This window comes from Flavobacterium algoriphilum (assembly GCF_048158655.1).
GTDB lineage: Bacteria > Bacteroidota > Bacteroidia > Flavobacteriales > Flavobacteriaceae > Flavobacterium > Flavobacterium algoriphilum.
This window is the reverse complement of the sequence record NZ_JBLNKY010000009.1, coordinates 1-57,671: the sequence shown is the minus strand read 5'-3', so window position 1 is coordinate 57,671 and position 57,671 is coordinate 1. Positions and strand designations below refer to the sequence as shown.

Annotated in this window: 42 protein-coding genes and 1 other RNA gene (1 of these 43 running past the window's edge); 26 read left to right on the top strand and 17 right to left on the bottom strand. The window is 32.7% G+C overall.

Translation table 11 applies throughout. The annotated features are described in order from the left end of the window. The 9 genes from ACM55G_RS14220 to ACM55G_RS14180 form a co-directional block, all read left to right on the top strand. Positions 1–234 carry the end of an ABC transporter ATPase gene (locus ACM55G_RS14220; RefSeq protein ID WP_416844604.1) on the top strand. It extends 249 nt beyond the left edge of the window, so 234 of the gene's 483 nt are visible here — the last part of the coding sequence; its start codon lies off the left edge, out of view; it ends in the stop codon at positions 232–234. 11 nt (positions 235–245) lie between these two features. Beyond that, on the top strand, positions 246–3,242 hold the full coding sequence (locus ACM55G_RS14215) for a glycoside hydrolase family 3 N-terminal domain-containing protein (protein WP_416844603.1): 2,997 nt from the start codon (positions 246–248) through the stop codon (positions 3,240–3,242). A gap of 25 nt (positions 3,243–3,267) precedes the next feature. Then, positions 3,268–3,597, top strand: a complete 330-nt coding sequence (locus ACM55G_RS14210; protein WP_416844602.1) for a DUF6660 family protein — start codon at positions 3,268–3,270, stop codon at positions 3,595–3,597. Positions 3,598–3,671: 74 nt separating this feature from the next. After that, the gene (locus ACM55G_RS14205; protein WP_416844601.1) at positions 3,672–5,639 is read left to right on the top strand and encodes a TonB-dependent receptor plug domain-containing protein; all 1,968 of its coding nucleotides are present in this window, start codon (positions 3,672–3,674) and stop codon (positions 5,637–5,639) included. 22 nt (positions 5,640–5,661) lie between these two features. Then, positions 5,662–6,264 (top strand): phosphatase PAP2 family protein, encoded by a 603-nt coding sequence (locus tag ACM55G_RS14200; RefSeq protein ID WP_416844600.1) that lies wholly within the window; start codon positions 5,662–5,664, stop codon positions 6,262–6,264. Positions 6,265–6,305: 41 nt separating this feature from the next. Beyond that, entirely contained in the window at positions 6,306–7,505 is a 1,200-nt protein-coding gene (locus ACM55G_RS14195; protein ID WP_416844599.1) for an MFS transporter, read from the top strand. Further along, positions 7,489–9,519, top strand: coding sequence for a heavy metal translocating P-type ATPase (locus ACM55G_RS14190; protein ID WP_416844598.1), 2,031 nt, complete (start codon positions 7,489–7,491; stop codon positions 9,517–9,519). Before ACM55G_RS14195 ends, ACM55G_RS14190 begins: the two co-directional genes overlap by 17 nt. A 76-nt stretch (positions 9,520–9,595) precedes the next feature. Next, positions 9,596–10,729 (top strand): N-acetyl-alpha-D-glucosaminyl L-malate synthase BshA, encoded by a 1,134-nt coding sequence (gene bshA, locus ACM55G_RS14185; RefSeq protein WP_416844597.1) that lies wholly within the window; start codon positions 9,596–9,598, stop codon positions 10,727–10,729. 46 nt (positions 10,730–10,775) lie between these two features. After that, the gene (locus ACM55G_RS14180; RefSeq protein WP_416844596.1) at positions 10,776–11,204 is read left to right on the top strand and encodes a protease complex subunit PrcB family protein; all 429 of its coding nucleotides are present in this window, start codon (positions 10,776–10,778) and stop codon (positions 11,202–11,204) included. Between the two features lie 51 nt (positions 11,205–11,255). On the opposite strand, the gene ACM55G_RS14175 is transcribed toward ACM55G_RS14180, so the two are convergent. Beyond that, entirely contained in the window at positions 11,256–11,759 is a 504-nt protein-coding gene (locus tag ACM55G_RS14175) for a hypothetical protein (protein WP_416844595.1), read from the bottom strand. Between the two features lie 327 nt (positions 11,760–12,086). Here ACM55G_RS14175 and aroC point away from each other — a divergent pair, with 327 nt between their 5' ends. From aroC to ACM55G_RS14160, 3 genes are all read left to right on the top strand, one after another. Then, complete coding sequence (aroC, locus tag ACM55G_RS14170) at positions 12,087–13,151, top strand: chorismate synthase (RefSeq protein WP_416844594.1); 1,065 nt, start codon at positions 12,087–12,089, stop codon at positions 13,149–13,151. A gap of 68 nt (positions 13,152–13,219) precedes the next feature. Beyond that, a complete protein-coding gene (locus tag ACM55G_RS14165; protein WP_416844593.1) occupies positions 13,220–14,500 on the top strand; it encodes a dicarboxylate/amino acid:cation symporter in 1,281 nt (426 codons plus the stop codon). Positions 14,501–14,726: 226 nt separating this feature from the next. Further along, complete coding sequence (locus ACM55G_RS14160) at positions 14,727–16,946, top strand: response regulator (protein WP_416844592.1); 2,220 nt, start codon at positions 14,727–14,729, stop codon at positions 16,944–16,946. Positions 16,947–17,050: 104 nt separating this feature from the next. On the opposite strand, the gene ACM55G_RS14155 is transcribed toward ACM55G_RS14160, so the two are convergent. From ACM55G_RS14155 to ACM55G_RS14140, 4 genes are all read right to left on the bottom strand, one after another. Further along, a complete protein-coding gene (locus ACM55G_RS14155) occupies positions 17,051–17,245 on the bottom strand; it encodes a hypothetical protein (protein ID WP_416844591.1) in 195 nt (64 codons plus the stop codon). Between the two features lie 153 nt (positions 17,246–17,398). Further along, entirely contained in the window at positions 17,399–17,875 is a 477-nt protein-coding gene (locus ACM55G_RS14150) for an Hsp20/alpha crystallin family protein (RefSeq protein ID WP_416844589.1), read from the bottom strand. Between the two features lie 174 nt (positions 17,876–18,049). Beyond that, on the bottom strand, positions 18,050–19,303 hold the full coding sequence (locus ACM55G_RS14145; RefSeq protein ID WP_416844588.1) for a DEAD/DEAH box helicase: 1,254 nt from the start codon (positions 19,301–19,303) through the stop codon (positions 18,050–18,052). Between the two features lie 98 nt (positions 19,304–19,401). Beyond that, positions 19,402–20,430 (bottom strand): formimidoylglutamase, encoded by a 1,029-nt coding sequence (locus tag ACM55G_RS14140; RefSeq protein ID WP_416844587.1) that lies wholly within the window; start codon positions 20,428–20,430, stop codon positions 19,402–19,404. A gap of 104 nt (positions 20,431–20,534) precedes the next feature. Between ACM55G_RS14140 and ACM55G_RS14135 the strand changes: the two genes are divergently transcribed. Continuing rightward, the gene (locus ACM55G_RS14135; protein ID WP_416844586.1) at positions 20,535–21,419 is read left to right on the top strand and encodes a hypothetical protein; all 885 of its coding nucleotides are present in this window, start codon (positions 20,535–20,537) and stop codon (positions 21,417–21,419) included. A gap of 46 nt (positions 21,420–21,465) precedes the next feature. On the opposite strand, the gene hutI is transcribed toward ACM55G_RS14135, so the two are convergent. Together hutI and ACM55G_RS14125 are read right to left on the bottom strand one after the other, a co-directional pair. Next, positions 21,466–22,704, bottom strand: coding sequence for an imidazolonepropionase (gene hutI, locus ACM55G_RS14130; RefSeq protein WP_416844585.1), 1,239 nt, complete (start codon positions 22,702–22,704; stop codon positions 21,466–21,468). A gap of 8 nt (positions 22,705–22,712) precedes the next feature. Then, positions 22,713–23,762: a glutaminyl-peptide cyclotransferase gene (locus ACM55G_RS14125; RefSeq protein ID WP_416844584.1), complete on the bottom strand. Its 1,050-nt coding sequence runs from the start codon at positions 23,760–23,762 to the stop codon at positions 22,713–22,715. An 88-nt stretch (positions 23,763–23,850) separates the two neighbouring features. On the opposite strand from ACM55G_RS14125, the gene ffs reads away from it, so the two are divergent. The 3 genes from ffs to fsa all read left to right on the top strand — a co-directional run bounded on the left by ffs (position 23,851) and on the right by fsa (position 25,700). Further along, positions 23,851–23,948: signal recognition particle sRNA small type (gene ffs / locus ACM55G_RS14120), an RNA gene on the top strand. 111 nt (positions 23,949–24,059) lie between these two features. Continuing rightward, complete coding sequence (locus ACM55G_RS14115) at positions 24,060–24,863, top strand: SDR family oxidoreductase (protein WP_416844583.1); 804 nt, start codon at positions 24,060–24,062, stop codon at positions 24,861–24,863. Positions 24,864–25,043: 180 nt separating this feature from the next. Further along, positions 25,044–25,700, top strand: a complete 657-nt coding sequence (gene fsa, locus ACM55G_RS14110; RefSeq protein ID WP_416844582.1) for a fructose-6-phosphate aldolase — start codon at positions 25,044–25,046, stop codon at positions 25,698–25,700. Positions 25,701–25,820: 120 nt separating this feature from the next. Here fsa and ACM55G_RS14105 read toward each other — a convergent pair whose 3' ends face one another. Beyond that, a complete protein-coding gene (locus ACM55G_RS14105) occupies positions 25,821–27,482 on the bottom strand; it encodes an MFS transporter (RefSeq protein WP_416844581.1) in 1,662 nt (553 codons plus the stop codon). 312 nt (positions 27,483–27,794) lie between these two features. Here ACM55G_RS14105 and ACM55G_RS14100 point away from each other — a divergent pair, with 312 nt between their 5' ends. The 4 genes from ACM55G_RS14100 (at position 27,795) to ACM55G_RS14085 (ending at position 33,834) form a co-directional block, all read left to right on the top strand. Beyond that, positions 27,795–27,941 (top strand): hypothetical protein, encoded by a 147-nt coding sequence (locus tag ACM55G_RS14100; protein ID WP_416844580.1) that lies wholly within the window; start codon positions 27,795–27,797, stop codon positions 27,939–27,941. Between the two features lie 98 nt (positions 27,942–28,039). Continuing rightward, the gene (nagB, locus tag ACM55G_RS14095) at positions 28,040–29,977 is read left to right on the top strand and encodes a glucosamine-6-phosphate deaminase (RefSeq protein ID WP_416844579.1); all 1,938 of its coding nucleotides are present in this window, start codon (positions 28,040–28,042) and stop codon (positions 29,975–29,977) included. A 17-nt stretch (positions 29,978–29,994) separates the two neighbouring features. Further along, positions 29,995–32,022, top strand: a complete 2,028-nt coding sequence (locus ACM55G_RS14090; RefSeq protein WP_416844578.1) for a beta-N-acetylhexosaminidase — start codon at positions 29,995–29,997, stop codon at positions 32,020–32,022. 195 nt (positions 32,023–32,217) lie between these two features. Continuing rightward, positions 32,218–33,834: an ABC-F family ATP-binding cassette domain-containing protein gene (locus tag ACM55G_RS14085; protein WP_416844577.1), complete on the top strand. Its 1,617-nt coding sequence runs from the start codon at positions 32,218–32,220 to the stop codon at positions 33,832–33,834. An 87-nt stretch (positions 33,835–33,921) separates the two neighbouring features. On the opposite strand, the gene ACM55G_RS14080 is transcribed toward ACM55G_RS14085, so the two are convergent. Beyond that, a complete protein-coding gene (locus ACM55G_RS14080; RefSeq protein ID WP_416844576.1) occupies positions 33,922–34,839 on the bottom strand; it encodes a hypothetical protein in 918 nt (305 codons plus the stop codon). A gap of 464 nt (positions 34,840–35,303) precedes the next feature. Then, positions 35,304–35,477, bottom strand: a complete 174-nt coding sequence (locus tag ACM55G_RS14075; RefSeq protein WP_416844575.1) for a hypothetical protein — start codon at positions 35,475–35,477, stop codon at positions 35,304–35,306. A 389-nt stretch (positions 35,478–35,866) separates the two neighbouring features. Between ACM55G_RS14075 and pyrR the strand changes: the two genes are divergently transcribed. From pyrR to ACM55G_RS14045, 6 genes are all read left to right on the top strand, one after another. Continuing rightward, complete coding sequence (gene pyrR, locus ACM55G_RS14070; protein ID WP_416844574.1) at positions 35,867–36,406, top strand: bifunctional pyr operon transcriptional regulator/uracil phosphoribosyltransferase PyrR; 540 nt, start codon at positions 35,867–35,869, stop codon at positions 36,404–36,406. Between the two features lie 53 nt (positions 36,407–36,459). Beyond that, positions 36,460–37,386: an aspartate carbamoyltransferase catalytic subunit gene (locus ACM55G_RS14065; protein ID WP_416844573.1), complete on the top strand. Its 927-nt coding sequence runs from the start codon at positions 36,460–36,462 to the stop codon at positions 37,384–37,386. Between the two features lie 74 nt (positions 37,387–37,460). Continuing rightward, on the top strand, positions 37,461–37,793 hold the full coding sequence (locus ACM55G_RS14060) for a ribonuclease Z (RefSeq protein WP_416844572.1): 333 nt from the start codon (positions 37,461–37,463) through the stop codon (positions 37,791–37,793). A gap of 81 nt (positions 37,794–37,874) precedes the next feature. Next, the gene (locus tag ACM55G_RS14055) at positions 37,875–38,780 is read left to right on the top strand and encodes a ribonuclease Z (protein WP_416844571.1); all 906 of its coding nucleotides are present in this window, start codon (positions 37,875–37,877) and stop codon (positions 38,778–38,780) included. Positions 38,781–38,883: 103 nt separating this feature from the next. Then, positions 38,884–39,528 (top strand): pyridoxamine 5'-phosphate oxidase, encoded by a 645-nt coding sequence (gene pdxH / locus ACM55G_RS14050; protein WP_416844570.1) that lies wholly within the window; start codon positions 38,884–38,886, stop codon positions 39,526–39,528. 165 nt (positions 39,529–39,693) lie between these two features. Further along, positions 39,694–40,197 (top strand): CAP domain-containing protein, encoded by a 504-nt coding sequence (locus ACM55G_RS14045; RefSeq protein ID WP_416844569.1) that lies wholly within the window; start codon positions 39,694–39,696, stop codon positions 40,195–40,197. A gap of 477 nt (positions 40,198–40,674) precedes the next feature. On the opposite strand, the gene ACM55G_RS14040 is transcribed toward ACM55G_RS14045, so the two are convergent. The 7 genes from ACM55G_RS14040 to ACM55G_RS14010 form a co-directional block, all read right to left on the bottom strand. Continuing rightward, entirely contained in the window at positions 40,675–42,615 is a 1,941-nt protein-coding gene (locus ACM55G_RS14040) for an OmpA family protein (RefSeq protein ID WP_416844568.1), read from the bottom strand. Positions 42,616–42,651: 36 nt separating this feature from the next. Continuing rightward, positions 42,652–43,053 (bottom strand): tetratricopeptide repeat protein, encoded by a 402-nt coding sequence (locus ACM55G_RS14035; protein WP_416844567.1) that lies wholly within the window; start codon positions 43,051–43,053, stop codon positions 42,652–42,654. Between the two features lie 10 nt (positions 43,054–43,063). After that, on the bottom strand, positions 43,064–43,972 hold the full coding sequence (locus ACM55G_RS14030; protein ID WP_416844566.1) for a PorP/SprF family type IX secretion system membrane protein: 909 nt from the start codon (positions 43,970–43,972) through the stop codon (positions 43,064–43,066). 160 nt (positions 43,973–44,132) lie between these two features. Continuing rightward, positions 44,133–51,686, bottom strand: coding sequence for a DUF7507 domain-containing protein (locus ACM55G_RS14025; RefSeq protein ID WP_416844565.1), 7,554 nt, complete (start codon positions 51,684–51,686; stop codon positions 44,133–44,135). A 1,229-nt stretch (positions 51,687–52,915) separates the two neighbouring features. Then, positions 52,916–54,847, bottom strand: coding sequence for an OmpA family protein (locus ACM55G_RS14020; RefSeq protein ID WP_416844564.1), 1,932 nt, complete (start codon positions 54,845–54,847; stop codon positions 52,916–52,918). A gap of 10 nt (positions 54,848–54,857) precedes the next feature. After that, positions 54,858–55,763: a PorP/SprF family type IX secretion system membrane protein gene (locus ACM55G_RS14015; protein ID WP_416844563.1), complete on the bottom strand. Its 906-nt coding sequence runs from the start codon at positions 55,761–55,763 to the stop codon at positions 54,858–54,860. 158 nt (positions 55,764–55,921) lie between these two features. Beyond that, a partial coding sequence (locus tag ACM55G_RS14010) for a gliding motility-associated C-terminal domain-containing protein (protein WP_416844562.1) occupies positions 55,922–57,671 on the bottom strand: 1,750 nt, incomplete at its 5' end.

Below are 57,671 nucleotides of genomic sequence, written 5' to 3'. Positions count from 1 at the left end.
ATCCAAAGCTTAGAGAAAAAATATAATGTCGATTTATTGGATAAGATGAATGTGACTTTTAAATTAGGAGAACATATTGCGCACAAGCCTTTGATTGATTTTAAGAAAATGGTAAAAGATAAAGCCGTTACTGAAAACACAATTGTTTTCAATAATTTGGTTAATAATATAGAAGAATATAATGAATCTTGGGAAGTTCCAGCCATGGATAGCTGGCATAGTCGCTTTTTTTAAAAAATAGTTCAATGAAAAAAATAGGTATAAGAATTGTTTTATTTTATGTCCTATTTCTTTTTGTTGCCGCCAGTTGTGTTGGTACAAAAATGAATAAGCCTAAAGTAATTCTAACCAGTACTCCGTCCGTAACGGAAAATATTGACAGTCAAAGTCCAAGTACTATTCCGACGCTTTTTGAAATATCACCCGAAGGTAATAAATGGGTCGATAGTGTTTACAATGCAATGAATTTAAACGAAAGAATAGGACAATTATTTATGGTTGCTGCTTATTCTAACAAAGATACCGTGCATTTCAACGCTATTGACAAACTGATTAAGGAAAACAAAATTGGAGGATTAATCTTTTTTCAAGGAGGTCCTGTGCGTCAAGCAAATCTTACCAATCGTTTTCAATCTAAGTCTAAAACTCCACTATTTATTGGTAATGATGCGGAATGGGGTTTGAATATGCGATTGGATTCAACGGCTAGATATCCTTGGAATATGACTCTTGGAGCCATTCAGGATATGAAATTGATAGAGAAAGTTGGTATTCAAATGGGACAACAAAGTAAACGATTGGGTTTGCAATTTAACTTTGCACCAGTAATTGATATTAATACCAATCCGAGAAATCCAATTATAGGTTTTCGTTCTTTTGGAGAGGATAAATACAAGGTTACAGAAAGAGCAATTGCATTAATGAAAGGAGTTCAAAGCCAAGAAGTGTTTTCTACAGGAAAGCATTTTCCTGGACATGGCGATACAGAGACGGATTCCCATAAAATATTACCCACAATTAATGCTACTAAACAAAACTTAGAACATGTAGCGTTTTATCCTTACAAAAAAATGTTTCATGAAGGACTTTCTTCAGTTATGGTGGCACATTTAAATGTTCCGAGTTTAGAATCCAGACCGAATTATCCTTCATCGATTTCCTATAATGTGGTGACGAATATTCTTCAAAAACAATTGGGTTTTAAAGGGCTTATTTTTACTGATGCTCTGAATATGAAAGCCGTAAGTAACTCTAATATGCCCAGTGAAATAAATTTTGAAGCTTTTATGGCTGGAAATGATATTTTATTATTTCCTGAAAATGTTCCAATAGCAATTGATAAATTTATAATTGCCTATTCGGCTAATTTAATAAGTGAGGAAAGATTGGCTTTTTCAGTGAAGAAAATACTGAAATTCAAATATAAAGCGGGTTTGAATGCTTACAAACCTATTGAAATGGCTAATTTGGTTAAAGATTTAAATTCGGCTGAAAATGAAGCTTTACAGTATGAGTTGTATGAAAATGCAATTACAGTTTTAAAAAACACAGCTTCTCTTTTGCCTATTAAAAATTTGGACAAGCAAAAAATCGCTTATGTGAAAATAGGAGATGATACTAACACTTCATTTATTTCTACTCTAAAAAAATATGCTGAAGTAACTGTCATTGAAGATGCTAATTTGGATAGTTTACAAGTAAAATTAAAACCATTTACAACTGTAATAATAGGATATCACAAGTCTGATATCGCTTTTAAAAACGGGGATTTAAATTCGGATGAATTGTTTAAAATCAATTCTTTAGCACATAATAATAATGTTATTCTAGATATTTTTGCTAAGCCCTATTCCTTATTACCGATTGTGAATTTTGATGCTATCGAAGGATTGGTTGTTTCTTATCAAAATAGCGATATTGCACAAGTAGTTTCTGCCGAATTAATTTTTGGAGCCATTGAAGCCAAAGGAAAATTACCTGTTTCCATAAATACAAATTTCAAAGTTAATGATGGTTTAGCAACGGAAAAATTAAACCGATTGGGATTTACGACTCCAGAAAATGTGGGAATGAATTCTAACATTTTATCAAAAATTGATTTGATTGCAAAAAAAGCAATTAGCGCTAGAATGACTCCTGGAATTCAAGTTCTTGTGGCTAGAAACGGAAAAGTAATTTATCAAAAATCATTTGGATACCATACCTATGATTCTACTTTAAAAGTTTTGGATTCAGATATGTATGATGTGGCATCATTGACAAAAATTCTGGCTACTTTACCTAATGTCATGTTGCAATATGACCAACAAAAAATTAATATGGAATCCACTTTGGGTTCGATGTCACCAATTTTTAAAAATACTGATAAACAGGATATTCATTTTAAGGAATTATTATCACATTATGCAGGACTTGTAGCCGGGATTCCATTTTATAAAGCGACAATGGATAAGACAAAATTCCCTTCTGAAACCTATTTTAGAAAAATTTCTGAAGAGCAGTTCTCTAAAAAACTGGGAGACAGTCTTTTTATAAGGAATGATTTTCATGACACGATAATGAAAATGATTGTTAAAAGTAAATTATCATTAAAAAAAGAATACAAATACAGTGATCTAACTTTCATGATTCTTAAAGATTATTTAGAAAGTACAACGGGTAAGAAATTAGATGATTTAATTCAAGAGAATTTCTATCAATCGCTCGGGATGAATAATTCGACTTTTAATCCATTGAATAAGTTTGATAAAAACAGAATTCCTCCAACAGAAATGGACACTTATTTTCGCCATCAAATGTTACAGGGTTATGTTAATGATTTATCGGCTGCATTAGAAGGTGGTGTTTCAGGACATGCCGGTGTTTTTTCTAATGCGATGGATGTGGCCAAAATAATGGAACTCTATTTGCAAAAAGGAAATTACGGGAATCACCAGTATTTTTCCGAAAAAACATTCAATGATTTCAATACCTGTTATTTTTGTGCTGCAGGGAATAGGAGAGGCATTGGTTTTGATAAACCTCAATTGGGCGCAGCAGGGCCTACATGCGGTTGTGCTTCCATGACAAGTTTTGGACATACCGGATATACAGGTACTATGGCCTGGGCTGATCCTGAAACACAAATTGTTTATGTGTTTTTGTCCAATAGAACTTTTCCGGTTGCAGCAGAAAATAGATTGTCTAAAGAAAATATTCGGGAAGATATCCAAGAAGTAATTTATGAGTCTGTTTTTAAATAATGATTATAGTTATATTTGCATTTAGATGAGAATAGTCAACTTCATATTATCAATTTACTTTATTATACTTTCTTGTATGCCTTGCGTAGACATAGTGTATAATTACGATTCTAATAGTGGAATAACAATTGTTCAACAAGAACAAAAGCAGGAAAATCATCAAGAAATTTGTTCGCCTTTTTGTATTTGTTCTTGTTGTGGCCAACAAATTGTATTTCAAGCCAGCAATTATTTTGCAATCCCAACACAGCCTGTTTCTTCTGTAGGAAAAGAAACAATTTTATATATTCAAAAGTTTGTTTCTAACTTCAACGGAACGATTTGGCAACCGCCAAAAGTAAGTAATGTAGTATAATTTTTTCTATGAAATCATTCCATTTATGAATTGATTTCATACTCTATTATTTCATTCACTTAATAAAATTACAAATGCAAAAAATAATAATGCTACTGCTGTTAGTAGCTAATTTTGGTGTAATCTATAGCCAAGAAACTCCAAAAGATAGTATAAAACAAAAAGAAGAGGAACTCGATGAAGTACTAATCCAATCGACAAGAACCAGTCGAACCATCGTAAATACGCCCACAAGAATAGAAACAATTGATGCCGAAGAGTTAGACGAAAAAGCCAATATGAGACCAGCCAATGTGAGTATGGTTTTGCATGAAAGTACTGGCTTACAAGTACAGCAAACATCGGCTACAAGCGGTAATGCGAGTATTCGGGTACAAGGTTTAGACGGACGCTATACGCAATTGCTCAAAGACGGGTATCCAAATTTTGGCAATTTTGCCAGTGGATTGAGTATTTTAGAAATTCCACCGTTGGATCTAAAACAAGTAGAAGTCATAAAAGGACCTGCATCAACTCTCTATGGTGGTGGAGCAATTGCCGGTGCCATTAATTTTATTTCAAAAACCCCAAAAGAAAAAGCAGAATATAATTTTATTTTGAACCAATCTAATATTGGCCAAACCAATGTGGGAATCTATGCATCGCAACGAAGAGGAAAGTTTGGTTATGCAATCTTAAGTTTGGTAAATTTTCAAAAGGGCTATGATGTGGATCATGATGATTTTTCGGAAGTTCCGAAATCCAATAATTTCACAATCAATCCTCGCTTTTTTTATTATCCAAACCAAAGCACCAGTTTGATGATTGGCAATAGTTTGACCAAGGGAAACATGAAAGGAGGCGATATACAAGCAATAAATGGTAATCCAGACGCTAGTCATGCCTATTTTGAGCAAAATGAAACGATAAGAAATACGACTACTCTTGAATTTGATAAGAAATTTGAAAATAAAAATAGTTTTAAGTTCAAACAAAGTTTAAGTTTTTTTGACAGAAAAATTAATATTCCCAATTATCAATTTTCAGGTTCTAACACGAATGCATTTTCCGATGCTTCGTATCTTTGGAACAAAGAGAAACATACTGTTATTGGTGGTATGAATTTATTGTACGACAATTTCAAGCAAAAAAACAGTTCAGTTTTAGATGCTAAATCATTTACCACTGGTATTTATCTTCAAGACACTTGGGATTTTAGCGAAAAAATAAAATTAGAAAATGGGTTACGGATTGACAATGTAAATTATTCCAATACAAATTTTTCAAAAAACCAAACGTTTTTTCTGCCGAAAATAGCAGCACTATTCAAAATTGATGCTAAATGGTCTTCTAGAATTGGTGGTGGATTTGGGTATAAAATTCCAACTATTTTTACCGAAAAAACGGAAGAAAACCAATACCAAAATGTTTTAGCTTTGAATAATGTAAAAGCCGAGCGAAGCATAGGGGGAACCGTAGATGTTAATTACAAAAGTTCGATTGCTGAAGATTTGTTATTTAGCATTAACCAAATGTTTTTTGGTACCCAGATTAATAAACCTATGATTTTAGAAAAGGAGGGGGGTAATTTATTTTTTATTAATGCATCTCAGCCTATTGTCAGTAAAGGATTTGAAACTAATGTAAAATTTATTTTTAAAGAAGATTTCAAACTTTTTGTTGGTTATACTTTTACGGATGCTAAAGCAAAATATTTAACTGTAAATCAATTTTTACCTTTGTTACCAAAAAATAAATTGAACCTGGCTTTAATTTATGAGAAGGAAAACAATTTTAAATTTGGGTTAGAAGGCTATTTTACGGATAAACAATTTCTTTCTAATAGCACTCAAACCCCTAGTTTTTGGGAATTTGGTTTTATGGCTGAAAAAACGCTTTGGAAACATTTTTCATTCTTCGTCAATTTTGAAAACTTTACTGATGTGAAACAAAGTAACTATAAAAGAGTAGTAAACGAACCACATAATAATCCTACTTTTGATGAAATCTGGACTCATACAGAAGGATTTGTATTTAATGGCGGAGTGAAAATGAAATTATAAAAAAATAAAAAAAAATCATAAAATGCGAAAAATATACTGCTTGTTATTGTTTTTTTTATGGGTAACTTTTGGGAATGCCCAAAATACAGATATAAATATTCTGCGAGATATTAATGGAAACAGAAATAAGAATTTAGATCCCACTTTTAAGTTAGTTACTAATACTGCCGTTCCGTTTAGTGTTGCAACTCCTATTCTTATGTATTCCATAGGATTGATAAAGAAAGACAGCACAATTAAAAAGCAGGCAATTTTTATTGGGGAAACTTTTTTGGTTTCAGCATTTATTACGACCGCTTTAAAACAAACCGTAAAAAGAGCCAGACCATTTGATACGTATTCAGATATTGAGAAAGAGACTTCTGCGCCAGGGTATTCATTTCCTTCGGGGCATACTTCTTTAGCTTTTGCAACCGCAACGTCATTAAGTATGGCTTATCCTAAATGGTATGTTATTGCACCGTCTTTTCTGTGGGCAGGTGCTGTAGGATATTCTCGAATGCATTTAGGGGTTCATTATCCCAGTGACGTTTTGGCGGGAGCAATTATAGGAAGTGGTTCGGCTTATCTAACGTATAAGGCTAATAAATGGCTTAACAAGAAAAGGTCTAAAAAAGATAGGTAATTGCGATTAGTAATGAAATGATCATTTGAAAGCGATACAAAATGAAAAGATTTAATTACATAACAAAAACAGTCTGGATAGTATCATTGGTAAGTTTGTTTACTGATACAGCAAGTGAAATGCTTTATCCTATAATGCCTATTTACCTTAAAACGATTGGTTTTTCAATTGTTTTAATTGGTGTTTTAGAGGGATTTGCTGAAGCTTTGGCTGGATTGAGCAAAGGATATTTTGGAAAGTTATCTGATAATTCCGGAAAACGAGTTCCCTTTGTACAACTGGGTTATAGTTTAAGTGCCGTTTCAAAACCCATGATGGCAGTGTTTATTTTCCCAATTTGGATATTTTTTGCGAGAGCCATTGATCGTTTCGGAAAAGGAATTCGTACCGGGGCAAGGGATGCTATTTTATCAGATGAAGCTACAGCTGAATCCAAGGGGAAAATTTTTGGATTTCACAGAGCTATGGATACTTTGGGAGCTGTTTTAGGACCAGTTATCGCATTAATTTATCTGTATTTTTATCCTCAAAACTACCAAACGCTTTTTTATATCGCTTTTATTCCAGGTTTGTTTGCTGTATTTGCCTGCTTTTTAATCAAAGACAAAGCTAAAATCCATCCAATCGAAAAAAAGCCTACTTTCTTTTTCTCCTTTCTTAATTATTGGAAAACGAGTCCGGAACAATATCGAAAAGTAGTAGTCGGATTATTAACCTTTACATTATTTAATAGTTCTGATATTTTTTTGTTATTAAAAGCGAAACAAGCAGGCCTTAATGATACAAACGTAATTGGAGTTTATATTTTTTATAATTTAGTATATGCGCTTTCTGCATTTCCAGTAGGTATTTTAGCAGATAAAATAGGTTTAAAAAAGATGTTTATATTTGGATTGTCTTTATTTGCGATTGTCTATTTTGGAATGGCTTTCAGTAAAGGTATTTATGCAATTGCGGTGCTCTTTTTTATTTATGGAGTTTATGCAGCCGCAACCGAAGGGATTTCAAAAGCTTGGATTAGTAATATTTCAGATAAAAAAGATACCGCCACAGCAATTGGTACCTATTCCGGATTTCAAAGTCTATGTTCTTTAATAGCAAGTTCTTTGGCAGGATTGATTTGGTATCAATTTGGAGCCAATATAACATTTATTATTTCAGCTTCAGTTACACTTTTGGTTATTATTTACTTCTCTTTTTTTATAAAAGATAAAATTATTAAAAATGGCACACCAACATAAACAGGATGCTGACGACAAAGAATCGTGTTGCGCTCCAGAAGATAAAAGAGGGATTAAAACGAGCGAAGATACGGGATGTTGTTCTTCTCATAATGAGCCGGAAAGTCATTCTGTACATGATCACGACGATGACCACGAGCACTCCAATGGAAGTGATAGTGTTTTTAAAATGTTTTTGCCTTCCATACTAAGTTTACTATTACTATTAACAGCAATTACATTTGATAATTATTATCCTCAAACTTGGTTTGTGGGTTGGGTTAGGATTGCGTGGTTTTGTGTTGCTTATATTCCGGTAGGTTTGCCCGTGCTAAAAGAAGCTTTTGAAAGTATCCGCAAAGGCGCTATTTTTTCAGAATTTTTTCTAATGTGTATTGCCACACTTGGTGCATTTGGAATTGGCCAATATGCGGAAGGTGTTGCCGTAATGTTGTTTTATTCTATTGGTGAATTATTCCAAATGTTAGCTGTAAAAAGAGCTAAATCAAGCATCAAGGCATTATTAGACCAAAGACCGGATTCAGCAAATGTTATTGAAGGACTCGAAACTATTTCTAAAAAAGCTTCGGACATTACTATTGGTGAAATTATTCAATTAAAACAGGGAGAAAAACTAGCTTTGGATGGAAAATTACTTTCAAATCATGCCTCTTTCAACACAGCAGCATTAACGGGGGAAAGCAAACCGGATATCAAATCAAAAGGGGAAATGGTTCTTGCCGGAATGATTAATCTTAATACTGTCGCACAAGTCGAAGTTACGGCTATTTTTACCGATAGTAAATTATCCAGAATTCTTGAAATGGTTCAGGAAGCCACTGCTAAAAAAGCTACAACCGAACTATTTATTAGAAAATTTGCTAAAATTTACACCCCAATAGTTGTTTTTCTGGCCATCGGAATCTGTTTGCTTCCTATTTTATTTGTGGAAAATTATGTATTCAAAGATTGGTTGTACAGAGCATTAATTTTCTTGGTAATTTCATGTCCTTGTGCATTAGTAATTTCTATTCCATTGGGTTATTTTGGTGGAATTGGGGCAGCCAGTAAAAACGGAATTTTAATTAAAGGGTCTACTTTTTTAGATGTTTTAGCAGCTATTCAAGTTGTGGTTATGGATAAAACAGGAACACTGACTAAAGGTATTTTTAAAGTCCAAAAAGTGGTAGCCGTTGGAATTTCGGAAGCTGATTTGGTAAAATATACTGTCGCAATAATAACTAAATCGACACATCCTGTTAGTTCAGCTATAATTGAATATGGTAAGGATATTGTAAACGACACTACTGTTACTGAAGTAGAAGAAATTGCAGGTCATGGGATTAAAGGACTTATTGATGGAAAAAAGATCTTAGTAGGAAGTGCTAAATTGATGAAAAAATTCAACATCAGTTATGATACTGAAATTGATATGATACCATTTACAATTATTGTAGTTGCCTTCAATCAAAAATATGTTGGCTATTTTACTATTGCTGACGAAATTAAAGAAGATGCAAAAGAAGCCATTCAAAGTTTACACAAATTAAAAATCAAAACTATTATGCTTTCTGGCGATAATCAGGCTATAGTTTCGCTAGTTGCAAAAGAATTGAATATTGATCACGCTTTTGGAGGTTTATTGCCTGAGAATAAAGTTCAAAAAGTATCAAAACTCAAAGAACAGCATTTAAAAATAGCATTTGTTGGCGATGGCGTAAATGATGCACCAGTAATCGCTTTGGCAGATGTTGGAATTGCAATGGGCGGTTTAGGAAGTGATGCAGCAATAGAAACTGCAGATGTAGTTATTCAAAATGACCAGCCTACTAAAATTTTTACAGCAATTCACATTGGAAAAAAAACAAAACAAATCGTATGGCAAAATATCAGTTTAGCTTTTTCTGTAAAACTCATCATTCTGATAATGGGTGCTGGAGGATTAGCCACAATGTGGGAAGCCGTTTTTGCAGATGTTGGTGTGGCTTTATTAGCAATTTTAAATGCAGTAAGAATTCAAAGAATGAAATTTTAAAGCAAAAACTATTTAACTTAAATTTCCATAAAAGCCATTCCTATTTTTATTAATTTCGTTCCATTAAAATACATACATGAAAATTGCAATAGTTTGTTATCCTACCTTTGGAGGAAGTGGTGTTGTCGCTACAGAATTAGGTCTTGAATTGGCACGACGTGGTCACGAAATACATTTTATAACCTACAGTCAACCTGTGCGTTTGGCTCTTTTGAGTCCAAATGTGCATTACCACGAAGTTAATGTCCCGGAATATCCATTGTTTCATTATCAACCTTATGAATTGGCTTTGTCGAGCAAATTGGTCGATATGGTGAAGCTCTATAAAATTGAACTTCTACATGTGCATTATGCCATTCCTCATGCTTATGCAGGTTATATGGCCAAACAAATGCTTAAGGATGAAGGAATTAATATCCCAATGGTGACTACGCTCCACGGAACAGATATTACTTTAGTTGGAAATCATCCCTTTTATAAACCTGCAGTAACTTTTAGTATTAATAAATCTGATTTTGTTACTTCGGTTTCCCAAAGTTTAAAAGACGATACCCTTAAATTATTTAATATAAAAAATGAAATCGAGGTTATTCCAAACTTTATCGAATTAGATAAAAATGTAAATGATCCCAGAATTGCTTGTCATCGTTCTGTTATGGCAAAAGGCAATGAGCGGATAATAACTCATATTAGTAATTTTAGAAAAGTAAAACGAATTCCTGATGTCATTAAAATATTTTATAATATTCAAAAGGAAATTCCAGCTAAATTGATGATGGTAGGTGATGGTCCGGAAAAAGAAAAAGCGGAATATCTATGTCAGGAATTAGGAATTCAGGATAAAGTTATCTTTTTTGGGAATAGCAATGAAATCGATAAAATATTAAGTTATACAGATTTATTCTTGCTGCCATCTCAAACCGAAAGTTTTGGTCTTGCCGCTCTTGAAGCAATGGCTTGGGGAGTTCCTGTAATTTCTAGTAATTCAGGAGGTTTGTCAGAAGTTAATTTTGATGGTATTTCTGGTTATTTGAGTGATGTTGGTAAAACTGATGAAATGGCTGTGAATGCCCTGAAAATTTTGAAAGATGATACTACTCTGAATAAATTTAAAGAGAATGCTCTTTCGATTGCTAAAAAGTTTGATATTAAAAACATCTTGCCATTATATGAAAACTTATATAAAAAAGCAATAAATAAATATTTATAAGGTTACTTTTCAAATGGCTTAATCAATAATATTAAAAAATAAAAGGATGAAAAAAATTGCTACCTTATTTATGGCCATATTATTAGTTTCTTGTGGTGCTTCTTCCACAAAAATATCAGATAAAAAGCCTTTATTTGAAGTCTTGACGCAACAAAGTGACGGTGGAGCAAGTATTCGTTTTTTTGAAATTCTTTCGGAGCCAAATGAAATTAAAATGTTGCAGAATGATGAAAATCTAAAAAATAAAATTAGCCCGAATGATATTCAGAATTCTAATTTTATTGTTTTGAATATGGGAGAAAAAACATCAGGAGGATACAAAATAGGAATTGATACTGTTGTAGAAACAGATAAAAACATCATAATTACTGTAAAGGAAACAATACCTAAACCAGGCGGCATGATAACTCAAGCTTTTACAAATCCTTTTTGTGTTGTTAAGATAAATTCTAAAAAAGAAATCATTATTAAATAAAAAATGCCACTAAATAGTGGCATTTTTAAATATATTTATTTGCTTAATTATTTAGAATTGGTATCTAAGACCTAAAGCTATATCTGAACCGTAATTATTTTCATAATACCCATTTCCACCAAACTCAGGTCTGAAATCTAATGAAATTAACAACGGAATATCAAAGTTATATTCAAGACCTATATCCCCAGCCGCAAATGCGAACGTATCATTATAAGAAGTATTGTTATTATTATAGCTGTAACTACCTAATCCTCCACCAACACCTGCATACCAGTTGAAACCTCCATCAATGTTCCATACCCATTGGTACAAAGCTGCTAGTTTCACTGCATTATCATCATAACCATTGTTGTTATAATTATTTCTATTTCTCCATCCTAAATCAAGTTCAAGTCTATTGTTGCTTCCTAATGCTCTTTGGTATGAAACTTCTCCTCCAAAACCATTATTACCTCCTAAACGTAAACCTAAAGCGTTTTTTGAAATGTCTTGTGCCTGTGTGGTAAATGCTAATCCCATTAACATAATAGCCGATAAAATAATTTTTTTCATAAGTTTAGTATTTGTTATTGCAATATTACAGTCTTAAAGGGATTATAAATTTATAGAATTTTTATGAAAAGTTATAAAATTCACACTTTTTTAGATTGTACTATTTTAATGATGATAATTAAATTTTAAATATTTGTTTTGGAAAATAGGTCACTATTTGGTTACTTAGAAAAAGGAACTCAATTTAAAGATGTCTACAATAAATATTTTTTAATCTGAATTCAAAGCCAATAAATAGGGTTTATTTTATTAAAGTTTATCCTGAAATCTCTGGATAAACTTTTAAACTTTAAACTAAAATAGTACTTTTGTTCAAAACTTAATATAATGGCAGGAAATAGCTACGGAACACTATTTAGAATAACAACTTTTGGAGAATCACACGGAGAAGCTTTGGGCGGAATAATCGATGGTTGTCCTTCAGGAATAGCAATAGATCTAGAAGCAATTCAATTTGAAATGTCAAGAAGAAAGCCAGGTCAATCGGCTATTGTTACCCAAAGAAAAGAATCGGATGATGTACAATTTCTATCTGGAATTTTTGAAGGTAAAACTACAGGAACACCTATCGGTTTCATAATTCCCAATACCAATCAAAAATCAGATGATTACTCTCATATAAAAGATAATTACAGACCAAGTCATGCGGATTATGTATATGAAAAAAAATACGGAGTACGTGATTATCGCGGTGGTGGACGTAGTTCTGCTCGCGAAACCGCAAGTAGAGTAGTAGCGGGAGCAATTGCAAAACAAATGTTACCCGAAATTAAAATCAATGCTTACGTTTCTTCTGTTGGTCCAATATTTTTAGAAAAACCATACCAGGAATTAGATTTTTCAAAAACCGAAAGCAATCCTGTTCGTTGTCCTGATGAAGCATCAGCAATAGTCATGGAGGAATACATTCGTGATATTCGTAAACAAGGGGATACCGTAGGTGGAACTGTAAGTTGTGTGATCCAAAATGTACCTATTGGTTTAGGCGAGCCTGTTTTTGATAAACTTCATGCAGAACTTGGTAAAGCAATGCTTTCTATAAATGCCGTAAAAGGTTTTGAATTTGGAAGCGGTTTTGAAGGTGTTAAAATGAAAGGAAGTGAACACAATGATTTATACAATCCTGATGGAACAACCAAAACTAATCTTTCAGGCGGAATTCAAGGCGGAATAAGCAACGGGATGGATATTTATTTTCGTGTGGCTTTCAAGCCTGTGGCAACCATTATGCAAAAACAAGAATCATTGGACAATAAAGGAAATATTACTGAAATGACTGGAAAAGGACGTCATGATCCTTGCGTAGTTCCTCGTGCAGTTCCTATTGTAGAAGCTATGGCAGCAATCGTGCTAGCTGATTTTTATTTGATTAATAAAACCTATTTAAAATAGAATTGCATACTTAGTATTTTGACGAGCTAAATACTGAGCCATAACCTTTATATCAATTTGCTAATTTAATGAATACAACTTCAACCAAGAAACCATCTTTTTTTACAGGCTTAACCGGCCAAATACTTATAGCAATGCTTTTAGGAGCCCTTTTAGGAATTGTTATACATAATTCAATCGCTGGAGAAGCAGCCCTATCATTTAGTAATAAAATAAAAATGTTGGCTACAGTTTTTATTAGATTAGTTCAAATGATAATTTCACCATTAGTATTTACAACTCTTGTAGTAGGAATTGCGAAATTAGGGGATATCAAAGCGGTAGGAAGAATTGGAGGTAAAGCATTAGGTTGGTTTTTTACAGCGTCTTTTATATCCTTATTATTAGGGATGTTTTTTGTAAACTTGCTGGAGCCCGGAGTTGGACTTAATTTGTCAAATGTTGATTTGAGTTCCGTTTCAGAAGTAACAGCAAAAACTCAAAACATATCTTTTGAAAACTTTATAGAGCATATTGTCCCTAAAAGTATTTTTGAGGCAATGGCAACAAATGAGATTTTACAAATCGTTATTTTTTCCATTTTTTTCGGATTAGCAGCAGCATCTTTAGGAGATTATGTAAAACCAGTTATAAATGCATTAGACAAAACATCTCATATTGTTTTAAAAATGGTAAACTATGTAATGAAGTTTGCTCCAATAGGTGTTTTTGGTGCTATTGCAGGGGTATTCGCAGTAAGAGATTTTCAGGAATTAGCAATTACCTATTTCAAATTTTTTGGTTCTTTCTTAATAGGAATTTCGTCAATTTGGATTGTACTAATACTAATAGGATATATTTTTCTTAAAAGTAGAATGACAATTTTACTCAAAAGAATTGTCGGTCCTTTAATCATTGCCTTTGGTACAACAAGTAGCGAAGCTGTTTTTCCTAAACTCACGGAAGAATTAGAGCGTTTTGGAGTAAAAGATAGAATTGTTTCTTTCATGTTGCCATTGGGATATTCCTTCAATTTAGATGGGAGTATGATGTACATGACATTTGCGAGTATTTTTATAGCACAGGCTTATGGAGTTCATTTAGATTTAGGAACACAAATGACAATGCTTTTAGTATTGATGCTTACAAGCAAAGGAATTGCAGGTGTACCAAGAGCTAGTTTAGTTGTAGTGGCGGCAACTTGTGGAATGTTTAAAATTCCTATTGAAGGAATTGCTTTAATTTTACCAATAGATCATTTTTGTGACATGTTTCGTAGTGCAACTAATGTTTTAGGAAATGCACTAGCTACATCAGTAGTTGGGCAATGGGAAGGTGAAAATGAAAATGAAATTGCACCAGTAGAATAACTAAATTAGATTTTTATAAAACCAATAAACCTATTTGATTTTTCAGGTAGGTTTATTGGTTTAAAATTATTTACTCAAGTTCAAATGGACTATAACTTTCATTATTTTAATATTATTTTTTTGAAACTATAATTTTTATAGTAATTTGGTTTTTATGACATTATAAACAAAAACAGTACTTTTCTTATTAATATTTTTGTATATTTGAATACAAGAATCTTAACATATGTATCAAATAAGAATCGTTTTATTACTATTAATATTAAATTTTTTTAATATTAAATGTTATTCTTTAGCTCCACCTCCTTCAAAAAAAGAAATTGCAAAATTAGCAAAACTAGCTTCTAAGCACCTGCGTAATTCTAATTTTGAAAAATCATTGATAATTTCAAGACGCGCTTTGTATCAAGCTATAAATACTAAAGATGATAATCTAGTTGCCATTTCCTATAATACAATTGGGGCAAATTATGAAAAATTATCAGAATATAGTAAAGCCATCTTTTTTTATAAAAAAGCGTTGGCTTATGCTAATAAAACTACGAACGACACTACAAAAGCATGGATTAATAATAATTTAGGAAATATATATAGTTTTGAAAAAAAGCAATACAAACAAGGAATTAATTATTATAAAAATTCATTAGAACATAGCAATAAAATTTCGGATTCAAGTGAGATTGTTTTAACAAAATTGAACATCACATGGGTTTATTTTGATATTGGCCTTTTTGATCAAGGATCACCCTATTTACAATTTATTAATAAATACCATAAAAAGTATGGAGATGAGACAACGATTGTTGTCCTAAATATGCTCAACGGAATGTACTATGGTTTTAAAAGAGATCATGAAAAAGCTACGGCATCATTTTTAAATGCTATAAAATTAGGAAATAAAGGAATTGAGAAATCAGATTTGTCATTCGCTCATCAGGAATATTCTAAGTATTTATTAAATAACGGTGATTACAAAAAAGCATACGAAAATTTATCAATTTATAATAAAATTACAGAGGAACTCAATAATAAAGAGACACTTAGAAAGGCTAATACGGCCGGTATCAATCTCGAATTAGACGAATATAAAAGAGATATCGATAAGATTGAAACTGAGAAAGATTTACAATATCAAAGTTTAAAGAAATCTAGGATTATCGTCATATTGTTCATTGTTGTATTGTGTTTTTTATTAATGCTGGTTTATACTTTGTTTAAAAATAATAATTTTAAGAAAAAAACAAATAAAGAACTCTCTCTTGCCAATAGCAAATTGGTTATAGCCAAAGAAAAAGCAGAAGAAGCATCCATACTTAAATCACAATTTGTTTCTACTATAACGCATGAATTGAGAACACCTTTATATGGAGTGGTTGGAATTACTAATATGTTATTAGATGAACATAAAGAATTAGCAAACAGCCCACACCTGAGTTCACTTAAGTTTTCAGCAAGATATTTATTGTCACTTGTAAATGATGTTCTTCAAATTAATAAAATTGAAGAAAATAGAATTGTTCTTGAAAATATGACATTCAATATTTCAGATGAGATAAACATGATTAAAAATTCATTGTCATTCATTGCAAAGAACAATAATAATTTTATAATTGTCAATATTGATTCGGCAATTCCAGAATATTTGATCGGAGATAAGCTCAGACTTTCTCAAATAGTGATAAATTTAGTGAGTAACGCGCTAAAATTTACCAAAAACGGAGAGGTATTTATTGATTTAAATTTAGTGAAAGTAACCAATAAGTCCCATTTTATAGAGTTTAAGATAAAGGATACTGGGATAGGAATTGCAGTTGAAGATCAGGATAAGGTTTTTGAAAAATTTGTGCAAGTTGGAAGAAAAGAAGTAGATTATCAAGGTACAGGTTTAGGATTATCTATCGTGAAGCGTCTACTAGGTTTATTTGGAAGTGATATTACACTTGAAAGTACCATTGGTGTTGGAACTGTATTTACATTTACAATTGCTTTTGAATTTGATCCGGAGAAAACCAATGAAATAATTTATAATATTCCAGTTGATTTATCTTCGAATAAACAATTGAACGTTTTAGTAGTCGAAGACAATAAAATTAACCAAATTGTTACTGAAAAAATTCTCAAAAAAAATAATTATACTTGTACTCTGGTAGATGATGGCTATAAGGCTATTAAAATTCTTGAAGAGGAGAATTTTGATGTTATTTTAATGGACATCAATATGCCTTTAATAAATGGTTTTGAAACTTCAAGAAGAATCCGGTCTAAAGGGATTGAAACTCCTATTATTGCATTAACAGCATTTGATAAAGAAGAAATTACTGAAGAAGCTATTTCAGCTGGAATAGATGATATTATTGTAAAACCTTTTGATTCGGCTAAGTTGTTTAAAATTATCAATATTTTGATTACAAAAAATAAAAAAAATGATTTAACAATGGTTTTTTAGTTTTGATTTAAAAGATAATTTTAACAAAATTTCATTGTAAAATTGTAGTATATGAATAAAAAATGGAGTCTTAAAAGCTCCATTTTTTTATATCTTCATGTTTTCTAAATAAAAAGCACTTCGTTTTCTTTAGAATACATTTGCAGCAATAATAGATGTGGCGTTTTTTTATTTCCAGAAGTATCAAGAGTGATTTTTATTTCAAGTTTTGGATGAGTTAGTTCGTACTCTTTGTTTTGAACGGTTCTATAATCTATTAAAGATTGATTTTTTTTGAAAAAATGTTTTGACGTCTTCATAATATCACTTTTTGATGTTATTTTTAATTGTCTTGTAATGAATTTGGATTGGTGGAGAAACTAGTGCGTCAAAATTAAAATCGTTAAGCCAATGCTTAAAATGGCTTAACGATTTTAATCTATTATTTAATATGGATATACTAAAAATAAATTTTATTTAATAGCAATAGTTTTATGTTCTTTTCTCTTAGCACCTTCTTTCTTAGCAATAACAATATGAAGAATTCGATCTTTGTAACTTGCTTCTATTTTACTTTCATCTATATATTCTGGTAGATTGAAAGATCTGAAAAAGGATTGATAACTAAATTCTTTTCGAATATAATTATCTTTTTTTCTTGTTTCTTTTTTCTCTTCTTCTTTTTCTGAAGAAATCATCAGCATGTTGTTGTCAATTTCAACTTTAAAATCTTCTTTTTTTAAACCTGGAGCAGCTAAATCAACTTCTAATTTATCTTCTGTTTCTTTTAAGTTTACAGAAGGTAAATTACTGCCAATTTTTGTGAAATTTTTATCCGCCCAATCAAAAATATCTCTGGATACAAAATCATCAAAAAACGTATTCACTGACGGAAATGGGCCAGTATTAATTGAAGGGAAAGCATTGTTTCTTTTAACTAAATTTTCCATAATGTTTAATTTAAATGTTTAAATAAGTTAAATCAAATTTAATAAAATTATTTACTTTAAAAGTATAACTTAGGTATAAAACGTTTAAAATAAGCTCATTAACGATAAAATGCCTTTTTAACTAAAGTTACAAAGGCATTTCTTATATATTATGAGTTAATTCAAAAAAAACAACTAATACCAGCGTTTCTTATTTTGTTTTGAAACTTCTGATTTTCTTGATTTATGTGCTCCAGCGCTACGATTTGAATTTTTTTGTGCAGCGCCAGGTGCTGTTTCCGGACTTCCTGAATGCCAAGGATAAGGATGGTCATTTATGGTTTTTACATCCACTTTTATTAGTTTTTGGATGTCTTTCCAATACCCATGTTCGTCTTTACTACAAAAAGAAATAGCAATTCCTCCATTTCCTGCACGACCCGTTCTACCAATTCTATGCACATACGTTTCAGGAATGTTAGGTAAATCAAAATTGATTACAAATGGCAATTGATCAATATCAATTCCTCTGGCTGCAATATCTGTAGCGACTAAAACGCCTACTTCTTTATTTTTGAAAGCATCCAAAACTCGTTGTCTTGCATTTTGAGATTTATCTCCATGTATGGCTTCAGCTGCTATATTGTTTTTACGTAATGCCTTTACAACATTATCCGCACCATGTTTTGTTCTGGAAAAAACCAACACATCGGATAAATTTTCATTTTTGATTAAATGATAAAGTAGATTTCTTTTTTCTGTTTTTTCAACAAAATAAACGTGTTGTTCTACATTTTCGGCAGTTGATGATACTGGTGAAACTGTAACTGTTGCTGGATCTGTAAGAAAAATTTCGGCCAATTCTCTAATTGCAATTGGCATTGTAGCAGAGAAAAATAATGTTTGTCTATTTTTTGGCGTAAGCTTTACAATTTTCTTCACATCATTTACAAATCCCATGTCAAGCATTTGATCTGCTTCATCAAGAACCAAAGTATGTAAGTGATCTAAATCAATAAAACCTTGTTTGTGTAAATCAAGTAACCTACCTGGCGTTGCTACCAAAATATCGACACCATTTCGTAAGGTATCCACCTGAGGATTTTGTGAAACTCCACCAAAAATGGTCAGTTGAGTCAAGTTGGTATACTTACCATACGTATCAAAGCTTTGTCCAATTTGGACGGCTAATTCGCGGGTTGGAGTAACTACTAAAGCACGAATTTGTTTGGCTTTCTTTGATGAACCTACTATTCGGTGTAATTGGTGTATGATTGGAATTGCAAATGCGGCGGTTTTTCCTGTTCCTGTTTGTGCGCATCCTATTAAATCTCTACCGGCTAATACTAGCGGAATGGATTGTTCTTGAATAGGAGTTGCGCTGATATAGCCTTGTTCAAATACGGCTTTTTGTATACTTTTTGAAAGCGATAAATCTTCGAATAACATGTTTTTTGGTTTAAATATCTTGTATTAAGTATATAGATAAGGAAGCAAAGATAGTGTTATTTATCGATTAGGTTAAATCGGTTATTCGTTTAACCAATTTACTGGTTTGCTTTTATAAAATCGGTTATAAGATAGCCTATGAGTTTCCCTATTAAATGATTGTTTTTATCTTCTCCTAAATCAGGTGCACCTTCACAAATATGCAAATAGGTAGCATTTTTATTTTTCGCAAAAAATGAAATAAATTGGCGAAGTTGTTCTACAGAGAAGCCACTCAATGTCATTGCACTGCATGCAATATTGGGGATTGCATCAAGATCGATCTCAATTCCGTAAAAGTCGTCATTTATAAACTCTAAGGCTTGGATCATTTCTTGATTAAAATCTTTTTCTTTTCGGATGTTTACACTATCATAAGTATTATAACGCACTCGGTCTTCAATTTTTTTTATGATGTCCAATACGCTTTTGGATGTATAATTTTCGTGCAAGCCAAAAATAAAATATTTTTTTAAAAAACCTTCTTCGAAAGCGTATGAAAAACCGTTACCGCTGTGACGTCCTTCTAAGATTCTAAAATCAGAATGGGCATCAAAATTTATCGCATTTACCGGTTTTCCTTTAGCAAGAGCCGCACCTTTTATATTTCCATAAGCATTATTGTGTCCGCCGCCGATGATTATAGGCGTTTTTCCCAACTTTACAATATTAAAGATTATATGAGAGACATCCTTATCAATTTTTTCTACGAGTTGACTTAATTTAGAGCGATCGTCAATATCATTAAAATCTAAATGTTCCACTTCTTTCATTTCCTCCAGGACATTTAATTGACCTAAAATTACCAGTTGACTTCCTTTGCAAAAACGATTGTGCTGGATATTAGCAATGCTTTTAATAGCACTATCCCAGGCAGATGCCGCACCAGGTCTTCCAAAATTAGCTCTTATGCCTATATCTTCCGGTATTCCTAATAATACATATTTAGCATCGCAAGTTTTTAGAAACGCAATAGGATCAGCCTCTTTTGGAACAGTTATCATTTTCTCTCCAAATTTTATTTCACCACTTCTATGGTCTGTAATTTTTGCAAGATCATTGATTGTAAACGGGATAATTTTTTCCATTAAAAAAAATATTTTTTTTCAAAAATAATATATTTGTGTTAACATACGTTATTACCTAGTTATATATTGTTAAATTTGTTTAAATAAAAAATTAAAATTAAAATATGGAAAATCAAAAAAGCAGTTCAAGTCTTAAAGCGGTTATAGCGGTTTTAGCAGTTCTATTAGTGGGAAGTTTAGTGTATATTTTTAAAATGACTTCTGATGTTGATGTAGTTAAAACGGAATTAAAATCTACATTGACCGAAAAAGAATCCGTAATGAAAGATTTACAAGAATTGAAATCTACTTATGATGCTGCGATTGCGGAAAATACATCAATGTCTGATGAGTTAATTCAAGAAAGAGATAAAGTGGTAAACTTAATGTCTGATTTAAGTAAATCTAAAGGCGATGTCGCTTCTATGTCAAAATATAGAACACAGTTCCTTTCTTTGCAAGGGAATATGAAAGTTTTAATGGCCGAGAATGAAGGTTTAAAAAAACAAAATACAACTTTAACTACGCAACGTGATAGTACCGTTGTGGTATTAGGAGAAACTAAAAAGAATGTTGAAGCGTTAACAGGACAAAATGAAGAACTAGCAAAAGTTGTTGAAAAAGGTTCAAAATTAACTGTTTTAAACACAAGAGGTTCAGCTTTCAAATTAAGAAGTTCTGGAAAACAAATAGAAACGGATAAAGCAAGTAGAGCAGATGCTCTTAGAGTTAGTTTTACAATTGCTGAAAATCAAATTGCACAATCAGGAGATAAAACGTATTACGTTCAAGTAATTGACAGTAAAAACAACGTAGTAGGAGACAAAAAAACAGAAACTTTTGGAGATAATAGTTTAACATATAGTTTTGCAACTAATGTTAAATATGAAAATAAAACTGTTAATGTTTCTCAGGATCTAAAAAGTAAAAATTTCGAAAAAGGAAATTATTTTGTAAATGTTTTTGATAAAGGAGAACTAGTTTCTAAAACAAGTTTTACTTTGAAATAATATTTAAAGCATCAAATAAAAAAAGAGGAGCATTGTTCCTCTTTTTTTATTCAAAAACTTTACCTTCTATTAATACAGTATCAATAAGATTACTACCAAAAGCATAAGGTAATTGATAGTAGGAGGGAATAGATTTTGTGATAATGAGGTTTGCTTTTTTGCCAATAGTTATACTTCCATGGGTTTTTGAAATTCCCATTGCATACGCTCCATTTATTGTGGCTGCATTTATAGCTTCTTCCGGAGTCATTTTCATTTTGATACAAGCAGTGGCAATCACAAAATTCATGTTTCCTGAGGGAGTAGACCCCGGATTATAATCCGTTGCTAATGCCAGTGGAAGCCCTGCGGTTATCATTTCTCGTGCAGGAGTATACGGAATACTCAAGAAATAAGAACAGGATGGTAAAGCAACCGGCATTGTTGCTGTATTTTTTAAAGTAATAATATCTTCAGTTGTCATAACTTCTAAATGATCTACTGAAAGGGCATTGTATTTTATCCCAGCCTGAATTCCGCCAATAGAATTAAACTGGTTGACATGAATTTTTGGCTTTAAGCCAAAACGGATCCCAGCTTCCATGATTTGTTCCGTTTCTAAAACAGTGAAATAACCGTTTTCGCAGAATACATCTATAAAGTCTGCCAGTTTATTTTTGGCAATTTCTGGAAGCATTTGATTGATGATTATATCAATATATCCTTGATGATTTACTTTATATTCCAATGGGAAAGCGTGAGCACCAAGAAAAGTTGCTTTTATGGTAATGGGATAATTTTGAGCTAGGCGTTGAATAATGCGAAGTATTTTGAGCTCTCCATCAACTGTTAATCCATATCCTGATTTGATTTCTACCGCTCCAGTTCCTAAACGCATAATTTCTTCCAGTCGCGCTTTAGATTGGTCGTAGATTTCTTCTTCAGTAGATTCGTTGAGTTTTTTTGCAGAATTTAAGATTCCACCGCCACGATTGGCAATTTCTTCATAAGTAAAGCCATTTATTCTATCAACGAATTCTTGTTCCCTATTACCAGCATAAACAATATGGGTGTGACTGTCACACCAGGAAGGTAAAACCATTTTTCCGCCTGCATCAATAGTTTTATCGGCATTTATTTTAGGAAAATTATCCATTGAGCCAAAATCAGCAATTAAGTTGTCTTTAATTACTACAAAAGCATTTTTAATAGTTGGAAGAATAGCCATTTCAGCACCGGACACTTTTGAAATTAAAGTTTCCCGAACCTGAAGTAATTCCTTTATATTGATGATGAGTGTTGTCATTTGAAAAATTACTCTGAAACTTTTATTTCAAACATTTTATCCCAATTTTTACCAGTTACAAAAATGGTTTTGGTTTTTGGATTGTAGGCAATTCCGTTTAAAACATCTTCCGGAGCTACATTAATTAATTTTCTTAAACCAGACATGTCTAAAATACCCTCAACAGCTCCATTTAAAGGGTTTACTACAGCTATAGCATCTTTTTGCCAAACATTCGTGTAAATTTTTCCATTAATCCATTCCAATTCGTTGATAGCTTTGATTTTTGAATTACCAGAATATACATTGATGTAGTCAATCATTTTTTGAGTATTTGGATCCATTTTCCAGATTTTCTCTGTTTTGTCCGTTTGATAGATATATTTACCGTCATTCGTCATTCCCCAACCTTCAATGTCTTTATCATATGCAAAGGTTTTTTCTAGTTTTAAAGTTTTTGCATCATAGATAAAACCTGTTTTTTCTTGCCAAGTCAATTGATACATTTTGTCATTTAGAAAAGTAATTCCTTCTCCAAAATATTTTTTATCAAGGTCAACTTGTTTATAGACTTTTCCAGTTTTGTAATCGTATTTTCTAAAATAAGATTTCCCATTTTGCCCCGTGCTTTCATATAAAGTATCTTTATAAAACTCTAAACCTTCGGTAAAAGATTCTTTATCGTGCGGATAAGTATTGATGATTGTGTATTTTAATAATTTTGGCTGAATATTAGAAACTAATTCTACTCTTGCTGTAGCTTCTGAGTTTTCACCTTCGTAATAAACTAAAGCTTTGAGGTTTTGGTAGCCCAGTTTCTGGTCTTTCAATTCAAACGTTAGTTTGTTCAATCCTTTTTTAGAAGCTAATTTTTTATCATTTATGTAATAGATAATACTATCAATAGTTTTCGAATTTGGGTTCGAAATTCCTAATTCTATCGCTTCATGTGGCTGATATTGCTCCTTAAATTTAGAAATATCAAAGGTAAAGACTGTATTTTCGCCTTTTTTTGTCTCGTTGCAACTTGCTAAGGTGATTCCTAATAAAATGAAAGATAGGAAGTTATAGTTTCTCATAGTTTGATTTTTTGATGTACCAATATACAACGTTATTTTTATAGGTTCAAAGCACTTGCAAAAATATAAAAAGTTTGTATATTTGCAGCGGCAAGTCCTACACGACCAGCTCCTGCAGACTCCCCCAGGATGGGAACATAGCAAGGGTACGTGGTTGAGCGGTGCGATGTAGGTCGCTTGCCATTTTTTAAATCTGGATTTATTTCAGATTCTTTTCGAAATTCACAGAAATAAGTAGTCTTCCTTCGGGAGGATTTTTTTATTTTTGGATCTTTCGTATTATAAACTTCAATAAATATGAATAAAGTAGTTCTAATTACAGGAGGTTCTTCAGGAATAGGAAAATCTATCGGAGAGTTTTTACACCATAAAGGTTTTGTTGTCTATGGAACCAGTAGAAATCCAGAACAAATTTTAAATTCGGTTTTTCCTTTAGTTGCTTTAGATGTTCGGGATACGGATTCGATTCATGCGGCTGTAGATAAAGTAATTGCTATTTCGGGAAGATTGGATGTTGTAATCAATAATGCCGGAGTAGGAATTACAGGACCTCTTGAAGAAATTCCAATGCATGAGATTAAGAATAATTTTGAAACTAATTTCTTTGGACCAATTGAGGTGATGAAAGCGGTGTTGCCACAAATGCGTTCCCAGCAATCGGGTTTAATCATTAATATTACTTCTATTGCTGCTTATATGGGTTTGCCTTATCGCAGTGTTTATTCGGCTTCAAAAGGAGCTTTAGAACTTATTACAGAAGGGTTGCGCATGGAAGTGAAGGCATTTGGCATTCACATTACGAATGTTGCACCTGGCGATTTTGCGACTAATATAGCTTCAGGACGTTTTCATGCTCCGGTTATAAAAGGTTCTGCTTATGAAAGTGCGTATGGAAATACTTTAAAAACTATGGATGAACATGTTGATAGTGGCAGTAATCCAAATGAAATGGCAGAAGCAGTCTATAAAATTATCCAAACCCCGAATCCTAAAATTCATTATAAAGTGGGTGTTTTTATGCAAAAATTTTCGATTGTCTTGAAGAGAATTTTACCGGATAAAGTATATGAAAAAATGCTTATGAAGCATTATAAGTTGTAATTTTGCATCGAATTTTAGTAGCGTGAGGGATTGCAGTGAAAATCCTTTATAGTCCTGAACTTGTTTCATGATCCTGAAATAAGTTCAGGACTAGAAAGATTGTAACGAAAAGCCCGACCCGAAGTTTTTCACGAAGGGTCACGCCCAAATTTTAATAACACACAAATTAAATTATATATTATGAAATTTTTTATTGACACGGCTAATTTAGCTCAAATTAAAGAAGCACATGCATTAGGCGTTTTGGATGGGGTTACAACCAATCCCTCATTGATGGCAAAAGAAGGAATCACTGGGAAAAACAGCATTTTGAAACATTACGTTGAAATTTGTAATCTTGTTGATGGTGATGTAAGTGCCGAAGTAAATGCATTGGATTTTGACGGAATGGTTAAAGAAGGTGAAGAATTAGCTGATTTACATGATCAAATTGTAGTGAAATTGCCAATGACCAAAGAAGGTGTTATGGCTGCCAAATATTTTTCGGATAAAGGAATTAAAACCAATGTTACTTTAGTATTCTCTGCTGGTCAGGCTTTATTGGCTGCAAAAGCTGGTGCGACTTATGTTTCTCCATTTATTGGTCGTTTGGATGATATCTCTACAGACGGTTTGGCTTTGATTGAAGAAATCAGATTGATTTATGATAACTATGGGTATGAAACTCAAATTCTGGCTGCTTCAGTTCGTCACACCATGCATATTGTAAACTGTGCAAAAATTGGTGCCGATGTTATAACTGGACCACTTTCGGCTATTCACGGTTTATTGAAACACCCATTGACTGATATTGGATTGGCACAGTTTGTTGCTGATTTCGAGAAAGGAAATAAATAAAAAAATTTCCAGAGAGCTGTTTGAGTCTAATCATTTAAATAAAAAAATCCCATCAACCTAGGTCTCGATGGGATTTTTTTATTTGGTTTGTTTTTTGGTAGGTATTATATTGTGCTAAAATTAGTGTGCTCCACCAACTTCTATTTCGTGTCCGATACCTTGTTTTTCAAGTATTCCAATTACTTTCCAACCGTAGAATGCTATAAAAGCAAAACAGAGCACTGGGATTGTATATGAAGCGTGAATTCCAATGATATCAGCAAGTTTTCCTTGGAGTGGAGGAATAATTCCACCACCTAAAATCATCATTACTAAGAATCCAGAACCTTGAGATGTATATTTTCCTAAACCTGCAATTGCTAGTGAGAAAATACAAGGCCACATGATGCTTAAAAATAAACCACCACTCATAAAAGCAAAAATAGCGATTGTTCCTGTAGTGAATAAACCAATTAACATGGCAATCATTCCCATTAAACCAAAAATCATTAAGGTTCTAGAAGGTTGATCCTTACCTAAAAAGAAACCAGCAATTTGGAATACAATTACCAATGCGTAACCATATAATGGTGTAACATCCTGACCTGAAATTGCATTAGCTGCCAAAACAACACCAAAAGCTACATAAGGGATAACGATCAATAATATTTTTTTAAGTTGAGAGGATGGGTTAAAAACAGAAATTGCACCTGCCCAACGACCAATCATTAAACTTCCCCAATACATAGACATATAAGGAGCTAAAGCCGGTCCGGTAATTTTACCAAAAACATCTGTTTCTAATAATGAACCAAGGTTACTCCCTATCGTTACCTCTACACCTACATAAGTGAATAGTGCTAACATTCCTAAAACTAATTGAGGATATCTCATTGCACCCCAACCTTCAGCTTTTTTTTGTGCTGTTACATTAGAGAATAATAATCCAATAACAACAACTAATAATGTTGCTACAGATAGACCTAAACCTAAATAATCTTTTTCTTTATTATCTATAAAACGAGTTATAAATTCAGGATCTTCATAACGAGAGAAGATATAAGCAAAAATAGCGATTAATATTACTGTAATGGCAATGAGCGTTTTCATTGCATTACGAGCTGTTTCAAAAGAAGAATCACTTTTTCCTGACGGTAATTTTTTAGAAAAATGGAATAATGCTGCAGCCAATAAAAAAAGTCCGCCAACAAATACATATAGAATTCTCATAGAATCCAATGAATTTGCTTTTTGTGCGAATTCTTCAATACTAACTCCAGAAAAAACGCCAAATAAAGCGAAAGAAACGACTATTGGTCCTATTGTAGTTCCAAATGAATTGATTCCTCCTGCAAGGTTTAATCTGCTCGATGCGCTGTGAGGCTCACCTAACGAAGCAGCAAAAGGTTGTGCGGAAGTTTGTTGTAAAGAAAAACCTAACGCAACTATGAATAAAGCACCTAAAATGAATAAATAACTTCCTTGAGTAACAGCTAATATCATTAAAGCAGCTCCAAAAGTACTGATCAATAATCCATATATAATTCCTTTTTTGAATCCCCAAGCATTTAGAATATCATTTTTGGCTAAACTACTAAAAATGAAAAGTAGTAAAGCTCCTATGTAATAAGCACCATAAAAAGCAAAATCGATAAGTTGGCTTTGAAATTGGTCTAAGCCAAATTTGGCTTTACAAAAAGGGATAAAAACACCATTTGATGCTCCAATAAATCCCCAAAAGAAGAATACTGTAATTAAGGTATAAAGAGCCGAATTATTCGACTTCGTCTGTTCTGAATTCATAATTTTTTTTTGGTTTTTTAGTTTAATTTTTTTTTTTTCTGCAGTAAGGTGGTAAATGTATTTGTTAAGTAAATTAAAAAAAAATTATTTAGAATAAATATTAGTAGAATTATAGAATAATCACTTTTTGTTAAAAAAAGATGCTTTTTTTTCTAAATTTTTGCTTTTTCAAATAAAATATTGAAATGGAATTTATTCTAAAATTTTACTTTTTACATCTTTACTATAATTTCTCCCTATGGTAAAGTATAATAATGGATAAGCTAACTTAGACTTCACAGAAAGTAAAGAAATAAATCTTAATTTTAACTTATGAAACAAGTCCGCAAAATTTATGACAAAGCTTTTAAAATGAAAGCAGCCGAATTGAGTTATGAGAGAACAAACAAATCAGAATTCGCAAGAGTTGCGGAACTAGACTTGGATGCGATATTACCATGCCTATCTTCTAAAAAATAAATAAAAGAATGGAATTTAAAGGGTATAAGTGGTTCCTAATATTCATACCATTTTTAAAAAAAGCATATCTTTATAAATTAGATTTAAAACAAAATAAAATGAAAAGTACTTTAGAAATTAACCCTGATATTAGCTATAAAAGTGCCGGTAAATTTGAAGAAACTAGATTTGAAAAAATTCACAACGAAATTTTCAAAAACTCAACAGAAGCTTCTGTAATTGTAGCTCAAGAAATTGCTCAATTAATTAAATCCAAACAAGAGGAAAATAAATCTTGTGTTATTGGTTTAGCAACCGGTTCTTCACCTATAAAAGTGTATGAAGAATTGGTTAGAATGCATAAACAAGAAGGACTTAGTTTTAGGAATGTAATCACTTTTAATTTGGATGAATATTATCCAATGACTAAAGAGAACAATCAGAGCTATCATTATTTTATGCATCAGCATCTTTTTAATCATATAGATGTTAAGCCTGAAAACATTCATATTCCAGATGGAACTGGAGCCATTGAAGAACTGAATCAATATTGTATTGATTATGAAATGAATATAAAAAATGCAGGTGGACTAGATTTTCAATTATTAGGAATTGGTCGTACGGGTCACGTAGGTTTTAATGAACCTGGATCCCACATTAATTCAGGAACTCGAATAATTACTTTGGATCACATTACAAGAGTCGATGCTTCCTCAGATTTTAATGGTATTGACAATGTTCCTAAAAGAGCGATTACAATGGGCGTTTCTACAATTCTTAGATCCAAAAGAATTGTGCTAATGGCTTGGGGCCAAAATAAAGCTGATATCATAAAGAGAACCATTCAAGGAGACATCAGTTCTGAAGTTCCGGCTACATTTTTGCAAAATCATACTAATGCCACTTTCGTTTTAGACCAATCTGCAGCTTCTGAATTAACCCGATTTAAAACACCATGGTTGGTTGGAGAATGCATTTGGACTCAAGAATTAAAAAGCAAGGCTATTGTTTGGCTATGCCAGAAAACAAACCAATCGATTTTAAAACTAACGGATAGAGACTACAATAATAACGGAATGTCTGATCTATTGGCTTTGGAAGGCTCCGCTTACGATTTGAATATAAATATGTTCAATGTTTTGCAGCATACTTTAACTGGATGGCCGGGAGGAAAGCCCAATACTGATGATTCCAATAGACCAGAAAGGGCTACTCCAGCGAAAAAGAGAGTAATCCTTTTCAGCCCACATCCTGATGATGATGTGATTTCCATGGGAGGAACTTTTTCAAAATTAATAAAACAAGGGCACGATGTTCATGTGGTGTATCAAACATCAGGAAACATAGCCGTTACAGACGATGAAGCGTTGAAGTTTGCCGAAGTCTGTAGTGATTTTGTTGGCACAGACGAAACTAATATTAATTTTAAGGCAGTTATCGATTTTTTAAACAATAAAAACGAAAATCAAATTGATTCGTCAGAAGTCCGAAAACTGAAAGGTCTCATCAGACGCCGTGAATCGAACGCTGCCACAAGATATATTGGTTTAAAAGACGGAAATATCCATTTTTTAGACATGCCTTTTTATGAAACGGGTCAGATAAAGAAAAATCCATTAGGGACAGCTGATGTTGCAATTGTAAAGGATATCATTGCAAAAATAAAACCGCACCAAGTTTTTGCAGCAGGAGATTTAGCAGATCCACATGGGACTCATGAAGTTTGTTTGAATGCAATTTTTGCTGCAATGAAACAATTGAAGCCAGAGCAATACATGAATGATTGTTGGTTATGGTTGTATCGAGGCGCTTGGCATGAATGGGACATCCATGAAATAGATATGGCGGTACCTCTAAGTCCTGATGAGGTTTTATTAAAAAGACATGCCATTTTATACCATCAATCCCAAAAAGACAGAGTGATGTTTCAAGGAAATGACTCCAGAGAATTTTGGGTAAGAGCGGAAGACCGTAATAAGAATACTGCAAAATTGTATGATAATTTAGGTCTTGCTGAATATGAAGCTATTGAAGCTTTTAAACGTTTTTACTATTAAAATCAACATTGAAACTTATGAAATACATTTTGATTCTATTATTTTTTGCTTTTGTATCGAATGCCCAAATTGAAAAAGAACAGTTAGATCTAATGCCGTGGCCACAAAATATAAATTTGACTGCTGGTACTTTTGCTTTAAGCAAAAGTTTTAAAGTAAATATTACCGGTGACCCAAATCCTAGAATTTTTATTGGAGCAACCCGTTTTTTACGAAGATTAGATGGCAGAACAGGATTGTTCCTGGAGCAAAGTTTTTTGACAAAAATCAACGAAAGTCCAGAAGCAGAATTGCAAATTAATTGTGTCCGCAACGGGAAAATAGAAATAAATCAAGATGAAAGTTATACACTTATGATAACTTCCAATAAAATAACAATCAATGCCACATCTGATTTAGGTGCGCTGCATGGTTTGAATACATTATTACAATTACTGCAAAATAACAGCACATCCTATTATTTTCCGACAGTTGAAATTACAGATTCACCACGATTTACCTGGAGAGGATTGATGATTGACGGGGCGCGGAATTTTCAGCCAGTGGATGTTATTAAAAGAAATCTTGACGCCATGGCTGCGATGAAAATGAATGTTTTTCATTGGCATTTAGCAGATGATCAAGGATGGAGAATTGAAATGAAAAAACATCCAAAATTAACTGAATTGGCTTCGGATGGGAATTTTTATACTCAGGAAGAAATCAAAAATATTGTAAAATATGCGGATCAAAGGGGGGTTTTAGTTATACCGGAAATAGATGTGCCAGGGCATGCTTCGGCATTCCTTACCGCATATCCTGAAGTAGGAAGTAAAGTAAGTGACGGAAAAGTTGCTTATGAAGTGCAAAGAAATTCAGGGGTTTTCAATGCGACATTAGATCCTTCAAACCCAAAAACCTATGAATTACTAAGCGAAATTTTTGACGAAGTTTGCCCTTTATTTCCAAGTGCTTATTTTCATATTGGAGGTGATGAAAATAATGGCAAAGAGTGGAATGCAAATCCTAAAATACAGGAATTTAAGAAAAAAAATAACTTGGAGAATAACCATGATTTGCAAACGTATTTTAACATGCAGTTGATTCCAATGTTGAAAAAGCACAACAAAAAACTAATGGGCTGGGAAGAAATCATGACTGAAAACATGTCTAAAGATGCCATAATCCATGCCTGGAAAGGAACCAATCAAGGTCTTTCTTCTGAGGGGTCGTTAATAAAAGCAGCAAAAAGTGGATTTAAAACAGTTTTGTCCAATGGTTATTATATTGATTTAATGCTTGGTATAGAGAAACATTATTTGAATGACCCGATACCAAAAAACACTGTTCTGACTCCGGAAGAAAAAGCCAGAATATTGGGAGGCGAAGCAGCGATGTGGAGCGAACTCGTAACGCCTTTAAACATAGATTCAAGGATTTGGCCACGCACAGCCGCTATTGCGGAACGATTGTGGTCTAATGAAAATGTTACCGACATGAATAGCATGCGAAAAAGATTAAAAACAATTTCTTTCCGATTAGAAGGACTGGGAATTACGCACATTAGAAACAAAGAGGTTATTCTAAGAAATATCAGTAACAATCAAAACACAGCTGCTTTAAATGATTTTTCGAATGTTTGTGAGCCACTTAAAAATTATAAACGTAATGGTGGAGGAAAAAAATACCGCATGCATTCTCCATTAACTTTATTTGCTGATGGGTGTACCGCCGATGCTGCCGATGTTTTTGATTTTGATACTGCCGTAAACAATTATTTAGAAAATAAAAGTCAAGAAAATCAAACTTTGGTGACCAATTTTTTAAAAAAATGGATTTTTATGAATGCTGAATTAATTCGTTTAAGTGCAAATGCTCCACTGGTGCAACCGCTTTTACCATTGTCTAAAAGTTTAAATGATTTGTCCCAGCAGCTTTTACTTAAAATTGAAAAAAAACAAATTATAAATTCAGCGGTATTGAATGATTTATTAGAACAATGTAATTCTAGAAGTTCTGCTGATGTAGAATTAGCCGTTTATAATAGTTTAAAAAAGTTGCTGTAACTAGATAGTAGTTCCTTTCTAATTTGATTATTTAAAGAAGATTAATATTACAATCCTGACAATATTTTGTCAGGATTTTTTTTGATTATCCTTTTAATATGGACCAAAAGACAACTTATTAAAATGTGTTTTTTCGAATTAAGGAAATCAGTATTTTTTTTTGTATTTTTGCAAAAATTTTATAAAAAAATATTCATGTTAACAGTTAATAATTTATCAGTTCAGTTTGGCAAACGAATTTTGTTTGACGAAGTAAATACGACCTTCACACACGGTAATATTTACGGAGTTATTGGAGCCAACGGTGCTGGAAAATCTACTTTTCTTAAAATAATTTCCGGTGAAATGGATCCTACATCTGGACATATTCACTTGGAGCCAGGGAAACGTATGTCGGTTTTGAACCAAAACCATAATATGTTTGATGAGAGTACGGTTCTTGAGACCGTGATGATGGGAAATAAAACATTGTATGCCATCAAAAAAGAAATGGATGCTTTGTATTTAGATTACGACGATAAAAATGCTGATAGAATAGGAGAGTTGCAAGTGCAATTTGAAGAAATGAATGGATGGAATGCCGATTCGGATGCAGCATCGATGTTATCAAACCTTGGTATTACAGAAGAATATCATTATACTTTAATGGGAGATTTAGAAGGAAAGATAAAAGTTCGTGTCCTTTTGGCACAAGCGCTTTTTGGAAATCCGGATTTGCTTATTATGGATGAGCCTACCAATGATCTGGATTTTGAAACCATAGCTTGGTTAGAGAATTTCTTGGCAAATTATGAAAATACAGTAATTGTGGTTTCTCACGACAGACACTTTTTAGATTCAGTTTGTACCCATATATCGGATATTGATTTCAGTAAAATAAATCATTATTCAGGAAATTATACTTTTTGGTATGAATCAAGCCAATTAGCCGCGAAGCAACGCGCACAACAAAATAAGAAAGCGGAAGAAAAGAAACAGGAATTAGAAGAATTTATTCGTCGTTTTAGCGCGAATGTAGCCAAATCAAAACAAGCTACTTCTCGTAAAAAAATGATCAGTAAACTTAATATTTCCGAGATAAAACCTTCAAGCCGTCGTTACCCGGCAATTATTTTTGACCAAGAGCGTGAAGCAGGAGATCAAATCTTGAATGTACAGAATTTAAGTGCCTCAATTGATGGCGAAATTTTGTTTCAGGGAGTTGATTTGAATATGGCAAAAGGCGATAAAATCGTTCTTTTCTCGAAAGATTCCCGTGCTACAACAGCTTTTTACGAAATTTTAAACGGAAATAAAAAAGCAGATTCAGGAACTTATGATTGGGGAGTCACTACAAACCAAGCCTATTTACCAGTAGAAAATCATTCTTTTTTTGAAAGTGATTATTCACTTGTAGATTGGTTGCGACAATGGGTAAAAACAGAGGAAGAGCGTGATGAGGTTAACATTCGTAGTTTTCTTGGTAAAATGATTTTCTCTGGGGAAGAAGCGTTGAAAACCTGTAGAGTATTGTCGGGTGGAGAAAAAGTACGTTGTATGTTGTCTCGAATGATGATGGAAAGAGCCAATGTCTTGATGCTAGATGAACCAACGAATCACTTGGATTTAGAGTCGATAACAGCTTTTAATAATTCCTTGAAAAACTTTAAAGGATCTGTTATTTTTACCACTCATGATCATGAATTCTCTCAAACGGTTGCCAATAGAGTTATTGAATTGACTCCCAATGGAGCGATTGATCGTTACATGACATTTGATGATTATCTTGATGATGAAAAAGTACAGGAATTAAGAGTGAAAATGTATTCTTAAAAGAAGAGTTTTTTAATATAGAAAAAGGCGAGTGTTTTTAAAACGCTCGCCTTTTTTATTATATCAATCTACTGTCTGCAATTATTTCTAATTACAAGTTAATCCAGCAATAGGGGCAAGAGCAACACTTGGATTATTTGTTGATATAGACCAACTTCCAGTAATTATACTTCCAGTATTTGTTGAATTCCAAGTAACTCTTATTGTTATTTCAGAACATTTAAAAATAGCTCCTTCAACTTTTATTATTCTATTTGAACTTCCACTAGGTGTAGATTGTGTAGTTGTTGTATTAGTACCACCAATTACAGTTACAACAGCATTAGTACCAGTAAAGTTAGTCAACCCACCTTGTATTTTAAAATAAGATAAATCAGATACTGATTTAAATTTATAAAGAGCTTCACGAGATTGACCACACGAAATGGCTTTTCCAGTAAATGAAGCAACACATTCGTTGCAAACTCCAAAAAGACTATAATTTACATCAAAAACTGCCTGAGGTCCATTTCCTGTAATTTGTAATGCAAATTTTTTAATATCACAAGTATTCCAACCTGAGCCTAACGGAATGGTTAGTGTACCCCACGCACCAGCAGCAACAGGACCAGTTGTCCATGATGAAACCCCATCTATTACCAAATCCTTCCATCCATTAGTACTTTTTATTTTTAAAATAAAAGCAGTAGTTGTATTATAATATTCAATGTCTACTGTTTTACTGAACTTATCATTATTAGGACCGCCCCAAGTAACAATTTGTTGGTCTGTTGTTTTAAAATAAGGTCCGTCAACTTTAATACAATCTGTGTTGCAATTACCACTTGATATTTTAGCAGAAAATGGAGCCACTAAGGTTGTTTTTAATTTTGTAGTTGCGGTTTTATTATTTGTAGCGTCAGAAGGCGTAAATTCTTCATTTTGACAAGAATAGACCATGCTAAAAAAGACAAGTAGGTAAGAAAATTTTAAAAAGACTTTAAGTTTTTTGGCAAATTTTTTCATAGATTTTACTTTTAATAATTTAAATGTTATGTTAAATTATTAAAATTTATCGTACAAAAAAAATTAAATTAACTTATTCTATGAACGGATTGGTATATACGATTAAAGTCATTTATTATTTAAAATTTGTAGTATTTTAACGATTAATTTTTTTTAAATGTTTGAAAATTAGATTCAACACATTTTTTTTTGATAATCAAAAAATTAAGATTTAGTTCTTTTACAAATTATAAATGTTTCTTAAAATTAAATTTTATTTGAAAATTATTTAAAGGATTCCTTTTCTTTTTTAAATTTAATTTGAATAAGATTAAAAAAGGACTTTTAAATATATAAATAATCAATCGAGTAAATAAAAAGCTTCCCAAAAATTACTTTTGGAAAGCTTTTTATTTCATGAAACTTTAGTTTTAGCTATTTAATTGACAAAAGAATAATTAATCAAACTTTAGTCAATTTTTTGATTACTTCTTTCCAAAGATTTTGCTAATTAAAAAAACGACGATAGCAATTACAACAATCACAATAAAAATACCAACACCAACACCGGCTTTGAATATGCCTTCAATTACTGAACAGCTTGTAAATGAAATTAACACTATAAAAAGCATCAATAATCTTGTTATTTCTTTTTTCATGATTTTATGTTTTTAAAAGTTGATGTTAAAATATAAAGATACAGAATCTTAACAGTCATTTGTTATATAATTTTCACAGTTTTTCATGAATTTTTTAATTGTTTTAATTTAAATTAAATTTAAAAATAGGATCAATAGTACTTTTTATTTAAATCTCTTAATTTTTGTTGATAGGTATTGTGACTTTATAATTTAATTAGCCATTGATTACTATTTTTTTCGTGTTTAGTATTTTGTAAAACACACAAAATGAGGGCTTTGTAATTTATTTGATATATGACAACATGGATTTTACAGTAAATAATAAATGCAACTATTTTCTTGCTTTATAATTATAAAATCATAAATTCGAATTCGTATATTTGCAAAACCAAACAACACACTTTAACATGAGTCAAAAAGTATTACTTACTGCAAAAGAAGTTACTATCATATTACATCGTTTGGCCTGTCAGTTGATTGAAAAGCACTTAGATTTTTCAGACACTATTTTGGTAGGAATTCAACCAAGAGGGGTTTTTTTAGCGGAACGTTTGAAAGAAATATTAGAAAAAGAATACCAAACTCCTGAAATTCAATTGGGTTATCTGGATATTACCTTTTTTAGAGATGATTTTCGTAGAACGGATAAACCATTAGAAGCTAATAAAACCAAGATTAATTTTATTGTTGAAAATAAAAAAGTCATTTTCATTGACGATGTTTTATTTACGGGTCGAAGTATTCGATCTGGTTTGACTGCTATTCAATCTTTTGGGCGGCCTTCTGAAATTGAACTACTGGTTTTAATAGACAGACGTTTCAGCCGCAATTTACCCATTCAACCGGATTATAGGGGAAGACAGGTAGATGCCATAAATAACGAAAAAGTGAAAGTGAGCTGGAAAGAAAATGATGGTGAAGATGGGGTGTATTTAATTATAAGTTAGAAACTATTTTATTTAATAATCTAAACTATTAAAAAACTAATAATCGTAAAAAAATGAAAGAATTAAGCGTAAATCATTTATTAGGCATAAAGTACATCAACAAAAATGATATTGACCTAATTTTTGAAACAGCCGATCATTTTAAAGAAGTCATTAACCGACCAATTAAGAAAGTACCTTCTTTACGAGATATTACCATTGCCAATATTTTTTTCGAAAACAGTACCCGAACTAAACTCTCTTTTGAATTAGCGCAGAAACGTTTATCTGCCGATGTTATTAGCTTTTCGGCTGCTCAATCCTCTGTTAAAAAAGGGGAAACGCTAATTGATACCGTTAGTAATATACTTTCGATGAAAGTAGATATGGTAGTAATGAGACATTCTAATCCTGGTGCTGCTTATTTCCTATCCAAAAACGTAAAAGCCAGTATTATAAATGCAGGTGACGGTGCCCATGAACATCCCACTCAAGCTTTATTAGACAGTTATTCCATTAGAGAAAAACTAGGAGAAGTTGCAGGGAAAAAAGTAGTCATTGTAGGTGATGTATTGCATTCCAGAGTAGCATTATCTAATATATATGCTTTGCAAATGCAAGGAGCAGAAGTAAAAGTTTGCGGTCCTAAAACATTAATTCCACGACATATTGAATCACTGGGTGTAACTGTGGAACCTAATTTGAGAAAAGCACTTGAATGGTGCGATGTGGCAAATATGTTACGGGTACAAAACGAGAGAATGGATGTGAATTATTTTCCGTCGACAAGAGAATACGCACAGCAATATGGAGTTGATAAAACGCTGTTAAATTCGCTGAAGAAAGAAATCACAATCATGCATCCGGGACCTATCAATCGTGGTGTCGAAATAACCAGTGAAGTTGCAGATTCGCATCAGTCTGTAATTTTAAACCAAGTAGAAAATGGTGTAGCGATTAGAATGGCAGTAATTTACCTTTTGGCTTCAAAAATTCAGTAATTTCGAAGAAAAACGTAGTAACTTAGCTACTTGGTAACCTGTCTGTTCAGATGCAGACTCTGAAACTCATAAAAATGAAAGTTGATCAAAAAGGCCATACAATTACAATTAAAGATACACAGGGTGATTTTACTTCTTTTCTGATGAAAGTCACACACCAATACAAAACGTTTGAAAATCATAACTTGATTATAGATCTACTGCTTTACAAAGATTTATCTATTGACAATATAAAGTTATTTTTGCCATTATCAAAACAACATAAAAAAGCTAAAAAGTCATTGGTCATTGTCACTTCAGATTTTGATTATAATGCAGTCCCTGCCAAATTAACTGTCGTTCCTTCCTTGTTAGAAGCACATGATATAATTGAAATGGAAGAAATAGAAAGAGAATTAGGTTTTTAATATTTATAACAATAAATTATAATCAAAAGTTGTTGAATATTTAATAAATTTAAAATTACAACTTGTAATAAAGCCGTCAAATTGAAATTAACAATACTTGGTTGCTATGCTGCAACACCTCGAACCTTTACCAATCCTACCTCACAGATTTTAGAAATAAAAAACAGACTTTTTCTGATTGATTGCGGTGAAGGAACCCAAGTGCAATTGCGCAAAAACAAAATTAGGTTTTCTAAGATAAATCATATTTTTATTTCACATTTGCATGGGGATCATTTTTTTGGATTAGTAGGCTTGGTATCAACTTTTACCTTGCTTAACAGGGTCAATGAATTACATATCTATGGACCTAAAGGGATTCAAGAAATCATTAAGTTACAATTGCGATTGTCCAATTCCTGGACTAATTACGGATTATTTTTCCATGAATTAGAATCGCTTGAAAGTGAAGTAATCTTTGAAGATGAAAAGGTTCTGGTGAAAACCATTCCATTAAAGCATCGTGTTTATACCAATGGTTTTTTATTCCAAGAAAAAATAGGGGAGCGGAAACTAAATTTAGATGCTGTTCAAAATTATGAGATCGATACGTGTTATTATCAGAAAATAAAAAACGGCAAAGACATCACTCTAGAAGATGGGAGAGTCATTGAGAATGATAAATTAACATTCGATCCTATTCCTGCAAAAAATTATGCTTTTTGTTCTGATACTGCATATAATGAATCCATCCTTCCAATTATTGAAAATGTAGATGTATTGTATCATGAATCTACTTTTTTGCAATCAGAAGAAAATCTGGCAAAAAAAACATTGCACTCTACTGCAAAAGAAGCCGCAATGATTGCTTTGAAATCTAATACAAAGCAATTAATTTTAGGACATTATTCTACAAGATATCAAAGCATCGAATTATTTAAGGAGGAAGCCGAAACAATTTTTCCAGAAGTGCTGTTAGCCGATGACGGAAAAATTTTTGAGTTTTAAATAAAGACTATTTAGCTATTGCACTATAAAATTGATACTGTATTTTTAAGATTATTCTATTTCGAATAATCTTAAAAATCAAATAATCTTAAAATAAAAAAAAATGAGTGATTTAAGCAATTACAGAAAATCCTACGAAAAGAGTGAGTTATCAGAATCTAATATTCCGGAAGATCCAATAAACCTATTTAATAGATGGTTTCATGAAGCAGAAGATTTTAGTGCTAATGAAGAAGTTAACGCCATGACCGTCTCTACAATTGGTTTGGATGGCTTTCCCAAGTCTAGAGTTGTGTTATTAAAAAAATTCAATGAGGAGGGATTTATTTTTTATACCAATTATAATTCAGAAAAAGGTAAGGCTATAGCCGATAACCCTAAAGTATGTCTTTCTTTTTTTTGGCATACAATGGAACGTCAGGTTATTATAAAAGGTATTGCCCAGAAAACTTCAGAAACTATTTCAGATAATTATTTTGAATCCAGACCTGATGGAAGTAAATTGGGAGCGATAGTATCAAATCAAAGTGAAGTAGTTCCTTCGCGAGAATATTTAGAAGAAAATCTAAAACAATTAGAAAAAGATTTTGATAGTATGGTTATTCCAAGACCGGAGCATTGGGGAGGATTTTTGATTACTCCTTTAGAAGTTGAATTTTGGCAAGGAAGGCCCAATAGATTGCATGATAGAATTAGGTATGCAAGTCAAGAAGATTTCTCTTGGAAAATCGATAGATTGTCTCCTTAATGTAAGAATATTACATATAAAAAAATGTTTATCATGCAGTTCGTCGATTTTATTTGGTAGTTAAACGATAAAATATGTAGATTTGAATATTATTAAAACACATATTTGTTAATACAATAAAGGAGTTTGCCCCACAATCTACTTTAAATTTAAACTACTATTATTATGAAATCTAAATTACTCTATACAATATTACTCGTTACTGCAGTACTTACAATGAATTCTTGTTCTTCTGATAGTACTGAAGCTTCAACTACAGCTGTGACAACTCAAAAGGTAGTTGAATACTCTTATAGTACTTCTGAAATAGAAGCTATGAATTTAATAAATAATTATAGAGTTAGCGTTGGTTTAAATCCTTTAGAAAAAATCAATTATATATCTTATAAATCAGAAGAACATGATAATTATATGATTACTAATAATGTAGTTAATCATAATGATTTTGTAGCTCGTTCTGAAAATATAATTAAAGTTTTAGGAGCTAAAACTGTAAGTGAAAATATAGCATATAATTATAATACGCCTCAAGCTGCTTTAAATGCTTGGTTAGCTAGTCCTGGACATAAAGAAAATATTGAAGGTAACTTCACTCATTTTGGAATAGCTATAAGAGAAAATCCAGTGACTGGTAAAAAATATTACACAAATATCTTCGCAAAAATATAAGTTAATTTTTTATTTTTTTTGGTATTAAGAGGCTGTCTTTCCCCCAAAAGACAGTCTTTTTTTATTTTGTTGATTTGATAATTTAGTTTAAATCTATATAAAGTTTACAATTATAATACTGAAGAAACTGTTTTAAAATGCTTGATTTTATAGTTTATAGTTTACAGGTTCTGGATACAAGAATATTAAGAAATTAATTTTACTCATTTTACTATCACAATCTGATAAATTCCATTCGCTTTTAAAAAAGGGTATACTAATATTTGCCAGTCCTGCACATAAGAAAAATATTGAAGGAAATTTTACTGATTTTGGTATCGCAATTAGAAAGAATCCTGATACTGGTAAAAAATATTACATCAATATTTTAGCAAAAATATAAGTATGTTTTGAGACATATAATAATAAAGGCTGCCTCAGCAGCCTTTATTATTATATGTAATTGGATAAATGGTTGATTTATAATATCAAACCGTTTTATAAGGCAGTAATTATAAATTCACTGCGTCTGTTGAATTGATGTTCATCCTCTGTACATTCCACATCATCAGTACATTTATTTGCAAGCTGTGTTTCTCCGTATCCTTTACCAATTAATCTATTGGAATCAACTCCATTTTTGATTAACCAGTTTATAGTAGCTTTAGCTCTTCTATCGGATAAAGCTTCATTATATTGGAAAGTCCCACGGCTATCTGTATGGGAGCGGATATCAAGTTTCATGCTAGGATATTGGCTTAATACATCTAATATTTTTTCTAAATCTATAGCCGCTTCTTCTCTTATATCAGATTTATCAAAGTCGAAATAAATCATTTTTATACCAAAACATTTACCTAAATCATCACCAACGGTTACTTTGCATTTTGATTTTTCTAATGCAATTGGTAAATATGTTTTTCCTTTTTCTGCTGCAATAGTAATCTTTTGTTCTTTAGTGGTATATTCTGGTTTTTCAGCTCTTATATTATAAGTTTTTCCACATTCAACAGTAAAAGAATAATTACCTTTATCATCAGAATTGGTAGTATTTATCAAATTAAATTGGCTGTCGTATAAAGTTATTTTAGTATTTGGAAGTAATTCTTTGGTAGTTGTGTCCGTTATTTCACCATATAATTCCTGTTCACAAATTAGCCTTTTCGTTTCTAAAAATTTGTAAATATCATCATAACCTTGACCACCATCTCTATTCGAGCTAAAAAAACCTCTTCTTGATTTTGTATCAATTAAATAAGCAAAGTCATCTTTAGGCGAGTTAACATCGGCACCTACATTTTGGACTTCACTGAAAGTGTTGTCTTTGTTCATTTTGGAAACAAAAATATCTAATCCTCCCAAACCAGGATGCCCGTCTGAGGTAAAATAAAGTTCATTTTCATCATTTACAAATGGAAAGGTTTCTCTTCCTTCAGTATTGATTGTATTTCCTAGGTTTTCCGGTGTACCAAAACTACCATCATCATTTATTTTTACTTTAAATAAATCAGATTGGCCTATAGTTCCCGGCATATCAGAAGAAAAATAAAATGTCTTCCCATCAGGACTAAGACTTGGATGTGCTGTACTGTAATTGTCACTGTCAAAAGGTAATTCAGTTATATTTACCCATTTGTCATTTTCTAAACTGGCTTTATATATTTTTATCAAAGTAATATTATTTCCATCTTTTCCTTTTTTGCCATCCAAATAGTTGTTTCGGGTGAAATACATGGTTTTTCCATCATTCGTAAAAGTAGGAGTCGATTCATGAAACTTCGAATTGATACTTTTATTAAATTTTTTAGTTGCGCTTGGAGTCATATTATCTGTTAAATCAGCAGTATACAAATTTGTAAAATATTGATTGGTCCATGCATCCTTTCTTTGTCCTAAACTTCCGGTATCTCTTGCTGAAGCAAATACAATTTTATTTATATATATAGCAGTTCCGTAATCAGAATATTTCGAATTAATACCTGCATCTTCTACTTGATATCTACCTGAATTAGCTTTTATGGCTTCTAAATAATTGGTGTTTTTTTTGAAAAGTTTTCCTCGAATATCGTTTGCTGATTTTTGATTGAACTGTTCCAAGATTTCATTGGCTTTAACATTTTCGCCAATGGATCGTAAAGATTGGGCATAACGATAGTAATATTCCGGTTCTAAATTGGTGGTGTCCATGGCAAATAATTCACCATACCATTTGGCAGCTTTATCCAGTTCTGCGTTAAAGTAATAGGCGTTTCCCAATTTTTTAAGCATGTCTGCAGATTTATACCCTTTTTCAGCAACTCTTTCGTAGGTTTTTATAGCATCTACATAGGCATAGTTGTCATATTTTTCATCAGCTGAAACTACTCTTGCTTTTTGGGAATAAATGTTAAAAGAAAAAACACTTATTAATGTTATGTAAAGGAGTATAATATTTTTCATAATATTTTTTTTTAAAAGAATTTTAGAGTTTTGATTTTATCGTTGTTTTCTAATTTTAATTTCTGTGATTGCCTCCGATTTTTGTTTTAATTTCAAGAGTATTTCATTGGCTGTATCATTTTGACCAATATATTTCAAAGACATAGCATATTGATAATAATATTCAGGTTCTAAATCCTTAGTATTCAGTGAGAATAATTCACAGTACCATTTAGCGGCTTTGTCTAACTCTGCATTCTGATAATATGAATCCCCTAGTTTTTTAAATAAATCCACTGATTTATATCCTTTTTCTGCGACCCTTTCATAGGTTTTTATAACATCTACATAGGCATATTTATCATTTATTTTATCGGTAACGTATAATTTTGAATTTTGAGCATGTCCTTTAAAAGATAAAACACTCATTATTGATATAAAGAATATATATATTTTCATAATCTTATTTTTAGAAGAATCTAGGAGTAGTAATTTTTTTGTAGTTTTTGAATAATTCATAGCGCAGGAAAATTTCATGCGAACCGGAATTATAGTTGTCTAAATTAGTCGTTTCATGGTCATATCCATATCCCATATACAAACCCTCAGAAACCTGAAATCCAACCATAGCACTTATTGCAGCACTCCATCTATAGGCAACTCCCACCACAAATTTGTCATTGAACATAAAATTTCCTGATACATCGAATTGGAGAGGAGCACCTTTAACCATTTTGGAGAGAACTGCAGGTTTAAATTTTATATAATTATTTAAATTAAATACATAACCTGCAATCAAGTAATAATTAATTTGTTCTTTAAAAATAGCCACTTGGTTATCATCGTAACGGTTGGTTTCTATAAAATTAGGAACAGAGAGTCCAACATAAGCCCTGTTAGAATGCCAATAGATACCAGCACCGATATTTGGAGAGAATTTATTATTATAATCATGTAAACTTGGATCATCATCCGCAGGATTTAATCTGGTTACATCCAAATCGAAAAGATTAGCTGTAGCTTTAATCCCAAATGAAAGTTTATAAGTCTCCGAAGTAGGAACAGTATAAGACAAATCAGCCGATATGGTATTCTCTTTTGTTGGGCCAATTTTATCATTTATAATTGACACTCCTAATCCTAAATTATTTCCGTTGAGAGGAGTGTTGATAGATACCGCATTAGTCACCGGAGCCCCTTCTAATCCTACCCATTGCGTACGATGTAAGGCAAAAATACTTAAGGCGCCTCTAGATCCTGCATAAGCGGGATTAATATTAATTGTGTTGTACATGTATTGCGTAAATTGCGCATCTTGTTGAGCAAAACTTACAATGGCTGTAAACATCAAAACGAAAGAAAATAATTTTGTTTTCATAGCAGCTGTTTATTTTAAATTGCATATCTAGCTGATTTGTAATATTTTATAAATCAGTTGATAAATTAAATAAGAGTTTGTCAATCAGTAAAAATAAAACTAAAAATATTGCTTTTATTAAACCTGAGGACGTTGTAATCCCCAGGGATTTTAATTTAAATTATTTAGTAAGGTATAAATATCCGTCTTTCTTATTCGATTGTACACCACCATTACCATCTATAGAGGTATAATTCAAGATATAGAAATAGGTGCCAGATGGTAAACCAGAGGATTGGCCGATAGTTGTTCTACCTTCAGATATACCTTTAAAAACGTTGCTAGTATTATTATAGCCTTTAGTTTCAAAAACTAATACTCCCCAGCGATTGTAAATTTCAACAGTATTATCTGGATAACAGACTACATCATCAATATTGTCGATTATAAAATTTTCATTAATTCCATCTGCATTTGGAGAGAAGGCGTTATGAACTAATATAGTTCCACATCCTAAGACAATACTAGCTTCAACAACTTCCTCATCTGAGTCACTTATTGGTACTTCATTTGGTGTGAAACCATTTGCATTGGCAACATTAGTTACAGAACCGTTTACTCTATCCTCTTGGGTTACTGTATAATTTTGAGTAAATATCTGAGTTCCATCTGGAGCTAAAGTTTGAATAGTAGTATTCAATCCAGTTAATGGATCAGTTACAATTATTGCAAATAGAGTGACATTACCGATATTTTTTACTTGAATAGTATAATTGATAATGTCTCCCACAGAACTATAATTTTCGGTATTGGAAGTTTTAATTACTTCTAAGCCTGGATTTTGATTAAGAGTGGTAACGGTTGGCGTATTGTTTGTAATCGTTGTACCTGAAATATCGGTAATATCATTACCTTTTGGGTCTTTGCCAAAAGCCAGAGCTGAGTTGGTTACTTTACCGGCATCAATATCTGCTTGAGTAATGGTATAAATACCCGTCACTGAATTATTTGACGCACCTGATACTAAATTGGCTATTGGACTTCCATTTAGTAGTAATCCAATCAATGGGTCTGTAATAACGATATTGGATGCAATCACATTACCAGTATTTGTTACCGTGAAAGTATAGTTTATTTTTTCGCCAACTTGAGGGAAACCATCATTGTTTGTGTCACTAAAGATACCTGTTTTGACTAATGCTATGCTAGCTGTCTGAGGAAGTAGTGTTACGGTTGGAGTATTGTTTTGAACCGTTGTACCAGAAATATCAGTCACATCACTTCCCTTCGGATCTTTGCCAGAAGCCAAAGCTGAGTTGATTACTTTACCGCCATCTATATCGGCTTGAGTAATAGTATAACCTCCGGTCACGGAACTGTTAATTACTCCAGGCGCTAATATACTAATTGGACTATTAGTAATTATCAGACCAATCAATGGATCTGTGATAACGATATTGGTCACGGTTACATTACCAGTATTAGTTATGGTGAAAGTATAGTTAATTTTTTCACCAGCTTGAGCGAAACCGTCATTGTTAGTGTCGTTAAAGGTACCCGTTTTCACTAAGGTTATACTAGGGGTCTGTGTTAACGGCGTTATTGTGCAATCCGGACATTCAGGATTAACAGCACAAGAAGTACACGGAGTAGGATCAGATGAAGTATCCGTTAGATTTGGACCAGATGGAGGGGTACCTGTGGCTGTCGCTAAGTTGTACACAAAACCGGTATTTATATCCGCTTGCGTGATTGTATGAACGGCAGAGAATGTAGTCGAGTCAGAAGCACCAACTGTAAGAGAAGCGATAGGACCACCAGTAACTACTGCATTAATATCGGTAACAGTTATATTATTTACTGACACATTACCTGTATTAGTAACAGTGAAGTTATAAGTTACAGTATCACCAATATTTGTAATTCCATCGTTATTCGCATCCACATAAATTCCATCTTTAGTAATTGCTATTGAAGGATTTTGTGTCAATGGAGTGATTGTACAATCCGGACATTCAAGGTTGATAGGACAAGAAGTACACGGTGTAGGATCAGACGCAGTATCCATTACATTTGGACCCGACGGAGGAGTACCTGTGGCTGTCGCTAAGTTGTAAACAAAACCGGTATTGATATCCGCTTGCGTGATTGTATGAACGGCAGAGAATGTAGTCGAGTCAGTAGCCCCAACTGTAAGAGAAGCGATAGGTACACCAGTAACTACTGCATTAATATCAGCAACAGTGATATTATTTAATGTCACATTGCCTGTATTGGTAATAACGAAGTTATAAGTTACAGTATCACCAATATTTGTAATTCCGTCGTTATTCGCATCCACATAAATTCCATCTTTAGTAATTGCTATTGAAGGATTTTGTGTCAATGGAGTGATTGTACAATCCGGACATTCAGGGTTCACAGGACAAGAAGAACACGGTGTAGGATCCGACGAAGTATCCATTACATTAGGACCCTCTGGAGGAGTACCCGTGGCTGTTGCTAAGTTGTACACAAAACCGGTATTTATATCCGCTTGTGTGATTGTATGAACGGCAGAGAATGTAGCCGATTCAGAAGCACCAACTGTAAGAGAAGCGATAGGTCCACCAGTAATCAGTGCATTAGTATCAGTAACAGTTATATTATTTACTGTGACATTACCTGTATTGGTAATAATGAAGTTATAAGTTACAGTATCACCAATATTTGTAATTCCATCGTTATTCGCATCCACATAAGTTCCATCCTTAGTAATTACTATTGAAGGATTTTGTGTCAATGGAGTTATCGTACAATTCGGACATTCAGGGTTTATTGGGCAAGAAGTACACGGTGTAGGATCAGATGAAGTATCCGTTAGATTTGGACCAGATGGAGGGGTACCTGTGGCTGTCGCTAAGTTGTACACAAAACCGGTATTTATATCCGCTTGCGTGATTGTATGAACGGCAGAGAATGTAGTCGAGTCAGAAGCGCCAACTGTAAGAAAAGCGATAGGACCACCAGTAACTATTGCATTAATATCGGTAACAGTTATATTATTTACTGTTACATTACCTGTATTAGTAACAGTGAAGTTATAAGTCACAATATCACCAATATTTGTAATTCCATCGTTATTCGCATCCACATAAATTCCATCTTTAGTAATTGCTATTGAAGGATTTTGTGTCAATGGAGTGATTGTACAATCGGGACATTCAGGGTTGACAGGACATGAAGTACACGGAGTAGGATCGGACGAAGTTTCCATTACATTTGGACCCGACGGAGGAGTACCTGTGGCTGTCGCTAAATTGTACACAAAACCGGTATTGATATCCGCTTGCGTGATTGTATGAACGGCAGAGAATGTAGTCGAGTCAGAAGCACCAACTGTAAGAGAAGCGATAGGTACACCAGTAACTACTGCATTAATATCAGCAACAGTGATATTATTTAATGTCACATTGCCTGTATTGGTAATAACGAAGTTATAAGTTACAGTATCACCAATATTTGTAATTCCGTCGTTATTCGCATCCACATAATTTCCATCTTTAGTAATTGCTATTGAAGGAGTTTGTGTCAATGGAGTTATTGTACAATCTTGACATTCAGGGTTCACAGGACAAGAAGAACACGGTGTAGGATCCGACGAAGTACCTGTTACATTTGGACCGGATGGAGGAGTACCAGAAGCTGTTGCCAAGTTGTATACAAAACCGGTATTGATATCCGCTTGCGTGATTGTATGAACGGCAGAGAATGTAGCCGAGTCAGAAGCATCAACACTAAGTGAAGCAATAGGCATACCAGTAACTACTGCATTGGTATCAGTAACGGTTACATTTGAAAGTGTTGAGGTACCTGAATTAATGACCATAAAACTATAGTTTATAGTATCTCCAACATTAGTAATACCATCATTATTAATATCAACATAAGTACCATCTTTCAAAAGAGTTATAGAAGGAACATATACTGTGACAGTAACAATACCTGTATCACAATTTGTTGGATTTAATTTCTCACAGATTTCGTAAGTCAATGTGTAGTTACCTGCTGGTGTCCCTGGAGCGACTACCACATTGGCACCGGAAAGAGTAATACCTGTATTTGTTGAACCGATTATACTTAAATTGACATCTTTAACATTAACTGCAATACAGTTTAATAGATCATTAGCCAGTACGTTAATAAACGAGATACCACCTGTATATCCGTTAATAGTTGTACCTGCATCGTCATTGGCAACAATATAGTTTGTTACGATTAGTTTGGCTTCACAAGTAGTTTCTTTACCACAAGCATCTTTCACGGTCAAGGTAATTGTAGTTGTTCCTGATCCAACTTCTGTACCTGCAAGAGGAAACTGAGATATAATTAAAGATTCAGATGGAGTACAATTATCAGTTGCTGTAACAGCAGAGGTAAAGTCCGGAACTAAAGCTTTACAACTTAAATCTGCAGGTATAGTTTGATTATGTGCACACAATGTAATTACAGGTGCCATATTGTCTTTTATAAGGATAATTTGATCCGCGGTTTTGGTATTACCACAGGCATCACTAACGGCCCAATGTCTGATAATAAAATCATCATTAGCGCATTTTTCGTTAGGAGTTAAACAAACATTATTAATATTTAATGTTCCATTTTCAGTACTTTGCTTACGGGCATAAATCCTCCAGATTCCATTCATTTCTCCAGTAAATTGGCTAAAGTTTGAAATATAACCATTAAATCCAGGAATATATTGTGAGTTTGTTGAAGTACCTCCTAGCGGGGTGTAATTGCCAGCTCCAGTTGGGTTATTGACATTATTCCATTGCGGATAACCAGATCCATAGAATACAGGAGTATATGAAGCAGCTCCACCAGCGACACAAGATAGATCGGAACAGTAAGGACCAACTAGTATAATAGCCTGACCTAGTGGGGATACCAAAGTGATTTCTGCATGACCAGTACCTTGATTTGTATTAAATGATAAGGCAATATTTTTAATGGCAGTGGCTGGTTGTCCATCAAATCCTTGAACGTTAAAATCGATCAGTATACCATTTCCGGCATTTACATTCCATTGCTGTTGTGTACCAAAACAGCTAGTATCACTATGTGTAACAATAATGCCAGGTTTGTTGGTACAGTTGTCTGCTTGATCATTTATATTACCAGTTATATTAGGATCTGCGTTATAATTACAATTAGCATCTTTATAGATTACACTACTTACAGGAGGGGTAAATGTAGGAAGTGTTTTGTCATCTATGGTAATAGTTCTTGATGCAATAGCAACTGCTCTTCCACAAATGTCAGTAGCAGTCCATGTTTCAATAACTTTACCATTACAATAACCTGATACAGTAGTTGAGAAAGTAGATGGATTTGATGTTCCGCTGATTAAACAAGCACCACTTAATCCATTACTGAAGGTGATGGTGGTTGATGCCGGTATTGCTCCGCAGGACACAGTAATATTCGCTGGTGCTGTCATTATTGGTAATACAGCCGGGCTGACAGTTATTATTCTTGATACAGTTGTAACAGTTCTTCCACAAGTATCAGTACCAGCCCAAGTTTCAGTAACAGTTCCACCACATGAGTTTGGAATGGAAGATAAATTAGATGAATTTGATGTTCCGCTGATTAAACAACCACCATTCAATCCATTGGTGAAGTTGATTGTACTCGGAGCTGGTATTGACCCACAAGCTACAGTAATGTTGCTCGGAGCTGTCATTATTGGTAATATAGCCGGGCTGACAGTTATTATTCTTGATACAGTTGTAATTGTTCTTCCACAACTATCAGTAGCATTCCAAGTTTCAGTAACAGTCCCACCACATGAGTTTGGAGAGGAAGAGAAAGTGGAAAAATTTGATGTTCCGCTGATTAAACAACCACCATTCAATCCATTGGTGAAGTTGATTGTACTCGGAGCTGGTATTGACCCACAAGCTACAGTAATGTTGCTCGGAGCTGTCATTGTCGGCAAAGCAGCCGGATTAACAGTTATTATTCTTGATACAGCCGCAACTGTTCTTCCGCAAATATCCATGCCAGTCCAAGTTTCTGTTACTGTTCCTCCACAAGCGTTAGGAGTAATAGAAAAACTGGAAGGATTTGATGTCCCGCTGATTAAACAACCACTACTTAATCCATTGCTGAAGTTGATTGTTCTCGGTGCCGGCATCGATCCGCAGGCTACAGTAATGTTACCAGGAGCTGTCATTGTCGGCAGAGTAGCAGGGCTAACAGTTATTGTTCTTGATACAGCCGTAACCGTTCTTCCACAATTATCCATGGCAGTCCAAGTTTCTATTACCGTGCCCCCACATCCGTTAGGAGTGGCAGAGAAAGTGGAAGGATCTGATGTCCCGCTTATTAAACAACCACCATTTAATCCATTACTGAAGCTGATCGTGCTCGGCACTGGTATTGATCCGCAAGCCACAGTAATATTAGCCGGAGGAGACATTGTTGGCAAAGCAGCCGGAGTAACAGTTATTATTCTTGATACAGCCGTAATAGTTCTTCCACAGATATCTTTGGAACTCCAAGTTTCTGTTACTGTTCCACCACATGCATTGGGAGTAGATGAAAATGTAGATAAATTTGATGTTCCGCTTATTAAACAACCACCACTTAATCCATTACTGAAGCTTATGGTACTTGACACTGGTATTGATCCACACGATACAGTAATATTGCCAGGGGAAGTCATTGTTGGTAAAGCAGCCGGGCTTACATGGATGATTCTTGATGCAGTTATGGTTCTTAAGTAAATGTCCGTAAATGTCCATGATTCTGTTATGTCTCCACCACAAGAACCATATGGTGATTGAGAACTAAGTGTAGAATTCACAGATCCGCTAATTATACAATTTCCTGTTGAGCTGTTAGTATAATTCAGAGAGCTAGTGGTTGCTGCCCCACAGGCTACTGTAATATCAGATACTTGAGCAAACAAAGCAACTGTAGGTGGAGTAGCGGTTATGATTCTACTTTTTGTAATTGTACAGCCATTAGCATCGGTAATTATTACGTTATAAGTACCTGCGAATACATTAATTAGATCTTGATCGTCTTCCTGTCCGCTAGGTATAGCACCATCCAAAGTTGTCCAATAATAGGTATAAGGTGCCTTTCCACCGATTGGGGTTAAGTCGATTTTACCGCTTGCTATTCCACATTGAGAATTGGTTACAACAAATTCACCATTTACTCCAGCGTTTATTTGAATTAAAGGTAATTTCCCGCATTTAGGAGAAATAGTGGCGGGATTTAAGGGACAGGTACTGCCTGAACCAGCATCAGTCCATGCTAAGAATAAATTGTTGATTTTTAGTGTATTGCCACAAGTATATGAAACTTGATTAAAGGTTAAACTAGTTATCGTATGACCAGGAAGTGGTCCTCTGCAGCCTGAAATCGCAATTGTGGATATTAATGAACCGTCGATACCGCTATATTCCTCTAAATTCCCCCAAAAAGCGAAGGATGTTCTTGTTGAACCGGTTGTATTATTGATAGACAATGTCAATGTTCTCGTTAAAACAGTATTTGTAGAACATGAATTACATAAATCACCTCCAGTAAGAGTTGCTCCAACTAATTCTAGATCCCCAGATGTACACGAAGTATTTGGATTAGGAACTCCCGTTTGTGCAACTGCGGTTGAAATACTCAAAAAGCTTATTAAAAAAAGCGAAAATAATTTTGTCGAATAAGTAAAAATTGATTTCATATTGATTTGTTTTAAATCGTTAGAAAATGAAATGGTTTTAAGTAGCAAAATTCATTTTTGAAAGTTGTTATACGATTTGATGTATGAATAGTTCGATGAACATTCAGACTTAACGTTAGAAAAAATATTTATTGATGAGACACTTTATTAGTTAATTATTGGTTAAAATAAATAACTTTTAGTGATTTAAAAGTTGGAATAAAGTTTAGCATATTCCAATGCGTTTTAACATCAATTGAGAATATAAATTACTAACGAATATTTAGAAAGCTAATTAAAGGGAGGTAGTTTTTGCATACATAGAATCTGATTTTAATTTATAAAATGGATTTGTGGTATTATCTGTTTACATAATCATACTAAATAGATATATTTAATTAATCTATTTAGTATTATAGATTAATAGGGAGTCTATTTCTTATTGAAAATTACAAGCTAAAGAATTGCCTAATTTTTATTAAAGTTGTAGAATTTTTTTTCATTATTTAATTATTTGTATTAAAAATAAAATGATTTTGTAATGTCAAACATTAAGATTTTTATTCTATCAAGTAGATGTTCGAGTATTTTCTCTGAATTTAAATTATTTAAAAAAATATTTTTTAATAATTTAAATGATGTTTAATTTGTTAATTTTTAATTCCCTTTTTTAGAATCAATTGTAAATTTATATTTCAAAATTAGATTCTTAAAAATTTAGATGTTTCTATATTTTTTCAGGGATAAAAATATTTTTTTGGGATATAAAAAATCGCTACTTCATAAGACTAATCGTCTATTTTAAAGCTATTTAATAGCTATTTTTCATACAATCAAAGTTACAAAGAATAACTAATATTGATTTTTTTTTTCTACCACTAACCGAAATACTCGTTGAAATGTATTTTTTTTAAGAAAAAATTAATTTTTAGATATAAAATTTTAACATTTGTTTTGTTTTAAAATAAGTTATGTACTAATAATTTTAAAATATTAATTTAAAATTATGGTCAACTTAAAAGAACCTAAATGTTAAAAATATAATGAAAATCATTATTAATTTGATAACGAATTTTTTTAATAAAAAACAGAAAATAGATTTGAAAATATATACTATACCTAAAGTTTTTTTAAACTACAAACAATTCGTCAAAAAGCTTAATCTTTAAAATAAAAAACCTCCAAAGTTTAACTTTCGAGGTTTTTGTTTATTATAATTTTATTTAACTACTTTTTAATAATACCTGTTATTACAGAGCAGTAATTATAAATTCACTGCGTCTGTTGAATTGATGTTCATCTTCTGTACAATCAATACATTTATTTAGAAGGTGTGTCTCTCCGTATCCTTTACCAATTAATCTACTGGAATCGATCCCATTTTTAATTAACCAGCTTATGGTGGCTTTAGCTCTATTATCTGATAATGTTTTATTGTATCTGAAATTTGCACGACTATCTGTATGGGAGCGTATATCTAACTTCATAGTTGAATTTTGATTCAAGACATCTAATATCTTTTCTAAATCCAAAGCGGCTTCTGTTCTAATATTTGATTTATCTAAATCAAAGTAAATCATTTTTATACCAAAACATTTCCCTAAATCATCGCCAACAGTTATTTTCCATTTTGCTTTTTCTATTATAATTGGTAAATATGTTTTCTCCTTTTCTGCTACAATAGTAATTTTTTGCTCTTTGGTAGTATATTCTGGTTTTTCAGCTCTCACAATATAAGTTTTTCCACATTCAATCATAAAAGAATAATTACCTTTATCATCAGAAGTAGTAGTGTCTAATAGATTAAATTGATTATCATATAAGTTACTTTTAGCATTTGGTATCAATGCTGCTGTTGTTAGATCACTGATTTCACCATAAAGAAGTTGTTTGGAAATGAGCTTTTTTGTTTCCAAAAACTTATAAATATCATCATAGCCTTGCCCACCATCTCTATTGGAAGTAAAAAAGCCTCTTCTTGATTTTGTATCTATTAGATATGCAAAATCATCTTTAGGAGAATTAACATCAGCACCTACATTTAGAACCTCACTAAAAGTGCCGTCCGCATTTATTTTGGACATAAAAATATCTAACCCTCCAAATCCGGGGTGCCCATCTGTGGCATAATAAATTTCGTTTTCATCACTTATAAATGGAAAGGTTTCACGTCCTTCAGTATTGATTTTATTTCCTAAGTTTTCAGGAATACCAAAACTACCGTTGTCATTTATTTTTACTTTAAATAAATCGGATTGTCCAATTGTTCCTGGCATATCAGATGCAAAATATAATGTTTTTCCATCAGGACTTAAAGCAGGGTGCGCCGTACTATAGTTATCACCATCAAAAGGCAGTTCCGTTATATTTACCCATTTGTCATTTTCTAGATTGGCTTTATATATTTTTATTAAAGTAATATCATTTCCATCTTTTCCTTTTTTTCCATCCAAATAGTTGTTTCGAGTGAAATACATGGTTTTTCCATCACTAGTAAAAATTGGAGTAGATTCATTAAACTTCGAATTTACATTATTGTCAAATTTTTCAGGTACGTTTGGTGTCATATTTTCACCTAAATCAGCCGTATATAAGTTTGTAAAATATTGATTGTTCCATTTGTGTTTTTTTTGTCCAATACTTCCTGTATTTCTTGCGGATGCAAATACAATTTTATTCATATAAATAGCGGTTCCGTAATCAGAGTATTTCGAATTAATACCTGCATCTTCCACCATGTACCTTCCTGAATTAGCTTTTAGGATTTCTAAATAATTGGTGTTTTTTTTGAAAATTTTTCCTCGAATATCGTATGCTGATTTTTGATTGAATAGTTCCAACTTTTCATCGGCTTTATCATTTTGACCTATCGATTTTAAAGATTGAGCATAACGGTAATAATATTCAGGTTCTAAATTGATGGTGTCCATGGCAAATAATTCACCATACCATTTTGCAGCTTTATTCAGCTCCGAGATGAAGTAATAAGAATTTCCTAATTTTTTAAATAGATCTACTGATTTATATCCTTTTTCAGCAACTCTTTCATACGTTTTAATAGCATCTACATAGGAATAGGTGGCATAATTTTTATCCGCTCTAGTTAATTTTGTCTTTTGAGAATAAATGTTAAAAGAAAAAATAGTTCCTATTGTTATGCAAATGAGTATGTTTTTTTTCATAAAAATTATTTTAGAAGAATCTAGGACTCGTGATTTTATTGTTTTTGAATAATTCATAACGCAGGAAAATTTCATGCGAACCGGAATTATAGTTATTTAAATTAGTGCTTTCATGGTCATATCCATATCCGATATACAAACCCTCAGAAACCTGAAATCCAACCATAGCACTTAATGCAGCGCTCCATCTATAAGCAAGTCCCACTACAAATTTGTCATTGAACATAAAATTTCCAGATACATCCATTTGAAGAGGTGCACCCTTTACTATTTTGGTTAGAACAGCAGGTTTAAATTTAATATAATTATTCAAATCTAATACATAACCAGCAATCAAGTAGTAATTAATTTTTTCTTTAAAAACAGCTACTTCATTATCATCATAACGATTGGTTTCTATAAAGTTAGGAATAGAGAATCCAACATAAGCTTTATTAGAATGCCAGAAGAGACCAGCACCAATATTTGGGGAGAATTTATTATTATAATCATGTAAGCTTGGGTCATTATCTGCGGGATTTAATCGGGTTACATCCAAATCAAAAAGATTAGCCGTTGCTTTAATTCCAAATGAAAGTTTAAAAGTTTCCGATGTAGGAACTGTATAAGATAAATCAGCAGAGATGGTATTCTCATGAGTAGGACCAATTTTATCATTCATAATCGATACCCCTAATCCTAAATTATTTGAGTTGAGTGGCGTATTCATAGACACAATGTTAGTTACTGGTGCACCTTCGAGTCCTACCCATTGGGTGCGGTGTAAAGCGAAAATACTTAAAGCACCACTAGATCCTGCATAAGCGGGATTAATATTGATTGTGTTATACATGTATTGCGTAAATTGAGCATCTTGTTGAGCAAAACTTACAATGGTTGTAAACATTAAAAAGAAAGTAAATAATTTTGTTTTCATAGTAGGTATTTATTTTTTAATTATCTATCGAATTCATTTATCAGAATTCAGTAGTTAATTGATAAATTTGATTAGGGTCTATCGTTCAGGGAATTAGGACTATTGGTGTTACTTCATTAAAGCTGAGAACAAAGTCCCCAGATTTAATGAAATTTTAATTATTTAGTAAGGTATAAAAACCCGTCTTTTTTGTTTGTTATATTGTTTCCTAAACCATCAACGGAAGTGTAATTTAAAATATAGAAATAAGTCCCGGTTGGTAAACCGGAGGATTGACTAATAGTTGTTCTACCTTCAGCTATACCTTTAAAAACTTTGCTGGTATTATTATAACCACTAGTTTCATAAACTAATACACCCCAACGGTTATAAATTTCGACCGTATTATTCGGATAACAATTTGTATCATCAATGTTGTCAATTAGGAAATTTTCATTAATTTCATCTCCATTAGGAGAGAAGGCATTATGAACTAATATCGTTCCACAAGGTAATACAATACCACCACAATCAGTAGTAACAGTCATGGTAATTCTTATAATTCTAGGGCAAGTTCCATCATTAATTTTATATTCAAAAATATAATCGCCAACAGCAAGGCTAGAAGCATTAATTATATTGCCTTGTAACGCCCCTGTATTATTAACATCTGCCCAAGTTCCGTTTGCAGGAGTATCAATAGGCAATAAATCGTTTAGGTTAGCAGTTGTAATTTCGCCATCATTACAAATTGAACTTACTATTGCAACAATATTATTTGTAACGTTAACATTAACGATTTGAGTAAATTCGGATGTATTTCCACAAGTATCATCTACTGACCATTTTCTCACTATTGAGTAGGAATTTGCTGTATTGTTAATGATGTTCTCAGTAAATTTTGTAGACGAGACTCCTGAGCAATTGTCTATAAATACAAGTTCAGGTTTGACAGGAATTACATCACAACTAACATTGATAGTTGGGCTAAATACAGTGCTTGTAGTTGGACCGGCTGTATCTTGAACGTTAATGGTTTGTGAAGCTTTACTCGTATTTCCGCAAGTATCAGTAGCGGTCCAAGTTCTAGTTACAGAATAGGACCCTGCACATTGACCATTTGTAGTTACATCTGCAAAAGTTAAGATTACAACCGAAGAACAATTATCTGTTGCTGTTGCAATAGCGAATGCAGGTATTGCAGGACAAGAAATTGCCGCAACAGACGGTAATGCAGCTATAACCGGAGCAGTTGTGTCTTGAACGGTAATCACTTGTGATTTAGAGGCCGTGTTTCCACAAACATCAGTTGCAGTCCAAGTTCTGGTAAGGGTATAGTTGCTGGCACAATTTCCGTTTGTTTTCACTTCATTGAAAGTCACTACAAGATTTGCATCACAATTATCAGTAGCGGTTAAAGTAACTGCAGCAGGAATTACAGCACATTCAGCTGTTACATCTGTAGGAGCTTCGCTTAATACTGGAGCAGTTTTATCTTGAACGGTAATCAGTTGTGATTTAGAGGCCGTGTTTCCACAAACATCGGTCGCAGTCCAAGTTCTGGTAAGGGTATAACTGCTGGCACAATTTCCGTTTGTTTTCACTTCATTGAAAGTCACTACAGGAGTTGCATCACAATTATCAGTAGCGCTTAAAGTAGCTGCAGCAGGAACTGCAGCACATTCTGCGGTTGCATTGGCAGGAGCTTCGCTTAATACCGGAGCAGTTTTATCTTTAACGGTAATCAGTTGTGATTTAGAGGCCGTGTTTCCACAAACATCAGTCGCAGTCCAAGTTCTGGTAAGGGTATAATTGCTGGCACAATTTCCGTTTGTTTTCACTTCATTGAAAGTCACTACAGGAGTTGCATCACAATTATCAGTAGCGGTTAAAGTAACTGCAGCAGGAACTGTAGCACATTCTGCGGTT

What these genes read in the sequence shown, in the direction of transcription:
- ACM55G_RS14215 (WP_416844603.1), top strand. Translation starts at nt 246, where the DNA reads ATGAAAAAAATAGGTATAAGAATTGTTTTATTTTATGTCCTATTTCTT.
- ACM55G_RS14210 (WP_416844602.1), top strand. Translation starts at nt 3,268, where the DNA reads ATGAGAATAGTCAACTTCATATTATCAATTTACTTTATTATACTTTCT.
- ACM55G_RS14205 (WP_416844601.1), top strand. Translation starts at nt 3,672, where the DNA reads ATGCAAAAAATAATAATGCTACTGCTGTTAGTAGCTAATTTTGGTGTA.
- ACM55G_RS14200 (WP_416844600.1), top strand. Translation starts at nt 5,662, where the DNA reads ATGCGAAAAATATACTGCTTGTTATTGTTTTTTTTATGGGTAACTTTT.
- ACM55G_RS14195 (WP_416844599.1), top strand. Translation starts at nt 6,306, where the DNA reads ATGAAAAGATTTAATTACATAACAAAAACAGTCTGGATAGTATCATTG.
- ACM55G_RS14190 (WP_416844598.1), top strand. Translation starts at nt 7,489, where the DNA reads ATGGCACACCAACATAAACAGGATGCTGACGACAAAGAATCGTGTTGC.
- bshA (WP_416844597.1), top strand. Translation starts at nt 9,596, where the DNA reads ATGAAAATTGCAATAGTTTGTTATCCTACCTTTGGAGGAAGTGGTGTT.
- ACM55G_RS14180 (WP_416844596.1), top strand. Translation starts at nt 10,776, where the DNA reads ATGAAAAAAATTGCTACCTTATTTATGGCCATATTATTAGTTTCTTGT.
- ACM55G_RS14175 (WP_416844595.1), bottom strand. Translation starts at nt 11,759, where the DNA reads ATGAAAAAAATTATTTTATCGGCTATTATGTTAATGGGATTAGCATTT.
- aroC (WP_416844594.1), top strand. Translation starts at nt 12,087, where the DNA reads ATGGCAGGAAATAGCTACGGAACACTATTTAGAATAACAACTTTTGGA.
- ACM55G_RS14165 (WP_416844593.1), top strand. Translation starts at nt 13,220, where the DNA reads ATGAATACAACTTCAACCAAGAAACCATCTTTTTTTACAGGCTTAACC.
- ACM55G_RS14160 (WP_416844592.1), top strand. Translation starts at nt 14,727, where the DNA reads ATGTATCAAATAAGAATCGTTTTATTACTATTAATATTAAATTTTTTT.
- ACM55G_RS14155 (WP_416844591.1), bottom strand. Translation starts at nt 17,245, where the DNA reads ATGAAGACGTCAAAACATTTTTTCAAAAAAAATCAATCTTTAATAGAT.
- ACM55G_RS14150 (WP_416844589.1), bottom strand. Translation starts at nt 17,875, where the DNA reads ATGGAAAATTTAGTTAAAAGAAACAATGCTTTCCCTTCAATTAATACT.
- ACM55G_RS14145 (WP_416844588.1), bottom strand. Translation starts at nt 19,303, where the DNA reads ATGTTATTCGAAGATTTATCGCTTTCAAAAAGTATACAAAAAGCCGTA.
- ACM55G_RS14140 (WP_416844587.1), bottom strand. Translation starts at nt 20,430, where the DNA reads ATGGAAAAAATTATCCCGTTTACAATCAATGATCTTGCAAAAATTACA.
- ACM55G_RS14135 (WP_416844586.1), top strand. Translation starts at nt 20,535, where the DNA reads ATGGAAAATCAAAAAAGCAGTTCAAGTCTTAAAGCGGTTATAGCGGTT.
- hutI (WP_416844585.1), bottom strand. Translation starts at nt 22,704, where the DNA reads ATGACAACACTCATCATCAATATAAAGGAATTACTTCAGGTTCGGGAA.
- ACM55G_RS14125 (WP_416844584.1), bottom strand. Translation starts at nt 23,762, where the DNA reads ATGAGAAACTATAACTTCCTATCTTTCATTTTATTAGGAATCACCTTA.
- ACM55G_RS14115 (WP_416844583.1), top strand. Translation starts at nt 24,060, where the DNA reads ATGAATAAAGTAGTTCTAATTACAGGAGGTTCTTCAGGAATAGGAAAA.
- fsa (WP_416844582.1), top strand. Translation starts at nt 25,044, where the DNA reads ATGAAATTTTTTATTGACACGGCTAATTTAGCTCAAATTAAAGAAGCA.
- ACM55G_RS14105 (WP_416844581.1), bottom strand. Translation starts at nt 27,482, where the DNA reads ATGAATTCAGAACAGACGAAGTCGAATAATTCGGCTCTTTATACCTTA.
- ACM55G_RS14100 (WP_416844580.1), top strand. Translation starts at nt 27,795, where the DNA reads ATGAAACAAGTCCGCAAAATTTATGACAAAGCTTTTAAAATGAAAGCA.
- nagB (WP_416844579.1), top strand. Translation starts at nt 28,040, where the DNA reads ATGAAAAGTACTTTAGAAATTAACCCTGATATTAGCTATAAAAGTGCC.
- ACM55G_RS14090 (WP_416844578.1), top strand. Translation starts at nt 29,995, where the DNA reads ATGAAATACATTTTGATTCTATTATTTTTTGCTTTTGTATCGAATGCC.
- ACM55G_RS14085 (WP_416844577.1), top strand. Translation starts at nt 32,218, where the DNA reads ATGTTAACAGTTAATAATTTATCAGTTCAGTTTGGCAAACGAATTTTG.
- ACM55G_RS14080 (WP_416844576.1), bottom strand. Translation starts at nt 34,839, where the DNA reads ATGAAAAAATTTGCCAAAAAACTTAAAGTCTTTTTAAAATTTTCTTAC.
- ACM55G_RS14075 (WP_416844575.1), bottom strand. Translation starts at nt 35,477, where the DNA reads ATGAAAAAAGAAATAACAAGATTATTGATGCTTTTTATAGTGTTAATT.
- pyrR (WP_416844574.1), top strand. Translation starts at nt 35,867, where the DNA reads ATGAGTCAAAAAGTATTACTTACTGCAAAAGAAGTTACTATCATATTA.
- ACM55G_RS14065 (WP_416844573.1), top strand. Translation starts at nt 36,460, where the DNA reads ATGAAAGAATTAAGCGTAAATCATTTATTAGGCATAAAGTACATCAAC.
- ACM55G_RS14060 (WP_416844572.1), top strand. Translation starts at nt 37,461, where the DNA reads ATGAAAGTTGATCAAAAAGGCCATACAATTACAATTAAAGATACACAG.
- pdxH (WP_416844570.1), top strand. Translation starts at nt 38,884, where the DNA reads ATGAGTGATTTAAGCAATTACAGAAAATCCTACGAAAAGAGTGAGTTA.
- ACM55G_RS14045 (WP_416844569.1), top strand. Translation starts at nt 39,694, where the DNA reads ATGAAATCTAAATTACTCTATACAATATTACTCGTTACTGCAGTACTT.
- ACM55G_RS14040 (WP_416844568.1), bottom strand. Translation starts at nt 42,615, where the DNA reads ATGAAAAATATTATACTCCTTTACATAACATTAATAAGTGTTTTTTCT.
- ACM55G_RS14035 (WP_416844567.1), bottom strand. Translation starts at nt 43,053, where the DNA reads ATGAAAATATATATATTCTTTATATCAATAATGAGTGTTTTATCTTTT.
- ACM55G_RS14030 (WP_416844566.1), bottom strand. Translation starts at nt 43,972, where the DNA reads ATGAAAACAAAATTATTTTCTTTCGTTTTGATGTTTACAGCCATTGTA.
- ACM55G_RS14025 (WP_416844565.1), bottom strand. Translation starts at nt 51,686, where the DNA reads ATGAAATCAATTTTTACTTATTCGACAAAATTATTTTCGCTTTTTTTA.
- ACM55G_RS14020 (WP_416844564.1), bottom strand. Translation starts at nt 54,847, where the DNA reads ATGAAAAAAAACATACTCATTTGCATAACAATAGGAACTATTTTTTCT.
- ACM55G_RS14015 (WP_416844563.1), bottom strand. Translation starts at nt 55,763, where the DNA reads ATGAAAACAAAATTATTTACTTTCTTTTTAATGTTTACAACCATTGTA.